The 57,671-nt window shown below is 40.0% G+C and carries 49 protein-coding genes and 1 riboswitch (2 of these 50 running past the window's edge); of the genes, 33 read left to right on the forward strand and 16 right to left on the reverse strand.

What is annotated here, in order from left to right; translation table 11 throughout:
* On the reverse strand, positions 1-1,255 hold the 5' portion of the coding sequence (locus tag QQK02_RS00525; RefSeq protein ID WP_284206134.1) for an efflux transporter outer membrane subunit. The gene continues 152 nt to the left of window position 1, outside the view; 1,255 of the gene's 1,407 nt are visible here — the first part of the coding sequence; it begins with the start codon at positions 1,253-1,255; its stop codon lies beyond the left edge, outside the window.
* A gap of 285 nt (positions 1,256-1,540) precedes the next feature.
* Between QQK02_RS00525 and QQK02_RS00530 the strand changes: the two genes are divergently transcribed.
* Complete coding sequence (locus QQK02_RS00530) at positions 1,541-4,132, forward strand: bifunctional diguanylate cyclase/phosphodiesterase (RefSeq protein WP_284205970.1); 2,592 nt, start codon at positions 1,541-1,543, stop codon at positions 4,130-4,132.
* 30 nt (positions 4,133-4,162) lie between these two features.
* On the opposite strand, the gene QQK02_RS00535 is transcribed toward QQK02_RS00530, so the two are convergent.
* Positions 4,163-5,344, reverse strand: a complete 1,182-nt coding sequence (locus QQK02_RS00535; protein ID WP_284205971.1) for a hypothetical protein — start codon at positions 5,342-5,344, stop codon at positions 4,163-4,165.
* Between the two features lie 113 nt (positions 5,345-5,457).
* Between QQK02_RS00535 and tatA the strand changes: the two genes are divergently transcribed.
* Genes tatA through hemB form a run of 7 tightly spaced genes read left to right on the forward strand, consistent with a single transcriptional unit; the run spans position 5,458 to position 10,923 of the window.
* Positions 5,458-5,670: a Sec-independent protein translocase subunit TatA gene (gene tatA, locus QQK02_RS00540; protein ID WP_284205972.1), complete on the forward strand. Its 213-nt coding sequence runs from the start codon at positions 5,458-5,460 to the stop codon at positions 5,668-5,670.
* Between the two features lie 3 nt (positions 5,671-5,673).
* Positions 5,674-6,015: a Sec-independent protein translocase protein TatB gene (tatB, locus tag QQK02_RS00545; protein WP_284205973.1), complete on the forward strand. Its 342-nt coding sequence runs from the start codon at positions 5,674-5,676 to the stop codon at positions 6,013-6,015.
* Positions 6,016-6,765, forward strand: coding sequence for a twin-arginine translocase subunit TatC (gene tatC, locus QQK02_RS00550; protein WP_284205974.1), 750 nt, complete (start codon positions 6,016-6,018; stop codon positions 6,763-6,765).
* Positions 6,758-7,270 (forward strand): hypothetical protein, encoded by a 513-nt coding sequence (locus QQK02_RS00555; RefSeq protein WP_284205975.1) that lies wholly within the window; start codon positions 6,758-6,760, stop codon positions 7,268-7,270. The genes tatC and QQK02_RS00555 overlap by 8 nt, the downstream gene beginning before the upstream one ends.
* A gap of 4 nt (positions 7,271-7,274) precedes the next feature.
* Positions 7,275-8,072, forward strand: a complete 798-nt coding sequence (locus tag QQK02_RS00560; RefSeq protein ID WP_284205977.1) for a TatD family hydrolase — start codon at positions 7,275-7,277, stop codon at positions 8,070-8,072.
* A complete protein-coding gene (locus QQK02_RS00565) occupies positions 8,065-9,906 on the forward strand; it encodes a sensor domain-containing diguanylate cyclase (protein ID WP_284205979.1) in 1,842 nt (613 codons plus the stop codon). Before QQK02_RS00560 ends, QQK02_RS00565 begins: the two co-directional genes overlap by 8 nt.
* A gap of 6 nt (positions 9,907-9,912) precedes the next feature.
* Positions 9,913-10,923, forward strand: coding sequence for a porphobilinogen synthase (gene hemB / locus QQK02_RS00570; RefSeq protein ID WP_284205981.1), 1,011 nt, complete (start codon positions 9,913-9,915; stop codon positions 10,921-10,923).
* 3 nt (positions 10,924-10,926) lie between these two features.
* On the opposite strand, the gene QQK02_RS00575 is transcribed toward hemB, so the two are convergent.
* A complete protein-coding gene (locus QQK02_RS00575; RefSeq protein ID WP_284205982.1) occupies positions 10,927-12,411 on the reverse strand; it encodes a Ppx/GppA phosphatase family protein in 1,485 nt (494 codons plus the stop codon).
* A 5-nt stretch (positions 12,412-12,416) separates the two neighbouring features.
* Positions 12,417-13,679 carry an ATP-dependent RNA helicase RhlB gene (gene rhlB / locus QQK02_RS00580; RefSeq protein ID WP_284205983.1) on the reverse strand — a complete coding sequence of 421 codons (1,263 nt, stop codon included), beginning with the start codon at positions 13,677-13,679 and terminating at the stop codon, positions 12,417-12,419.
* A 215-nt stretch (positions 13,680-13,894) separates the two neighbouring features.
* Here rhlB and trxA point away from each other — a divergent pair, with 215 nt between their 5' ends.
* The 7 genes from trxA (at position 13,895) to QQK02_RS00615 (ending at position 24,500) form a co-directional block, all read left to right on the forward strand.
* Positions 13,895-14,221, forward strand: coding sequence for a thioredoxin TrxA (gene trxA, locus QQK02_RS00585; RefSeq protein WP_284205984.1), 327 nt, complete (start codon positions 13,895-13,897; stop codon positions 14,219-14,221).
* A 201-nt stretch (positions 14,222-14,422) separates the two neighbouring features.
* Entirely contained in the window at positions 14,423-15,682 is a 1,260-nt protein-coding gene (gene rho, locus QQK02_RS00590; RefSeq protein WP_284205985.1) for a transcription termination factor Rho, read from the forward strand.
* Between the two features lie 127 nt (positions 15,683-15,809).
* Positions 15,810-16,511, forward strand: a complete 702-nt coding sequence (locus QQK02_RS00595; RefSeq protein ID WP_284205986.1) for a substrate-binding periplasmic protein — start codon at positions 15,810-15,812, stop codon at positions 16,509-16,511.
* 74 nt (positions 16,512-16,585) lie between these two features.
* Entirely contained in the window at positions 16,586-18,061 is a 1,476-nt protein-coding gene (gene ubiD / locus QQK02_RS00600; protein ID WP_284205987.1) for a 4-hydroxy-3-polyprenylbenzoate decarboxylase, read from the forward strand.
* Between the two features lie 34 nt (positions 18,062-18,095).
* The gene (gene fre / locus QQK02_RS00605) at positions 18,096-18,791 is read left to right on the forward strand and encodes an NAD(P)H-flavin reductase (RefSeq protein WP_284205988.1); all 696 of its coding nucleotides are present in this window, start codon (positions 18,096-18,098) and stop codon (positions 18,789-18,791) included.
* 235 nt (positions 18,792-19,026) lie between these two features.
* Positions 19,027-21,852: a trypsin-like peptidase domain-containing protein gene (locus QQK02_RS00610; RefSeq protein ID WP_284205989.1), complete on the forward strand. Its 2,826-nt coding sequence runs from the start codon at positions 19,027-19,029 to the stop codon at positions 21,850-21,852.
* Positions 21,853-22,073: 221 nt separating this feature from the next.
* Positions 22,074-24,500, forward strand: a complete 2,427-nt coding sequence (locus tag QQK02_RS00615) for an alpha/beta hydrolase family protein (protein ID WP_284205990.1) — start codon at positions 22,074-22,076, stop codon at positions 24,498-24,500.
* A 75-nt stretch (positions 24,501-24,575) separates the two neighbouring features.
* Here QQK02_RS00615 and QQK02_RS00620 read toward each other — a convergent pair whose 3' ends face one another.
* From QQK02_RS00620 to cyaY, 5 genes are read right to left on the reverse strand one after another with little or no spacing between them, the layout of a single operon-like run.
* Positions 24,576-25,760 carry a heme biosynthesis HemY N-terminal domain-containing protein gene (locus tag QQK02_RS00620; RefSeq protein WP_284205991.1) on the reverse strand — a complete coding sequence of 395 codons (1,185 nt, stop codon included), beginning with the start codon at positions 25,758-25,760 and terminating at the stop codon, positions 24,576-24,578.
* Positions 25,757-27,052, reverse strand: a complete 1,296-nt coding sequence (locus tag QQK02_RS00625) for a uroporphyrinogen-III C-methyltransferase (protein ID WP_284205993.1) — start codon at positions 27,050-27,052, stop codon at positions 25,757-25,759. Before QQK02_RS00625 ends, QQK02_RS00620 begins: the two co-directional genes overlap by 4 nt.
* The gene (locus QQK02_RS00630; RefSeq protein ID WP_284205994.1) at positions 27,027-27,776 is read right to left on the reverse strand and encodes a uroporphyrinogen-III synthase; all 750 of its coding nucleotides are present in this window, start codon (positions 27,774-27,776) and stop codon (positions 27,027-27,029) included. The genes QQK02_RS00625 and QQK02_RS00630 overlap by 26 nt, the downstream gene beginning before the upstream one ends.
* Entirely contained in the window at positions 27,763-28,692 is a 930-nt protein-coding gene (gene hemC / locus QQK02_RS00635) for a hydroxymethylbilane synthase (protein ID WP_284205995.1), read from the reverse strand. Before hemC ends, QQK02_RS00630 begins: the two co-directional genes overlap by 14 nt.
* Before the next feature lie 18 nt (positions 28,693-28,710).
* Positions 28,711-29,028 (reverse strand): iron donor protein CyaY, encoded by a 318-nt coding sequence (gene cyaY / locus QQK02_RS00640; protein WP_284205996.1) that lies wholly within the window; start codon positions 29,026-29,028, stop codon positions 28,711-28,713.
* Positions 29,029-29,159: 131 nt separating this feature from the next.
* Between cyaY and lptM the strand changes: the two genes are divergently transcribed.
* From lptM to QQK02_RS00670, 7 genes are read left to right on the forward strand one after another with little or no spacing between them, the layout of a single operon-like run.
* Complete coding sequence (gene lptM, locus QQK02_RS16415) at positions 29,160-29,294, forward strand: LPS translocon maturation chaperone LptM (RefSeq protein ID WP_407704988.1); 135 nt, start codon at positions 29,160-29,162, stop codon at positions 29,292-29,294.
* A 3-nt stretch (positions 29,295-29,297) separates the two neighbouring features.
* Complete coding sequence (lysA, locus tag QQK02_RS00645; RefSeq protein WP_284205997.1) at positions 29,298-30,566, forward strand: diaminopimelate decarboxylase; 1,269 nt, start codon at positions 29,298-29,300, stop codon at positions 30,564-30,566.
* A gap of 13 nt (positions 30,567-30,579) precedes the next feature.
* A complete protein-coding gene (gene dapF, locus QQK02_RS00650) occupies positions 30,580-31,410 on the forward strand; it encodes a diaminopimelate epimerase (RefSeq protein WP_284205998.1) in 831 nt (276 codons plus the stop codon).
* The gene (locus QQK02_RS00655) at positions 31,407-32,144 is read left to right on the forward strand and encodes a DUF484 family protein (RefSeq protein WP_284205999.1); all 738 of its coding nucleotides are present in this window, start codon (positions 31,407-31,409) and stop codon (positions 32,142-32,144) included. The genes dapF and QQK02_RS00655 overlap by 4 nt, the downstream gene beginning before the upstream one ends.
* A 3-nt stretch (positions 32,145-32,147) precedes the next feature.
* Positions 32,148-32,867 (forward strand): HAD-IA family hydrolase, encoded by a 720-nt coding sequence (locus tag QQK02_RS00660; RefSeq protein ID WP_284206000.1) that lies wholly within the window; start codon positions 32,148-32,150, stop codon positions 32,865-32,867.
* A gap of 18 nt (positions 32,868-32,885) precedes the next feature.
* Complete coding sequence (uvrD, locus tag QQK02_RS00665) at positions 32,886-35,063, forward strand: DNA helicase II (protein WP_284206001.1); 2,178 nt, start codon at positions 32,886-32,888, stop codon at positions 35,061-35,063.
* A gap of 13 nt (positions 35,064-35,076) precedes the next feature.
* Complete coding sequence (locus QQK02_RS00670) at positions 35,077-36,333, forward strand: diguanylate cyclase (protein WP_284206002.1); 1,257 nt, start codon at positions 35,077-35,079, stop codon at positions 36,331-36,333.
* 25 nt (positions 36,334-36,358) lie between these two features.
* Here the strand turns inward: QQK02_RS00670 and rarD are convergent, their stop codons facing one another.
* Positions 36,359-37,294 (reverse strand): EamA family transporter RarD, encoded by a 936-nt coding sequence (gene rarD / locus QQK02_RS00675; RefSeq protein ID WP_284206003.1) that lies wholly within the window; start codon positions 37,292-37,294, stop codon positions 36,359-36,361.
* A gap of 109 nt (positions 37,295-37,403) precedes the next feature.
* Here rarD and recQ point away from each other — a divergent pair, with 109 nt between their 5' ends.
* Positions 37,404-39,248, forward strand: a complete 1,845-nt coding sequence (gene recQ, locus QQK02_RS00680) for a DNA helicase RecQ (protein ID WP_284206004.1) — start codon at positions 37,404-37,406, stop codon at positions 39,246-39,248.
* A 54-nt stretch (positions 39,249-39,302) separates the two neighbouring features.
* Here recQ and QQK02_RS00685 read toward each other — a convergent pair whose 3' ends face one another.
* A complete protein-coding gene (locus QQK02_RS00685; protein WP_284206005.1) occupies positions 39,303-39,602 on the reverse strand; it encodes a c-type cytochrome in 300 nt (99 codons plus the stop codon).
* A gap of 158 nt (positions 39,603-39,760) precedes the next feature.
* Between QQK02_RS00685 and QQK02_RS00690 the strand changes: the two genes are divergently transcribed.
* The 4 genes from QQK02_RS00690 to QQK02_RS00705 all read left to right on the forward strand — a co-directional run bounded on the left by QQK02_RS00690 (position 39,761) and on the right by QQK02_RS00705 (position 43,680).
* Entirely contained in the window at positions 39,761-41,233 is a 1,473-nt protein-coding gene (locus QQK02_RS00690) for a protein adenylyltransferase SelO (RefSeq protein ID WP_284206006.1), read from the forward strand.
* Positions 41,221-41,529, forward strand: a complete 309-nt coding sequence (locus QQK02_RS00695; protein WP_284206007.1) for a DUF3630 family protein — start codon at positions 41,221-41,223, stop codon at positions 41,527-41,529. The genes QQK02_RS00690 and QQK02_RS00695 overlap by 13 nt, the downstream gene beginning before the upstream one ends.
* 159 nt (positions 41,530-41,688) lie before the next feature.
* The gene (locus QQK02_RS00700; protein ID WP_284206008.1) at positions 41,689-43,200 is read left to right on the forward strand and encodes a GGDEF domain-containing protein; all 1,512 of its coding nucleotides are present in this window, start codon (positions 41,689-41,691) and stop codon (positions 43,198-43,200) included.
* 18 nt (positions 43,201-43,218) lie between these two features.
* Positions 43,219-43,680: a DUF523 domain-containing protein gene (locus tag QQK02_RS00705; protein WP_284206009.1), complete on the forward strand. Its 462-nt coding sequence runs from the start codon at positions 43,219-43,221 to the stop codon at positions 43,678-43,680.
* On the opposite strand, the gene QQK02_RS00710 is transcribed toward QQK02_RS00705, so the two are convergent.
* The gene (locus tag QQK02_RS00710; RefSeq protein ID WP_284206010.1) at positions 43,670-44,638 is read right to left on the reverse strand and encodes a GGDEF domain-containing protein; all 969 of its coding nucleotides are present in this window, start codon (positions 44,636-44,638) and stop codon (positions 43,670-43,672) included. The genes QQK02_RS00705 and QQK02_RS00710 overlap by 11 nt on opposite strands.
* A 252-nt stretch (positions 44,639-44,890) precedes the next feature.
* On the opposite strand from QQK02_RS00710, the gene QQK02_RS00715 reads away from it, so the two are divergent.
* From QQK02_RS00715 to QQK02_RS00725, 3 genes are all read left to right on the forward strand, one after another.
* Entirely contained in the window at positions 44,891-46,660 is a 1,770-nt protein-coding gene (locus tag QQK02_RS00715; RefSeq protein WP_284206011.1) for a DUF885 domain-containing protein, read from the forward strand.
* 169 nt (positions 46,661-46,829) lie between these two features.
* A riboswitch (cyclic di-GMP riboswitch) is annotated at positions 46,830-46,914 on the reverse strand.
* A 134-nt stretch (positions 46,915-47,048) separates the two neighbouring features.
* Complete coding sequence (locus QQK02_RS00720) at positions 47,049-48,911, forward strand: hypothetical protein (protein WP_284206012.1); 1,863 nt, start codon at positions 47,049-47,051, stop codon at positions 48,909-48,911.
* A gap of 15 nt (positions 48,912-48,926) precedes the next feature.
* Entirely contained in the window at positions 48,927-49,448 is a 522-nt protein-coding gene (locus QQK02_RS00725; protein WP_284206013.1) for a hypothetical protein, read from the forward strand.
* A 46-nt stretch (positions 49,449-49,494) separates the two neighbouring features.
* Here QQK02_RS00725 and QQK02_RS00730 read toward each other — a convergent pair whose 3' ends face one another.
* The gene (locus QQK02_RS00730) at positions 49,495-49,749 is read right to left on the reverse strand and encodes a hypothetical protein (protein WP_284206014.1); all 255 of its coding nucleotides are present in this window, start codon (positions 49,747-49,749) and stop codon (positions 49,495-49,497) included.
* Between the two features lie 210 nt (positions 49,750-49,959).
* Between QQK02_RS00730 and tesB the strand changes: the two genes are divergently transcribed.
* Positions 49,960-50,817, forward strand: a complete 858-nt coding sequence (gene tesB, locus QQK02_RS00735; protein ID WP_284206015.1) for an acyl-CoA thioesterase II — start codon at positions 49,960-49,962, stop codon at positions 50,815-50,817.
* An 18-nt stretch (positions 50,818-50,835) separates the two neighbouring features.
* On the opposite strand, the gene QQK02_RS00740 is transcribed toward tesB, so the two are convergent.
* Together QQK02_RS00740 and QQK02_RS00745 are read right to left on the reverse strand one after the other, a co-directional pair.
* Complete coding sequence (locus QQK02_RS00740; RefSeq protein ID WP_284206017.1) at positions 50,836-52,083, reverse strand: mechanosensitive ion channel family protein; 1,248 nt, start codon at positions 52,081-52,083, stop codon at positions 50,836-50,838.
* Positions 52,084-52,106: 23 nt separating this feature from the next.
* Positions 52,107-53,006: an acyltransferase gene (locus QQK02_RS00745; RefSeq protein WP_284206018.1), complete on the reverse strand. Its 900-nt coding sequence runs from the start codon at positions 53,004-53,006 to the stop codon at positions 52,107-52,109.
* Between the two features lie 800 nt (positions 53,007-53,806).
* On the opposite strand from QQK02_RS00745, the gene proB reads away from it, so the two are divergent.
* Together proB and QQK02_RS00755 are read left to right on the forward strand one after the other, a co-directional pair.
* Positions 53,807-54,928: a glutamate 5-kinase gene (proB, locus tag QQK02_RS00750; protein WP_284206020.1), complete on the forward strand. Its 1,122-nt coding sequence runs from the start codon at positions 53,807-53,809 to the stop codon at positions 54,926-54,928.
* A complete protein-coding gene (locus QQK02_RS00755) occupies positions 54,928-56,190 on the forward strand; it encodes a glutamate-5-semialdehyde dehydrogenase (RefSeq protein WP_284206021.1) in 1,263 nt (420 codons plus the stop codon). Before proB ends, QQK02_RS00755 begins: the two co-directional genes overlap by 1 nt.
* A 121-nt stretch (positions 56,191-56,311) precedes the next feature.
* On the opposite strand, the gene ilvC is transcribed toward QQK02_RS00755, so the two are convergent.
* Positions 56,312-57,671: the 3' portion of a ketol-acid reductoisomerase gene (ilvC, locus tag QQK02_RS00760; protein ID WP_284206022.1), read on the reverse strand. It continues 125 nt past the right edge of the window; the window shows 1,360 of its 1,485 coding nt (coding positions 126-1,485); its start codon lies off the right edge, out of view; it ends in the stop codon at positions 56,312-56,314.

Consider the following 57,671-nt stretch of genomic DNA (forward strand, 5'->3'; position numbering starts at 1 on the left):
GTACCGTGGTATAGCTGACGAGACCATTTTGGTACTGTTCAAACGCCAATGTTTGAGCAATCATCGCGTTTTCTTTTGCAGCTAATGTACTGTTATATTGGGTTTTAATGCTTTTTTCTTGGGTAATACCTTGTTCTATTTCAGCAAAAGCTTGGAACATACTGTCAAGGTAGGCTTGTTCGTTTTGTTTTAGTCTCAGTGCTTGTTGCTCTTCTACTGCTTTTAATTGACCAGCGTTAAACAAAGGTGCGCTGATACCGCCAAGCAATGACCATGCTATTGAAGAGCCTGACAGTAAATCATCGAGTTCATTTGCTTGCGTGCCATAACTTCCGCTTAATCGTATACTTGGAAATCGTTGTTTATGAGCAAAAGCAAGTGCAGCATCCTGAGCCAGTAATTCATACCAGCTTGCTTGTAACGATGGACGTTTCTTAATTAATGTCGAAGGTACGCCGATATCAAGATTGTCGAGTAAAATTGGAATATCATTGGCCGCCACTAGCGTGCCTGCCGGGTAATCGCCAACAAGCTGTTCGATTGCAGCGCTTGCTTGTTGAACACGCGCTTGTTGATTAGCAAGTGACGATAACTCAGCGTTTAAATCGTTTCTTGCTAAATAAACATCGAGAGCTTCATTCAAGCCCTGTTTATAACCAGAGCTAATGATGTCTAAATTTTCTTTTGATAAATTAACGCGTTGTTTAAATAATGCGTGTAATTGTTGTGCGCTAACTAACTCAAAATAGCTATTTAAGACATCAGATATCAGCTGGTTCTTCGCATTTACGTAATTTGCTTTACTTGCCAAATAGGTTAAATGATCTTGTTTTTTCGCATCAGATAGTTTGCCCCAAATATCAATTTCATAGCTGACATCAATCGCTAGGCTATTGTTGTTGCTATAACTTGCAGGATCGCCTGACGCTTGTCTTGAGCTGTTTAGTGAGAAATCTATTTCTGGCCATAAATCAGCTTTTGAAATATCGACTTGCTGTTCTTGTATCGCTAAGCCATACGCCTGTTGTTTTAGGCTACGGTTATTGCTTAGTGCTTTATATACGAGCGCTGCCAGTTGCGGGTTGCTTGTTTGAGATAACCAATGAACATTAACATCTTCACCAAGTTGCGCTTGCTGCCAGTTGCTTGGTAAGTCAGGGGTTATTGTTGCATTGTTGATGCTAGATTGTGTTGAACACCCAGCGAGCAACACGGCTGCAACCGATAAGGTGGCGATTTGCCGACCAAACTTCATTATTGTCATTACCTTACTTACTATTTTGATTGCATCAGTGTATGTATTTTTTTTGTAGAAAAAACACTATTTACACAACTTTACGTTAACCAGTGAATTTTTGATCATTGTATACAAAATTAGCAGAAGGAGTGAACATTGAGAAAGTTGATTAGTGTCTAAAGCACGTATAACGTGCTTTTCATGTTTTTTTCACATTTACTTTACTAAAGGGGTGGTTATGTTGAAGTTTTTTGGTAGACTAACTGCTTAAAAATAATACTAATAAATACGGAATGGCCTTTAATGGAATGCAAGGCGAGCGATAGTTTTATTGCTGCTCGACAGCTACCTAAATTTAAGTTGCTACTGAAAAAGTATCGACATCTAAAAAACATGCAGTCTAATTTGTTAACGCTTTCTGAGCTTGCAGCAACAGTGACTGACATGAATGCCTTCTATACAGCACTCGCTAGTGTTGTAGAGCCTATTTTTCGGACAAAAAACTTTCATATTGCCCTCGTTAATTCACAAGAGCAGCTCGAACTTGCCTATATGCAAAACAATGTTGATGCCAAACTTATTGTGAATACTTCGGCACAGGCGTGGCAAACTGGGTTAAGTGCTCAAGTTTATCTTCAAGCAAAAACGCTCCACTTTTTTCCAGAACAAGACGAAAATCAAACGTGTAATTGTATAGAGTGGTTAGGCGCACCATTAACACGTGAAAATAAAGTCATTGGTGTGATAGCTATTCAAAGTTACCAAGCCGATCTTACTTTTGATAAAATTGACGTTGAGTTGCTAACCTTTATCAGTGAGCACATTGTTACCGCAATTGATCGTGTGCGTTCTCGCGCTTCCCTTGAACATAGTATTACAGAACGAACCCGTAAACTGACCAAAGCAAACTCTCAGCTTCAAAAAGAAATTGTTGAGCGTAAGAAAGCTGAAAATGTTCACAAAGTGTTGTTAGCCATTTCAGAAATTACTGCATCAAGTGATGATATTCAGCAATTTTATCAAGCACTTCATCATCAGGTTAAGAAGCTGCTACCGGCAAAAAACTTTTTTATTAGCTTGTTATCGAATGATGGTTTCAAGCTTGAATACCCTTATATTGTTAATGAACAAATTATTGAAATTAACTCAAGTCGTCGTAAGTCAGGCTTAACTGAAAGAACAATTGTCCTTTCTTCTCCATTGCTATTGGCAAATCAGTCGTTATTTAGCCTTTCTACGAAAGATGGTATTCAAGAGCAAGATTTGTCGTTTGCACAATACGGTAGCTCGTTACCAAAAGCGTGGTTGTCTGCGCCGCTGATGCATCAGGGTGAAGTGTTTGGTGTGCTTGCATTACAAGATTTTTACCATGAAGATGCATATCAGCAAGATGATTTAGAGATTATTCGTTTTATTGCTGACCATATAGCCAGTGCTATTACACGTAAAAATCATCAGTTACAGGAACAACGTAACAAAGATGAGTTAGAGCGTTTGGTAAATGAGCGCACGAAAGAGCTTCAAATCAGTAACTTAAACCTTCGCATGCAAGTTGAAGAGCGTCGCAAAGCTGAAGCTAAACTGTATCACGAAGCTCATCATGATTCGTTAACAACGCTACCTAACAGAGCGATGTTTTCTGACCGCTTAAGCTTTGCGCTACGCCACATTAAACGTCACCCTCAAAATCGTTTTGCCGTGCTATTTATTGATTTAGATAGATTCAAAATGATCAATGATACTTTGGGTCATCATGCAGGTGATGAATTCCTCGTTGAAATTGCGAATCGACTAAAGTTTTGTGTCCGTGATAATGATTTACTTGCACGATTAGGTGGTGATGAGTTTGTTGTTTTACTTGATTCAATGCAAAGCCAAGAAGACGTAGAAGATGTTTGTTCACGTATTATCGACAAGATAGCAGAGCCATTCGTATATGACGGTAACGAGCTCTATTCTAATGCCAGTATTGGTATTGCTTTATGCAGCCATCAATACAACGATGCGAATGAAATCTTACGTGATGCTGATGCTGCCATGTATCAAGCGAAAAGCTTAGGTCGTGGTCGATTTGTCTTTTTTGATGAGAGTATGCGAGAGAAGCTGCTTGAGAATATGTCGTTAGAGCAAGAGCTTCGCGCTGCGATTAAAAAGCAAGAATTTGAATTGCACTATCAGCAAATCTCTAACCTGGGTAGTACTAGTGCCATTGGTTTTGAAGCGTTATTGCGTTGGAAACATCCGTCAAAAGGTATTTTAACGCCAAGCCAGTTCCTATTTATGGCGGAAGAAACCGGCATTATTTTAGATATTGAAACCTGGGTTATTGAAGAGGTTTGCCAGCAATTACAGCAATGGCAAAATGATACGCTTTATAGCAACGCATTTATTGGTGTAAATTTATCAGGGCGTCACTTAACGCAAAGTAATTTACTCAATAAGCTCATTGCACTCATTAAAACTAACACGATAGAGCCTGAACGGTTAATCTTAGAGTTTAATGAAAGCGCGTTTGCTCAGCATACAGACGTTGCATTGAAGGGCCTCAGAAAACTTAAAGATTTTGGGGTGAAACTCGCGCTAGATGACTATGGTGCAGGCGTCTCATCATTTAGCTTCTTACATAGTTACCCGTTTGAGTTTATTAAACTCGATCGTAGCTTTATTCGCACGCTTAACAACAGCGATAAGAATTTAACCTTGGTTAAAGCGTTAAATGAATTAGGTGAACAGTTTGGGTACCGTATTGTTGCTGAAGGTATTGAATCTGAAAGTATGCTTAAAAAGCTTCAAGGTGCAGGTTGTGAGTTTGGTCAGGGCTACCATATAAGCCGACCAGCTAAAATAACTTCTACCATTGAAACCTTGAGTGCAGCAGAAAAATTAAAAGCCTAACAATAAATTAGCGATATCTGCCGTTAGTTATTAGCCTTTGGCAAAATACCCTTCTACTTTTAAAGCAATACCAGGTGTTGCTTTATAATCAACCTCTTCTGGCCATTCCATAAAAGGCTCAATTTCAAAAAATAGCCATTTCTTGATTGCATTAAAGCGATAACGATAGCTTAAGGTGTAGTTTTCTATGAGAAAACCATTTTCACCATTACGCTCTCCTTCAACTAAAAGGCCAGCTACGCTCGCTTCTTTGTCTGAAAGATGTCGAAGGTAGTAAACACCGTGTTTCCAACGTATACCGGAAAATGCTTCTGATCCTCTTATCGAATAGTTAATCCTAAATTGGTGATCAGGATTAAGCTGGTAATCATATTCAAGTAATAGGCGAGCCCCAAGGCCATCGTCTGTGTAGTAATAGGCAGATGGGGTAAAAACAAAGCTATGTTTGTCGCGCCAAACATAATTACGTTTGTGTCGTGTTCTCACAAATAATGCTCCGCCAGAGATACCGACGCGCGTATCAGAGAATATATTTTGATTTTGGCTATGAATATAGCGCACGGCAGCTGCAAAGCTGTCGTCTTCAAAAGAGCCTTTTGTTTGCGCAGACTCTAACGGAAGCTGGTCTTGATCATCATCATCTGAAAAAATGACATCTACTTTGTTTTCGAAGTAAGGTAGCCTTACCTTTAATTTAAAGCGCACCTTAACTTCACTCCAATCCCGTGCTCTGGGTAACCAAGATGTGGAGATTCGAGCAAGTGATTGTGGCGTTAACTCATTTTCTTCTTGGTCATTAAAAAAACCATCAAACCAAATGGCAGATTCGTGAACTCTATTGGTTATATTCTCGTGTACTTGGCTGATCCAGTCATCAACTTCTGGAGATACTTCTATTTCACTGATTGCCTTCACTCTAGGGATAGGTCGTAATATCTTTTGCTCAATAGCCTCGATTGTGTCTATCGTTTGTTGTGTTATTTCATCGGTCGGTTGGTTTTCTTGAATGGTAATTTTTTGTTGTTCGGTTACTGGAGGTGTTTTTTCCGAAGACGCAGGTCGGATAGTTACACTGTCTGTTTTAGAATCATTTTGTATCGAGCCCTCTTTTGTGACACTTTTGGATTTGTCACTATCCTGTGACCTTACTTCAAAACATAATAAACTTACTAAAATAAAGGTAAGTAAAAATAACTTTTTACGCCTGACCATCAACACTCCATGGATGTTTTGCTAGTTAACTTTTAATGGGGTAACCTAGCGAAATAGGTGCTTTTTATTTCCAACACTTTATAATCATCATAACTTAATTTTAGGAGAATGCTATGGGTGGAATTAGTATTTGGCAACTCGTCATCATTGCGGTCATTGTTGTTTTATTATTTGGCACCAAGAAACTACGTAACATGGGTGGAGATTTGGGCTCAGCAGTTAAGGGCTTTAAAAAAGCGATGAATGATGAAGAAGCAAAAGATTCATTAACTGATGAAAGCCAAAAATCGACCAAAGCTACAGAGAAAGAAAAAGAGCAGGCATAATTCATGTTCGATATTGGTTTTTGGGAACTGTTACTCATCATGATAATAGGCTTAGTTGTTTTAGGCCCTGAGCGGTTACCAACAGCCATTCGCACCGTGCGTAATTGGGTGCGTAATGTAAAATCTTTTAGTCAAAACGTTCAGTCAGAAATAAAAGAAGAATTGCGCGTGCATGAGCTCCATGAAAATCTCAAGAAAGCTGAACAAGCAAACATGGAAAACTTATCGCCAGAAATTGCTCAATCGGTTGCCGAATTGAAGGAAGCTGCCGACATGGTTAATCGTCCTTATGCTGATAAAAAACAAAACTCATCACCTTCTCAACCAACAGAAAAGCAAGAGTAGATGTCAAAACCTTTAACGCTTTTTGATCACTTAATAGAGCTAAGATCTCGTTTATTGAAAGCTATTTTAGCTGTGCTCATTATATTTTGTAGTTTGGTTTATTTCTCACAAGACCTTTACCAGTTTATTGCTAAACCATTATTAGATGTCTTGCCCGAAGGCACACAAATGATTGCAACAGAGGTTGCATCACCATTTTTTGCTCCTTTCAAACTGACATTAATTTTGTCGTTGTTTGTCGCGATTCCTGTTGTGCTTTATCAAATATGGGCCTTTATAGCACCGGGCTTATACCAAAATGAAAAGCGGCTGATTGCCCCATTGATGTTTGGTAGCTCAATCTTGTTTTATGCAGGTGTCGCGTTTGCGTACTTTGTTGTCTTCCCACTCGCGTTTGCATTTTTCACTTCTGTGGCGCCTGAAGGGGTGACCATTGCGACAGACATATCGAGCTATTTAGATTTTATCCTAAAAATATTTTTTGCCTTTGGTGTCGCTTTTGAAATACCAATCGCTATTATTCTCTTGTGTTGGACTGGGGTGACAACGCCAGCAAAGTTGAGAACAAAAAGACCATATATTGTGGTAGGTGCCTTTGTTATTGGTATGTTATTAACACCACCAGACGTGATTTCGCAAACATTGCTCGCGTTACCTATGCTGTTGTTATTCGAACTAGGTGTGTTTATCGCATCTTTACAATCAAAAAATAAAAAAGAAAATTCTGAGCAGGAAAGTATTCATGATTAAGAAAGTAGTACAAGTCGCTTTAGTGTCTTGTTTATTCATTGGTGTTAGCCAAGCAAACACTATTGAGTCGTCATTAAAAACATGCGCCGATATCGTCGCCTCTACTGAGCGCCTTGCTTGTTATGATAAGTTAGCAAAAACCTTTAAAACGCCAAAGGTAGCAGTTGCAACGCAAGCACAAGAAGTTGCCAAGCCTGCTGCAATTGTAGCTCCTGTTGTTTCTCAAGAACAAAAAGAAGCTGAGTTTGGTGATCATCACCTTAAGAAAGATAAAAAACCAAACGAATTAGATCGTGTACAATTTACGATTGCTAAAATTAGTTACTCAGGTAAGAAAAAACTGAAGCTTACCTTTGAAAATGGTCAACGATGGAATCAATCCGACACTGAAACGTTACGTTTAAAAGTTGGTGATAAAGTGGAATTATTTAAAGGGGCCTGGAGCGCGATCTATCTTAAAAAGGTAGGATTTAACCGTAAAATTAGAGTCAAAAGAGTGAAATAACCATTTGATAGATATTGGCGTAAACTTAACCAATAGTCGTTTTTTAAAGGATTTACCCGACGTGCTAGCTCGAGCCAAAACGGTTGGCGTTAGCCAATGTTTGGTGACGGGCACAAGTGTCACAGAAAGTCAGCAAGCGATTGATTTATGCCAGCAGTTCCCTTCATATCTAGCCAGCACTTGTGGCATTCATCCACATGATGCCGATCAGGCGGGTGACAACTATATTGAGCAACTCGCTCAGCTAGCGAATCAACACGATTGTGTTAAAGCTATTGGCGAGTGTGGCTTAGATTTTAATCGCAATTTCTCTACAGCTGAGAACCAAAAGCGAGTATTTAAGGCCCAGATTACACTGGCTGAGCAATTGCAACTGCCGCTATTTTTGCATCAAAGAGATGCTTTTGAAGAGTGGTTTGCTTGCTTAAAACCCTTTGTTGGCAAGGTACCTGCTATGGTATCTCATTGCTTTACCGGCTCAGCTAATGAGCTGGAAGTTTGCTTAGCCAATGACATGTACATTGGCATTACTGGTTGGGTTTGTGATGAAAGGCGAGGTCAGGCATTACAAGAAATTGTGCATAATATCCCATTAAATCGTTTAATGATTGAAACTGATGCACCATATTTAACCCCTCGTACGATTCGGCCTAAACCTAAATCAAGCCGCAATGAACCGAGTTATCTACCTTATGTTGTAAAGACATTATCAGCGCTTTACGATGTTGCCGAAGAAACGATTATTGAGCACAGCACTAAAAATGCTATACGTGTGTTCAATTTAGGAGCTGCTAATGCTTAAGTATCTTAGCCTCCTATTCTTTTTGTTAACGAGCGCCTGCATTCAAGCAGAGGCCCTTTATAGCTTCAAAGAAAACTCCGATACCTTTCTCATCGAACAATACAATCAACTAAGATTAAACTCGATTAAAGTATCTTCAATTTCTGCAGTACTTGCGACACCGGCAAGCGCCTGGGAAGATAAGCAAGTCAGTAGCTACCTAGCATTAAATAAGGGTAAGAATTGGGTCAAATTTGATATTGTAAATCATCTTAATGAGCCATCTATTGCCTTCATAGACGTTGCTAATCGAAATACGCTATCAGAGATCAGTGTTTTCTTTGTCGATAGTAAGCAAGACGTTAAACGGCTTAATGTAAGATTATTAAACAACGATGTGTGGACAGCTTCTCTGTCTATTGACGCTCATGAACTAGTGACAGCGTACTTATTGTTGAGCACGCAAAGCTCTACCAACATACAAATAAAATTAAAGAAAGAATCAGCTTTCGTCGAATCAGCATTTGATGCGCAGTTCACACAGGGTTTTGCTATAGGTGGCATGTTATGTTTATCGATAGCCGCACTACTGTTGTATTTTGGTACTGGTAATGTACCCATGCTATGGCTTTTTGCTTTTTTTCTAATACGCACCATTTTGCTGAGCACAACGATGGGTAATAATCTTTATTATCTATTTCCTAGCTACCCAGAGCTAAAAGGCGTTGAATACCCCATACTGAGTTCAATATCTGTTATCTTTTACTACTTGTTTATTGAAAGCCTTTTTAGACTGCGAAAAACCCTATTCTCTGGTTATAAGTTTATTAAATTAATCAGTGCTTTATTGGTGGTTTATATACCACTCAGTTTATTGCTAGGTAACGTTGCGCATGTTGCGGTTGGCGCGCTAATGCATTTTGTTGTTACCTTGTCGGTGGCCGTAATCGGTTGGCTGTTATACAAACGTAACGTCAGGCTTTCGTTAGCCATTACCATCATTTCAATCATTCAGTTATTTATTGGTATTTTGTATTTCTTTAGTTACCAGTACTACTGGTTTGAGCAAGTGCATTTATTGATGTTTGCAGGTTTCTGGCTACATAATATTTTGGTGATTTTCTTATTGAGTCGCCAATATCGTCATCAAATGCAAGACAAACAAATCGCTCAAAGAGAAGCGATTGCGCAAATGAATGCAACAAAGAAAGCGCAAGAAGAACTATTGGCACTACAAAATATAACGCAAGAAGAACTTGAAACGAGAGTGCAAGAGCGTACTTTCGAACTCAATATCGCTCTACAAGAACTTGAAGAAGCGAACAGAGAATTAGAAGAAAAGAATACGTCAGATGAATTGACGAGTTTGTATAATCGACGTTTCTATGATCAAAAAATAATGGCAGAGTTTAGGCGTAGTAAGCGTAATCTCACACCACTAAGTCTGCTACTAATAGATATAGATTACTTTAAACAAGTGAACGATGAACATGGTCACTTAGGTGGTGATAAATGCTTGATTGCTGTCGCGGCGCAAATGAAACTCACCACGCAGCGCAGTACAGATATAGCTTGCCGATATGGTGGCGAAGAGTTTGTGATTATTCTGCCAGAAACCGATGAAGAAGGTGCAATGGCGATTGCGGAAAGGTTACGACAGCAAGTAGAAGAGCACACTATTTCCATTGATGAACAGGAAATATCTTTAACGATAAGTTGCGGTATTTCAACCTATCGACAGGAATCTTTTGCTACAGTAGATACCCTTTTTAGTTGCGCTGATAAGGCCCTTTATCGCGCGAAGAACGAAGGCAGAAACCAAGTACAGTTTCTGCCGATAGATTTAGACAAGTAGATTAAAATGAATAATAGTTTTGGACAATACCCTGCACGTCGATTAAGACGTATGCGAAAAGATGATTTTTCTCGTCGTTTAATGGCTGAAAACCAACTCACCGTCAATGATCTTATTTACCCTGTGTTTGTGCTTGAAGGTGAGAACCAACGTGAAGTCGTTGCATCTATGCCGGGTGTTGAGCGCAAGAGTATTGATTTATTGCTCGAAGAGGCACAAGAGTTGGTCGACCTTGGAGTGCCAGCTGTTGCGTTGTTTCCTGTAACACCAAGTGAGAAAAAATCGTTGATGGCTGAAGAGGCATATAATCCTGACGGCTTAGCGCAAAGAGCGGTGCGAGCGCTCAAAGCAAAGTTTCCTGAATTAGGTGTTATTACCGACGTAGCGCTAGACCCATTTACGACACATGGCCAAGATGGCATCATCGACGAAGACGGCTATGTATTGAACGAAGTCACTAAAGATATTTTGGTAAAACAAGCCCTATCGCACGCGCAAGCCGGTGCTGATGTGGTTGCGCCATCTGATATGATGGATGGTCGCGTTGGTGCTATTCGAGAAATTTTAGAGCAACATAACTTTGTAAACACGCGCATTTTAGCTTACTCAGCGAAGTATGCTTCCAATTATTATGGTCCTTTTAGGGATGCCGTCGGTTCTGCTGGCAACATTAAGGGTGGTAATAAGTTTTCGTATCAAATGGATCCAGCAAACAGTGATGAAGCATTACATGAAATCGCCCAAGATATTCATGAAGGTGCTGATATGGTCATGGTGAAGCCGGGCATGCCGTATTTAGATATTGTTCGCCGCGTAAAAGACAACTTTCAAGTCCCTACCTACGCTTATCAAGTTAGTGGTGAGTATGCGATGCATATGGCCGCTATTCAAAACGGCTGGTTAGCAGAAAAGCCTTGCATAATGGAAGGCTTATTAGCATTTAAACGTGCAGGTGCAGACGGTATTTTAACGTACTTTGCCAAGCAAGTAGCGTATTGGTTAAAAGAAGAAAAGTAGGGTTTAGCTAAGTTTGATAGTGAGTGTTAAATCGAATTTAGCGAGCTCTTTTATTTCTCGTGAAAGCTCATCTTTAATTAAAGGGTGGGCTGACAACCAATCAACATCAAACATAAGTACTAACATTTTATTCTCGCCACTCACCTTGAGTATCGGTAGCTGATCTTGCTGCCTGCGACTTGCTAGAATAATTGCGACACGAAGTATCATTAACATGGCTAAACATCGTGTTTTAGGCAGTAATTGGTTATCTAATACCCCCTTTTTGATGCTATCTTTTTGTTGTTGAACCAACATGGCAAGCGTTTGCTTTTCACTTTGATTAAAACCAGGCATCTGACTATGTTCGATAATATAGGCGCCATGATGCTGGTGTTGCTTATATTCAATCAAAAGCCCGATTTCATGCAGCTGACAAGCTGCGCCTAGAATAAAAGCATCTTGTTGGCCCAGTTGTGCGTTGGTTGGTGCGTATGCATCGAAAAGTTGTTTAGCTAGATATAACACACGAGCGCCGTGATCTTGTTCAACGTGATACTTGCTCATCATTGAATTGATTGTCAACGTTGCGATGTCGACATTTTTCGTTGTTGGTAGCATGTCATAGAGTAAGCCTTCACGTAAGGCGCCAGAAGACAAATGTAGCCTGTCGACCTGAAAGCTTTCAAACAAAGCAATCAAGATACATAGGCCACTGGCAAAAACAGGAATGCGCTCTCCAACTAAGCCATCTAGGGCGATATTATCGAAGGACTTACAGTCGATTAATTGTTGTTTGGTTTGAATCAGAAAGTCGTAGTCAATTAATGTGGGTTGTTTGGCATACATCAACATTTCAGCAAGAGCTTGCATCGTGCCACTGCCACCTAAAACAACCTGATGTTCAATATCTTGGTAGTCTTTTACGACAGGCGTAATCTGTGTTTTGGCATGGGCTATTGCTTGGCTAAAAGCCGCTTGTGTTAATTCACCGGTGGCAAAAAATGCTTGGTTAAACGTGACACAGCCAATATCTAAACTGACGGCTTTTATCGGATCGATATTTTCGCCAATGATGATTTCTGTACTGGCTCCACCAATATCAAATATCAATTTATTGCCAAGAATATTAGATGTGTAGGCAACGCCTTTATAAATGGTTTTGGCTTCTTCTTCGCCAGACAGCAAGGTAATGTTTTGACCAAGAATCTGATTGGCTTGCTGCAAGAATGTGTCGCGATTGTTTGCCAGTCTTAGCGTTGCCGTAGCTACGATGCGAATGTTTTGTTTTGGAAAGTCTTGTAAACGTTCAGCGAAAAAACGCATACACTCAAGGCCTCGAGCAATGCTCTTGGCACTTAAGTTATTATTTTTATCTAAGCCACTTGCTAACCGAACTTTACGCTTAACTTTGTCAACAATTTGTACGCTGTCTGCTAATTGTCGGGTAATTAGCATATGAAAGCTATTGGAGCCTAAATCAATAACAGCATACAAAGGTGATGACATAACACTTAGTTTCTACGTTGTTTGTTATACGGTGTTTTTGAACGGTTTTGGCCACCGTTATGAGGCTTGTGACGACGTTGTCTTGGCTTCGGCTTTGGTAAGTCAGTTAACAGCGCATCATGATCATATTTGCTAACAGGTAAAACATGCTCGATATAGTCTTCAATTGCAGGCAAGTTAAAAACGTACTCTTCGCACGCTAAGCTAATAGCATGACCTGACTCACCAGCACGACCAGTACGGCCAATTCGGTGAACATAATCTTCACAGTCATCTGGTAAATCATAGTTAAAGACATGTGTTACTAACGGAATATGTAAACCACGAGCAGCAACATCAGTCGCCACTAAAATATCAAGAGTACCTTTAGTGAAACCTTCCAAAATATGTAAGCGTTTCTTCTGCGGAATATCACCGGTTAACAAACCGACACGATGCTTATCGGCAATTAAATGGTTATAAATATTTTCACAAGAGTGCTTGGTGTTGGCAAAAATTATGGCTTTATCAGGCCACTCTTCTTCAAGCAAGGTTTGTAGTAGAAGCATTTTATCTTCATTAGATGGATAAAATAATTCTTCACTAATACGTAAATTGGTTTTTTGTTCTGGTTCAATTTCAACGCTAACCGGCTCATTCATATGCTCAAAGGCGAGTTCTTTGACACGAAATGATAGCGTTGCTGAAAACAGCATATTTAAACGCTTGGTTGCTGGTGGCATTTTTCTGAACAGATAGCGAATATCTTTAATGAAGCCCAAATCGAACATGCGATCGGCTTCATCAAGAACAACGGCTTCTATTTCATCTAATCGGTAAATACCTTGCTTTAGGTAATCGATTAAACGACCACAAGTACCGATAACAATATCAACGCCTTGTTCTAATTGTTCACGCTGTGAATCATAACCTTCACCACCGTAAACAACCGCTACGCGTAAGCCTGTGCTTTTAGCCATTTCAATCGCGTCACGATGAATTTGTACAGCAAGTTCACGCGTAGGCGCCATGATAATTGCACGAGGGTTTTTCGATGCTTTGTTGTCTGACTGCAACAAGCGGTGGAAAGTTGCTGCTAAAAAGGCAATAGTTTTGCCTTCACCTGTTTGTGCTTGACCTGCAATATCTTTACCTTCAATTAATACTGGCAATGATTTTGCCTGAATTGAAGTACATTGTTGAAAGCCCATGGCATGTAAACCGGTCACAACTTGTGGCGCTAGGTTAAGATCGGTAAACTTTTTATCTGATAAGTGAGTGTTTTTCATCCGCGTAGCTTAACAGGTAAGCAGTTAATAAAAAACTATTGATTATTGTTTCTTGCGCCCCCATATAAGCGTTAACGAGAAATTTAAACATTTCGGTTAAGCAATTTCGCTATTAGATTGAAGCAAGGGTTATAACACTTGTTTGGTATCTTGATAAAGTTAGCGTTATAATCTTTTACCATTAGGCAGTTAGGCCACATACAACGGAGAAAATAATGAGCGATAAAATTGTTCAGCTAACAGATGATAGCTTTGATGCAGACGTTATCAACGCATCAGGTCCAGTACTTGTTGATTTTTGGGCTGAATGGTGTGGTCCTTGTAAAATGATCGCCCCGCTATTAAATGATATTGCTGAAGAATACGACGGCAAAGTTACAGTAGCTAAGCTAAACATTGATCAGAATGCTGCTACACCACCAAAGTTCGGTATTCGTGGTATCCCAACGTTATTATTATTTAAAGATGGTAATGTTGCAGACACTAAAGTAGGTGCCTTATCAAAAACTCAATTAAAAGAGTTTTTAGATAACAACTTATAATAAAAAGCCCTTTTAAGGGCTTTTTTGCTATTTAAGCCAATAAAAAATAGAAAGAAAGCATGCTTTCTTTACCTAATAGAAAATTAATGCTAAGTTTAGCATTCAACCGAAATACACATATCAACCCAATCACTTTCTATAATAATTTATAGCTACCCACCTGGTGGCCAAAAATATTAAATATTATTAAGTACTCTCACTATGAATCTTACCGAACTTAAAGAAAAATCGATTAACGAATTGGTGCAACTTGCTGAGTCAATGAAACTTGAGCATTTAGCTAGGCACCGCAAGCAAGACATTATATTTGCTATCTTAAAAGCGCATGCTAAAAGCGGTGAAGATATCTTTGGCGGTGGTGTACTTGAAATACTGCAAGATGGTTTTGGTTTCTTGCGTTCAGCAGACTCTTCGTATTTAGCTGGACCAGATGATATTTATGTATCGCCAAGTCAAATTAGACGTTTTAGTTTGCGAACGGGTGATACGATTCAAGGCAAGATTCGTCCACCGAAAGATGGTGAACGATATTTTGCCTTATTAAAAGTTAATGAAGTTAACTTTGATCGTCCTGAAAACTCTCGTAATAAAATCCTTTTTGAAAACTTAACACCAATTCATGCCAACGAACGTCTAGGTATGGAGCGCGGTAATGGTTCTACGGAAGATATTACTGCACGTACTTTAGACTTAGCGTCGCCAATTGGTAAAGGTCAACGTGGCCTTATCGTTGCACCACCTAAAGCGGGTAAAACGTTACTACTTCAAAACATCGCACAAAGTATCGCTCATAATCATCCTGAGTGTGAGTTAATGGTATTACTAATCGATGAGCGTCCTGAAGAAGTGACTGAAATGCAACGCCTAGTAAAAGGTGAAGTAGTTGCTTCAACATTTGATGAGCCAGCGAGCCGTCACGTGCAGGTTGCTGAAATGGTTATTGAAAAAGCCAAGCGTTTAACTGAACACAAAAAAGATGTTGTGATTTTATTAGATTCAATTACCCGTCTAGCACGTGCTTACAACACGGTTATTCCTTCGTCAGGTAAAATCTTAACGGGTGGTGTAGATGCAAATGCCTTGCACCGTCCAAAACGTTTCTTCGGTGCAGCACGTAACATTGAAGAAGGTGGTAGCTTAACGATTATTGCTACAGCCTTGATTGAGACTGGCTCTAAGATGGATGAGGTGATTTACGAGGAATTCAAAGGTACTGGTAATATGGAATTACACCTATCTCGTAAAGTTGCAGAAAAACGTGTTTTCCCAGCTATTCATATTAATCGCAGTGGTACACGTCGTGAAGAGCTATTAACAAAACCTGACGAATTACAAAAAATGTGGATTTTACGTAAAATCGTGCATGAGATGGGCGAAATTGACGCCATGGAATTCCTCATTGATAAACTAGCAATGACGAAAACTAATGATGAGTTCTTCGATTCGATGAAACGTAAATAAATCAATAGTGCATTTAAGAGCCAGCTTGATTGCTGGCTTTTTCGTATCTGGTAATAGAGAAATGTTAGTACCGAGATTTTTTAAAAAGTTAAGTAAATTAGTTAGCTATAAATCAAGCAGCTTGTTCTTGGCGATCCTTACATTTGCTTTGTTTGGGCAACTCAATATCGCGAAAGCAGTTGAGTTGCGCATTGTTACGGAAAATTCTTACCCTATACAGTACCTAGAAAACAATACCGTAAAAGGTAAAAATGCCAATACGGTCAATATAATGCTTAAACAAGCGCATGTTGAAAGTAAGATAGAATTTATGCCTTGGGCACAGGCATCTAATATTGCTCAATCATTCCCTAACGTCATGATTTTTTCTATTGCGCGGACACCGGCACGAGAGCATGAATTTATTTGGGGGCGTCCAATTACCGATCTAAGTTACTCACTCTATACCTTAAAAGAGAATGTTGAAGCTTTTCAGAAGTTATCGGTTGATCAATTGAAGCAGTTAAGTATTGGGGCTATTCGTAATTCTGCAACCGAACAATATTTAGCAGAAAGCCAATTTTCAAATATTCAAGCGGTCAATAATCCTGTTCAGATGATAAGTATGTTGAACAAGGGGCGCATTGATGCGATTCCAGCCAATAACACGAGTATTGCAGCGTTTTGTCAAAAAATGAGCCTGCAATGTGATCTATTAATGCCGTTTTATCCGTTACCTGTACCATCTACGCAATTATACTTTGCTTTTAGTAAAGGCACTGATCCAAAATTGATTAATCGCCTTTTACAGGCATATGATAATTCGCCAGATATCGAAAAACTAAACTAGTTATTGTTAACGCTTAATGCTTTCAATGACGACTCAAGCTATAATGCTCAGCAAATTTTAGAACGCCACGCTCAATGAAATACAAAGACTTACGTGATTTTATAGAACAGTTAGAAGCTATTGGTCAGCTCAAGCGTATCCCGCAGGAGATATCAACGGAGCTAACCATGACCGAGATCAGTGATCGCACATTGCGTGCCAAAGGTCCTGCCCTGCTGTTTGAAAACCCTAAAGGTTTTGACATGCCAGTGTTAACTAATTTATTTGGTACACCTGAGCGTGTTGCACTGGCGATGGGGCAACCCGATTTAACAGCGTTAAGAGAACTTGGTAAATTGCTCGCTATGTTAAAAGAGCCAGAGCCGCCTAAGGGTTTTCGCGACGCCTTAAGCAAATTACCTGTCTATAAAAAAGTGCTTAATATGCCTGCTAAACAGGTTAAAAAAGCAGCTTGTCAGGAAGTTGTCCTAACTGGTGACGACGTTGATTTAACGAAGCTACCTATTCAATTGTGTTGGCCAGGCGATGTTGCTCCTTTGATTACTTGGGGTTTAACAATTACGAAAGGGCCGCATAAAAAACGCCAAAATTTAGGTATTTATCGACAGCAGTTACTCGGTAAGAATAAGTTGATTATGCGTTGGTTATCTCACCGTGGCGGTGCCTTAGACTTTTTCGAGTGGAAAAAGGAACATCCAGGAGAGAAATTCCCTGTTTCAGTGGCGTTAGGTGCAGATCCGGCAACTATTCTTGGTGCGGTGACCCCAGTACCAGATACCTTATCTGAATATGCTTTTGCTGGCCTTTTACGCGGCAGTAAAACTGAAGTCACCCAATCGGTTAGTAATGACTTGCAGGTGCCTGCGTCAGCTGAAATTGTGTTAGAAGGTTATATCGATCCGGACGAAATGGCACCGGAAGGGCCTTATGGCGATCATACTGGCTATTATAATGAAGTAGATGACTTTCCTGTTTTTACAGTGACTCATATTACTCAGCGCCAAAAGCCAATTTATCACAGTACATACACTGGCCGTCCGCCAGATGAACCGGCTATTCTTGGCGTAGCGTTAAATGAAGTGTTTGTGCCGATTATCCAAAAGCAATTCCCTGAGATTGTCGATTTTTATTTGCCACCTGAAGGCTGCTCATACCGTATGGCGGTTGTCACGATTAAGAAGCAATATCCGGGGCATGCTAAGCGTGTCATGATGGGAGTATGGTCATTCTTGCGTCAATTTATGTACACTAAATTTGTTATTGTATGTGATGATGACGTCAATGCGCGCGATTGGCATGACGTGATATGGGCAATGACCACAAGGATGGATCCAACCCGTGATACCACCTTAATTGACAACACACCAATAGACTATTTAGATTTTGCATCGCCAGTATCGGGTTTAGGCTCTAAAATGGGTTTAGATGCAACCAATAAATGGCCGGGTGAAACCGACCGAGAATGGGGCGTACCCATTGTCATGGATGAAGAAATTAAACAAGAAGTGGATGATATTTGGCAATCACTCGGCATTTTAGACGAGTCTTAAGCTTGAAAATCCTTTTATAGATGTAAGGTTTACTATGAACACAATTACTTGTCAGGTAGAGCAACTTAGCTCTTTAACAGATCATGTATACAAAGTGCTGTTAAAGCCTGAACAAGCTGTAACGTTTGAAGCGGGACAGTATTTAAACTTTGTTATGAGTGAGGATGACAAACGTCCATTCTCAATAGCTAGTGCGCCAGAAAGCGAACTGATTGAATTACAGATAGGTGCATTTGGTGCAGACAGTTACCCAATGCAAGTAATTGATAGAATCAAAGACACCGATCAAGTAACGATAGAAATGCCAGCTGGCAATGCGCAATTTAGAGATGACAATCAGCGCCCTATTTTACTATTAGCTGGTGGCACAGGGTTTTCTTACATTAAGTCTATTTTTGAGCATTTAGTGAATCAAAACTTCCAACGTCCAGTTATTGTATATTGGGGCTTGCGCGAGCCTAGCGCTTGTTATGAACTAGATGAAACTAAAGCGATGATCGAGAAACTAGCTGATGGTAGCTTCATTCCGGTGGTAGAGAATCCAAATGAAGACTGGCAAGGTAAAGTAGGCCTTGTGCATGAAGTGGCAATGAAAGACATTGTGAGCTTTGAACCTTATGACATTTACCTAGCAGGTCGTTTTGAAATGGTAGGCAAAGTACGTCAAGACTTTATTGAGCAAGGCGGTATCAAAGAGCATATGTTTGGCGATGCTTTTGCCTTTATTTAATCATCAGTAAAACATTTGTCCCTTTAAAGCCAGTTTGACTATTCATGCTGGCTTTTTTGTCTCATTTTTTTGCCCATTTCTTTATGTCTTCTCTATAAGATATCCTTTGCTTATGAAATAGTTGACTAAAAACTCAACTAATTTAAAGTAGTTAGCTCACTAAAATGCGTTACAGATAAAGAATTTACGTTTTAGTTACTCTATTTGCAGCAAGTAATAAATGAAAAGGACATTCATGACAAGTCGCGTTAAATCTATTTGGGCAATATTAATTACGGCAGTTGCCGCATTAACCCTCTTAGCATGCACCCCAAAAAATTCTGAAGAACAATGGAACAATACCGTTAAACAAGTATCAAGTGGCGTTGTTATTATTCAAACAGATGTCCCGATGGCTTTTGATGGACGTTGGAATAGAAGCAATTACGGTACGGGCTTTGTAGTGGATGCGAAAAACGGCATTATCCTTACAAATCGCCATATTATTACGCCAGGCCCCGTTACTGCAAAAGCAATTTTAGTGAACAATGAAGAAATTAACTTAACGCCGCTTTATTTCGATCCAGTACATGATTTTGGTTTTTTCAAATATGACCCCGCCGAAATCAAGCATATTGATCCACACCAATTTAAACTCAGTGACAAATCGCCTGAAGTAGGACAAGCGATTCGTATTATTGGTAACGACGCGGGTCAAAAAATCTCAATTTTGGATGGTACAATCTCTCGTCTCGATCGCGAAGCTCCGCGATACGGAAAAGGCAAGTATAACGATTTTAATACGTTTTATATCCAAGCGGCAACCTCATCTTCTGGTGGCTCCTCTGGCTCCCCGGTGATTAATGTAAAAGGTGAGGTGGTTGCGTTAAATGCTGGCAGTAATAGTAAATCTGCAACTGCGTTTTACTTACCTTTAACTCAGATCAAGCGCACGTTAAAGCAGCTACAAAATGGCGAGCAGGTACAACGAGGTACATTGAAGTCGACGTTTACTTCAACCCCTTATGCTGAGTTACAAAGGTTAGGACTAAGTGCTGATTTAGAAAAGCACTATAGAGAAAAATATCCTGACTTAAAAGGGTTGTTAGTTGCTCGTAAAATCATCCCAGAAAACTTTGATGATCAGCAGTTGCAAGTCGGTGATATTTTACTGAAGGTTAACCAGCAAGATGCAGTTAACTTTACACAGCTAGAGAATATGTTAAACAATCATGTAGAAATGGACGTTGAAATTGAGCTTGTCCGTCGCGGTGAAACAGTCACTTCGATAGTTAAGGTCGATGATTTGCATGCTCTTAACCCAACCAAACTCGTCAAATTTGATGGTAGTATCTTTCATAACCTTTCATACCAACAAGCTAGACATTTCAATAAACCTATTGAAGGCGTTTATGTAGCAAGTGCTGGCGGCTCTTTTAAAAAAGCAGGCGTACCAGATAATAGCGTGATTACTGAGTTTAATGGTAAACAACTGAGCGATGTTAGTGCATTAAATGATGCGCTGCTTGCCGTGGGCAGTGGCACCAAAGTGCATCTTCGTTATTTTGATTTTTCGACCCCAAATACCACCAATTACAGCTTAGTGGAAATTAACCGAAAATGGTTTGAGCATAGTGTATGTGAAAAATCTGTTCAGTTGCCTTATTGGCCTTGCCAAATTTATACAGATCCAGTGGCATCGGCAATTGATGTACCTGCTATTAAGCCTGAAAACACAAAGCATTACACTGATACTAAACGTCTCGAAGATACGTTAGTGAATGTGTCGTTTAGTAGTCCATACTCTGTGCAAGGAAGGAGCGGTGACAAAAACCATTATGGTACCGGCGTTATTGTCGATATTGATAAAGGCTGGGTAGTTGTTGCTCAAAGTGTTGTTTTTAGCATGCTCGGTGACGTTAAATTAACGTTTAATAACCGATACGAAATTAAAGGAAAGGTTGAGTACATTCATCCGTTGCACAATTTAGCGTTAATTTCATACCCACCTAGCGAACTACAAAATGTCAATGTTGCTCAGGCGACATTTAGCGATAAGGTGATGAACAAAGGCGACACCATTATTCAGATGGGCTTGAACTATGACGGCGTGGTTGAATACCGAGAAACACTTGTCGATACGACAGAAGAGTTTTGGTTGAGCCAATACAATGTACCGCAATTTATTGATAAGAACATTGAAGTCACTCATTTTGTAAACCCTAATACGATCATCGATGGGATTTTGGTAAATAGTGATTTGGACATCGTTGGACTGTGGATTGTTTTTGACGGCAGTGACTCGAATGGTAAAGAACAAAGTAGTTCTATTGCCGGTCTTTCAGGTCATTACGTAAACGAACTTATTTCTCATGCACAAACGAACAAGCCTATTTATTCGTTAGATATCAATTTAACGATGCTGCCACCAGTAGAAGCTCTTCAGATGGGGCTTGATGAAGAATGGCTTGCTACGTTACAGGCTCATAATCCTGATTCGAATAAAGTGTTAGCTATTTATAATGTATCGACAAGCGCGCAAAGTGCGGAGTTTTTAAAGCGAGGTGATTTATTGTTAACGATCAATGATTCGCCTGTTACAACGTTCCGAGAAGTTGAAGCCTTGTCACAATCACCGAGTGTTATGGTGACTTATTTCAGCCAAGGGGAAATTCAAACCCAGAGTGTCCAAACAAAAGCGTTGTTTGGCACTGATATTGACCAAGTAATATTTTGGTCCGGTTTGTATTTGCATGCGCCACATCGTGCTGCTCAATTACAAGGGAACGTGAGCTCAGAAGGGGTTTATGTTGCAAGTTACCGATTTGGTTCTCCAGCGACCAGATATGGTCTGTACGCAATGCAACGTATCGTTGAAATAGATGGCAACCCAATTACGACTACGCAAGACTTTATCAAAGCAGTAAAAGGTAAAAAGCAGCAAGAATCTGTACTTATTAAAACAATAGATTTTAATAATAACCCTAAAGTCATCACGCTAAAGGTGAATAATCACTACTGGCCATTCTATGAAATGAGATATGAGAATGGTGAATGGATAAAAATTGATCATGCAATTTAGCTACTTTATGAATAAAGCGTCTATATAGGGCGCTTTTTTATCAAGATTGAATGTGTAAATACATACCTTGTAACAAAGTATTAACAAGTGCTAAGTTGGCCCAGTACGCGATTAGCGCTTGATTTTCAGTGTATTTTAAAATCTTTAGTCACATTTGTGGGCGACACATCCAGAGTGATTTGCTAGTTTAATTGGCGAATAAATCATAAAGGAGATAGATTTTGCGCCACATTGTGAAATGGCTTACCGGTACTGTAATTCTCGCGGCCTCCTCTCAGGCTCTAGCGAATGCAGATGCACCCGTATACCAAAAACCACCCAAAGAAATTCTTGAGTTAGTTGATGTCAAACTAGCACCTTATACGTTAATCGATGACGCGCGAGAAAACATGGTGTTGTTATCAAGAGATCCGTATAAGTCGATTGATGAATTATCGATTAAAGAATTGCGTCTAGCCGGCCTTCGTATTGACCCTAAAACGAATATTGGTAGTCGTGTTACCTACTTCAATGATATTGAGATACAAAAAGTTGGCAAAAAACAAAAGTCAGCAGTAAAGGGTTTACCAGATAAGCCTCGGCTAGCAAATTTTGTTTGGTCACCTAATCAAAAGTACATCGCGATGACGCATACAACAAGCGTTGGTGTAGAACTTTGGCTACTTGATGTCGCTAAATCAAAAGCACGTCAACTGACCCAAGGCACGTTAAATGCGAATATGGGTAATCCTATTGATTGGATGCAAGACAACGCGTCTTTATTAGTCAAAATGATACCAAGCGATCGTAAAGCACTTATCAATGCTGAAGCTGCAGTTCCTGTAGGACCAACGATTAGTGTTAGTGATGGTAAAAAAGCGCAAAACAGAACCTATCAAGACTTACTCAAGAACAAAAATGATGAGTTTAACTTTGAGCAACTAGCACGTTCAGAGCTAAAGTTAGTGAGCTTAAAAGGTAAAATTAAGTCTTGGTCAAAAGCGAGTATGTTCGGTGGCGTTAGTGTTTCACCTAATGGCAAATATGTACTGGTTTCACAATATCAACGTCCTTTTTCATACTTGGTGCCGTACCGTCGATTCCCAATGACTTCAAAAGTTTATACTAAGAAAGGTAAAGTGGTCGAAGAGATCGTTTCAGTACCGCTTATTGAAGACCTACCAAAAGGCTTTATGTCTGTGCGCGAAGGCCGACGAGGTATTTCATGGCGTAATGATAAACCTGATACCTTGTATTTCATGGAGGCACTTGATGAAGGTGATGCGGCAAATGAAGTTGCTCATCGTGATCAATTAAGTGAGTTGGTCGCGCCATTTAACGGTCAACCTAAACCACTAATGAAAAGTATCAACCGTTTATACCAGGTGATGTGGGGTGATGATGACAATGCCTTAGCCATTGATTATTGGTGGAATACGCGCAACACCAAAACCTACTGGTTTAATCCATCAAATGTCGAAGTTGAGCCTGTTGTCTTGAATGATAGAAGCTATCAAGATGCCTATAGTGATCCGGGTAACGTTGTTACACGTCGCAATAAGTATGGTCGTTCTGTCATGGCAATGGATGAAGGGAAAGTGTATTTATTGGGCGATGGCTATAGCGATAAAGGACAATTTCCGTTTTTAGATAAGTTAACGTTAGCCAACAATAAGACTGAGCGACTGTATCAATCAACCTATACTGATCGAATCGAAGACTTAAGAGACTTCGATCCGCAAAGTCAGCAGTTACTGGTACGTATCGAGTCGAGTGAGCAATACCCTAATTACTATTTCCGAACATTGGGAGAAGCTGATTTACAGCAACTTACCGCTTTTGATAATCCATTCAAAGCACTTAAAAATGTCCATAAAGAAGTGATCAATTATCAACGTGATGACGGACTTGATTTAACCGGTACACTTTATTTACCAACCGACTACCAAGCCGGAAAGCGTTATCCTATGATTCTTTGGGCATACCCGAGAGAATACAAAGATAAAAGTAGTGCGGCGCAAAATACCCAAAACCCTAATGAATTTACCTACCCTTATTGGGGATCACCAATTTATTGGGTAAGAAAAGGCTATGTTGTACTTGATGATGCGGCGTTTCCAATTGTTGGTGAAGGCGATGAAGAGCCAAATGATTCATTTCGTACACAGCTAGTTGCGAACGCTAAAGCAGCTATCGATACGTTAAATGAGCGTGGTTTAATCGATCCTGAGCGCGTTGCTGTTGGTGGCCATAGTTATGGTGCATTTATGGTTGCGAATTTATTATCCCATTCTGATCTGTTTGCTGCAGGTATTGCGCGAAGCGGTGCTTATAACAGAACACTAACGCCATTTGGCTTCCAGTCGGAAGAGCGCTCATATTGGGAGGCACCTGAAGTCTATTATACAATGTCGCCATTTATGCACGCAGATAAAATGAAAACGCCATTGTTACTCGTTCATGGCGAGGCTGATAACAATAGTGGTACTTATCCGCTACAAAGTGAACGTTACTTTAATGCATTGAAAGGCTTAGGCGCTACCGCCAGACTTGTGATGTTACCAAAAGAGTCACATGGATATCGTGCTAAGGAAAGCATTATGCACCTATTATGGGAGCAGGATCAGTGGTTAGAAAAGTACGTTAAGAATAAACCAGAGAAAAAATAAATCTGGTTATGTTAAAAAGGGGCTGAATAAATCTATTCAGCCCCTTTTTTATAGGTAGTCATGTCACTTCAAGTATTAAAGTTCAACCGCTTTAATTAACACCTTATTCGCTTCATTTACATTGTTTAAAGCCATTAATACTTGGCTAAACATCTTAAAGTCAACTTTATCCATTTTATCATGCTCCAACTGACTCAAACTATGAAACGCTTTACTCGACATTTCCCATTGCTTGGTTTGCCCAGCCACATGGGCAAGATAACTTAGCCAAACGCCGTTTTCCGGCTGTTTATGGAGGATTTTTTGAATATTGGCAATAATATCATCGGCTTTTGTCAGTGGTAGTGTTCGCAGTGCTTTCAGCAGTTCTGCGTTTGTGCCCGCTTTAATCAATGGCAACAACACTTTCTCTAAACCTTGTTGAATATTGTTCTGTGCTAATACGTTGGCATAACAAACAATGACAACCTCACGTTGTTTCACTTTTCTTGGTAAATTACTCCAATATGTAGCTAATTCATCGTTGCTTTGTTCGCGAATAATTCGATTGAATTGGCCACTGAATGCTTTCTCTTCCCACGCACGAATTTCACTATCTGAAATCGATTTTTCCTTTCGGGCATTCACTAAGTATTCAATCGCACTATCAAATTTGAGCTCAGCGATCGACAACGAAATTTCTAAGGCTAAAAACCTCGGTTGGTGACCAACATGACGATGAAAATCATTTAATAGGGAGCGCGCTTTTTCGTACTCTTTCATCGCCATGAGTGTGTTAATACGCACAAGTGCACTTTCAATATGGTGCTTAGTATTATCACTTGATTCTAAATATTGTAAGTAATGCAACACATTCGCTTTATTGCCTTGTTTTTGGGCCGCATCTGTTGCCAGCAAATAAGCAACCTCTTCATTGTTGATTGGCTCAGCGCTCTTTACTATTAACGTCTCAGCATTGGCGTAATCGCCTAAAATATATGAGGCAACACCTTTTCGAAAATCGCGTTTTGCTTTGCGTTGGCTGGCTAAAGAAAACTTTCGCCAAGCGCCAAAGCTAAAATTAACCCCGCCTTTGATCACACGTAATGCGATGAATAACGCAATGATTGAAAACACGAGTAAAAGTAGCGCTGTAACGACTGTTGATTCAATCGTGATATTACCCATCGCAATCAAAATATAGCCTTTCTCACCTATCAGCATTGGGCTGATGGCTACGGCAACGAGAAAAAGCAGAATGAAGAAGATTAAGCTTTTCATGCGTTACCCTCTTCACGTTCCTTTTGCGCGTCGTTATCACTGTTAGCAGGTTGTGGCATTGGCAGCTTTTCTAAAAGTGGCGCTTGTTTTGGTGCTTGATTAGGTGTTAATTCAAGGGTTTGTGATAATGCTTTCAATGAACGAAGTTTAGTCGGCAATGGTAAATCAATAATCGCTTCACTTAGCGAAGATAAACGGTTTTTGAAGTTAACGACTTTTACGCTTTCAATATCGTAATAGGTGTCAAGCCAGGCTTGCACATCATCAATGCTTTGTTTAAATAGTGTTGAATTCTTGCGAGTTACTGACCATTGGGCAACCTGTAATTTCAAACTTAAATTCTGTTGTAAATTTTGCTGTTGTTGAGGTGACAATAATGGCTCTACACTTGCTGTTCTTCGGCGCACAGTTATAAAGTCTTCCATTAAGCGCTGCCAAGATTTAGCCAAGTTTTCACGCCAGTCGTCTGTATTTTCACTTAACGTCAATTCTGGTTCGTCTTGCGCTGACTCTGGCGTATATGCCAGTGCTAATGGAAGCTGCTCAATCTGTTTTTCAAGACCAATTAACGCTAAAATAACAGACTCACTTTCCAACGCTGGTAGTAAAGAAAGTTGCTCGATGTCTTGATGAATGACTTCTCTAAGCGGAAGTAAGTTTGGATCATCTAATTCAATTAAACGGCTATCTGCATCGCGTAATAACGTAATAGCCCCTTGGCTATCATCTTCTAACCAAATGGCACGTGATGCTAGGCGCACTAAGTATTGGGCTTCGTGAAGCAACCAGTCACTTGAACGCATATCTTTCAAGGTATCAACGTCGCGAGCGAGCTGCTCTAGTTGTGATTGACCGCCAGCTTGGGCATTAGCTATTTGTTCTTCAATTAACGCTTTTTGCTGCTTGATGTTTTGCTGTTGTTTCGCAATGACAGAATCAACTTGGCGTAAACCATCGCTATGTCTTTGTTGAGCTTCACGGTTTGCTTGTTCTGTAAAGGCAATGAATTGCTGCTGATACCAGTAGAATACGCCAGCAACACCGCCTATAGCGATCAGCGCAACAAATAACGCGAATGCTGCTAATTTGTTGCCTGATTTTTTAACTTCAACTGACGGCTTAACCGTAGGTTTTTTAGTCACTGGTTTAGTCACTGGTTTAGTTACTTTAGGTTTAACCTTCGGTGCTACCTGTTTTGGTGTTGGTTCAGGCGTTTCGTCAACTTTTGGCGCTTGATCATTTTCGGTTAAGTCTTTGTCTGACGATTCAGGCGTTGTTTTTTTGTCGGTCATAATTACTTCCATTTTGGCAAGCTAACACTAATTCTTGGTTGCTTGCGCCATTGGCTAGAATAATGTGAGTTAGCTCTAGCTGCTTTGCTTTTTCGTATATCCGTGAACTGGCAACAACCCAAGTACATGATCTTTGCCAATAATTATCAGACGTTACTAATAAATTTGCCATCTTCTCTAGCATAGCGACACTTGTGCAGATAATAAAGTTTATGCCATCTTGGCGCCACTGGTTAGTTATTGGCAGTGAAAATGTTCGCCATAAGCGCTGATAACTTTGCAAGTAACTAACCTTAGCTCCACGGTTAGTCAGAGTGTCGAACATGAGCTCCCTGCCATTGTCACCTCTTACGATAACAATACGTTTATCGTGTACTTGGGTTAGAGCAGTAAGGGAAAGTACACCTTCACTATTTTGTTCCGTCGGCGAGATAGCCGATATACCTAAATTTGCGAGGGCTAATTTAGTCGCTTGACCAACAGCTATGAATTGACTAGCTTGCCAGCTATCAATAGGCTGTTGTGCATGGGCGTATTCAACGGCAGCAACAGAAACAAAAATAAAAATATCTGGTGATGGTGCAGTGGATCCTAATGGGTATGCTTGGTAAGAAAATAAAGGTGCTTCACACGCTTGCATGCCTTGAGCTTCAAGTAAGCTAACAAGCTCTCGACCTTTAGGTAAAGGCCGAGTAACAAGAATGTTGGCATTACGCTTGGTCATAAACCTGCTTTAAAATTTTATCAGCACCTAGCGAAAGTAGTTTATCCGCTAACGCTTTGCCCAACGCTTCTGCTTCATCTTGAGGCCCTGAAATCGACTGTTCAATTATTTCACTACCATCAATAGCGCCAACGAGTCCTTTTAAGTGAACCGTATCTTCTGCTAATGTTGCAAATGCACCAATAGGTACTTGGCAACCACCTTCTAATGCTCGGTTCATTGCACGTTCGGCTAATACTCGAATGCGTGTTTGCTCGCAGGCTAATGGTGCAAGTAAGGCTTTGATTTGCTCGTCGTCTGTTCGACATTCAATACCCACAGCACCTTGACCATTGGCTGGTAACATGACCTCAGGCTCGATAAATTCTCTAATGCGCTCTGGCATTTCTAAACGTATTAACCCTGCCGCAGCTAGTATGATGGCATCGTATTGACCATCATCAAGCTTCTTGAGCCGAGTGTTTACGTTGCCACGCAGGTCTCGAATATCAAGATCTGGACGTAACGCTTTGATTTGACACTGTCGACGTAAACTTGATGTACCAACGATTGCACCTTCAGGCAGTGCGGCTAAGCTTTCAATAGTATTGGAGACAAAGGCGTCACGAGGGTCTTCACGCGGACAAATAATTTCTAGCCCTAAACCGTCAGGAAACTCTACTGGAACATCTTTCATTGAATGCACCGCGATATCAGCGCGGTTTTCTAACATTGCTACTTCAAGCTCTTTAACAAATAGCCCTTTACCGCCGACTTTCGCTAATGGCGTATCTAAAATAATATCGCCCTTGGTGACCATTGGCACTAACTCAACATTAATATCGTCATGGAAATGTTCAAGTTGCGCTTTTACATATTCAGCTTGCCATAGCGCTAATGCGCTTTTTCGTGTAGCAATGCGTACAGTGGGTGTCATGAAACTACCTTTTATTTATTATGCACTTAATTCTATTTTTTCGTCTGCCTGAACGCTCGTTGCGTTAGACAAAAATTGCCAAAGCTCATCGCCAGCGCGTTTATCTCGCCATTGTTCATTTTCGTAAACAAAATGATGACCGTTGAATTTGGTAGCGACCCAAATTTCATGCAGTGGCGCCTGCTTATTTATGATGATTTTTGACCCGTTTTTAAAGGTGAGTGTTAGCATTGAGCCAACACCCTCGTAATCAATGTCTACACCACAATCTTCTATGGCTTCTTCAATTGCGAGCAATAAATCATCGGCAATTAAATTGTATTGGCTGTCGTTCATAATTATCCTTTAACTGTAGCGTTAGAGCAATTTTAATCACCTTAACACTGATATATGTCAAGTGAGTAAAATTCTTAGTATAAAAGCGATTATAAAACGTCTATCATGGTAAAAAAACTCGTAAAATTCATATGAACAAACAAAAAGTTATTTTGTCGGTTTGTGCCCTGTTGGTTTTAAGCTTATCTGGTTGCGGATTAAGTGGTGACCTGTATCAAGAACCTCCAGAGCAAAACAATTCAAACACCGCTTCACAGGAACAGTAATTCGTGGATTATTTCAATCGCCGTGGTGATTCGTTATATGCCGAGGCTTGCTCAGTTACATCGCTTGCAAACACTTACGGTACGCCGCTTTATGTATATTCTCGTGCCACGATAGAAAGACACTGGCATGCCTTTGATAATGCCGCAGGTGACCACCCTCATATGGTGTGTTATGCGGTAAAAGCTAATAGCAACCTTGCTGTGTTAAATACCATGGCTAGGCTAGGTAGTGGCTTTGATATTGTTTCTCAAGGCGAATTAGCTCGCGTCATTCAAGCTGGCGGTGATCCAAGTAAAGTGGTTTTCTCAGGTGTTGGAAAAACATCAAAAGAAATTGCCTATGCGTTAGGCAAAGGTATTTATTGTTTTAATGTTGAGTCTGCTGCTGAGCTTTCGCGTATCAATGACGTTGCGATTGCCGAAGGTAAAATCGCTAATATTTCTTTGCGTGTAAACCCAGATGTTGATGCGGGTACTCACCCGTATATCTCAACGGGTTTAAAAGAAAATAAGTTTGGTATTAGCATTGATGAAGCCATTAGCCTGTATCAAAAAGCAACGGCAATGCCAGGTTTGGCGGTGAAAGGTATTGATTGTCATATTGGCTCGCAATTAACTGAAATGGCGCCTTTCTTAGATGCTTTAGACCGAGTATTAGCGTTAATTGATCGCTTGGCTGAGTTAGATATTCAGCTTTCTCACCTTGATGTCGGTGGTGGGCTTGGTGTTTGTTATGATGATGAACAGCCTCCTCACCCTAATGATTACGCGAAGGCATTGGCGGAAAAACTTGAAGGTTATGATTTAACGCTGATCTATGAGCCGGGTCGAGCAATCATGGCTAATGCTGGTATTTTAGTGACCGAAGTTGAGTTTTTAAAAACGAATGAAGATCGCCATTTCGCGATAGTTGATGCGGCGATGAATGATTTAATTCGTCCGTCATTATATCAGGCATATCAAAATATTATTGAAGTTGAAACAGCACCTCGTGACCAAGTGAGTGAGCAAACTTATGATATTGTAGGACCAATCTGTGAAACAGGTGATTTCTTAGGAAAAGATAGAAAACTATCGATTACCTCAGGTGATTTACTTGCTGTGCGTTCAGCTGGCGCTTATGGTTTCACCATGAGCTCAAACTATAATTCTCGACCTAGAGCCGCTGAAGTGATGGTTGATGGCGAACAATCTCATTTAATTCGTGCGAGAGAAACCATTGAAAGTTTATGGCAAGGTGAGCAATTGCTGCCTGCGATGAATAAGAAATAAATAGAAGAGCACTATGTTAGTAAATTTCTCGAAAATGCACGGTTTAGGTAATGACTTTCTTGTCTTAGATAACGTTACCCAAAATGTGTTTTTGTCGAATGAACAAATTAAACAGTTGGCCAATCGACATTTTGGTGTTGGTTTTGATCAACTGTTAGTGGTGGAGCCACCATACGACCCCGATTTAGATTTTCATTACCGTATTTTTAATGCAGATGGTAGTGAGGTCAGTCAGTGCGGAAACGGTGCGCGATGTTTTGCTAAATTTGTTCGTTTGAAAGGTTTAACCAATAAAACGAAAATCAAAGTATCAACACAATCAGGCAAAATGACATTGTTTGTCGAACGTGACGGTAATATTTCCGTGCATATGCCAGTGCCTCAACTTGAACCAAACCAAATCCCTTTTCAAGCGCAGAAAAAAGAAGGGACCTACATCTTACTGACTGAAGAAGAAACTGTATTTTGTGGGGCTGTTTCAATGGGAAATCCTCATTGTGTGGTAACGGTTGAAGATGTTGACAATGCACCAGTAGAAACGCTTGGCGATGAAATCTCACATCATGAACGCTTTCCAAAACAAGCCAATGTTGGCTTTATGGAAATCGTCTCAGAAAAATATATAAAATTACGTGTTTATGAGCGAGGCGCGGGTGAAACCTTGGCGTGTGGCAGTGGCGCATGTGCTGCGGTTGTTGTTGGTCAAATCCAGAAAAAACTCGCTAACCAAGTAACGGTAGAGTTGCCAGGTGGTAAACTACGTATTTTTTGGAAGGGCCCTGGACATTCCGTCAAAATGTCGGGACCGGCAGTACATGTATTCGATGGACAATTACACTTATGAATAAAGACAACAACCTTCAAAATACCCATAAACGACTGCTTGCAGACATCGAAGGCGTTGCCGATGAAGTGATTGAAAAAGTGGGCGAACAAGCAACTGAACAACTTGTTGCTGATTTTATTAGCCAGCATCCAGACTTCTTTCAGCGCCATACTGATTTGATTAGTGGCTTACGATTACATGACGAACAACGAGGTGTTGTATCGCTTGTCGAGCGTCAGCAACAACTATTGCGTGAAAAAGTACAAAACCTAGAAGAAGAAATCACCCACTTAATGGTGACAGCTCAACAAAATGAGCGTTTGTTCTTTTTGTATAGTGATATGTATATGCGCATGATCGACTGTCAAAGTGCCGCCGAAATTATTGATTGTATTCATCAAGCGTGCACACAGTTATTATCGCTTTCAGATTGTAAGTTGTGGCTCAAAAATCATGCACTCGATCATCAAAACGTAAGCAAAAACGATTGCTTAGGCGTCATGCAAAACCGATTAACGAAAGAAGATTATTACTTTGGTCGCATTGTTCAAAATGAACAAGAACTGATCTTTTCAGAGTCATGCTCTGGCTCAGTAGTTTTAATTAAGCTTGTTAATAATGAAGAAGACTTAGGCTTCATAGCGATAAGCTCAAAAGATGCTGAGCATTTTGATCCAACGATGGATACCTTGCTACTTGAGCAATTTAGAAAGCTAGTGGGTAAATTACTTGGTCAACAACTTGAGTCGTAGCCGATGAAATTTTATCGACGATTGCTGCCGGTAAAAGCACTGAGCTTTGATCTTGATGACACCTTATACAGTAATCGAGAACATATGGTTGCCGCTGATGCGGCTATGAATCAATACTTCAACGAAGTACTCACGGCACATGGTTTACCTGCGCAGGATTATAGTGCGAAATTTTGGTGGCCATATCGTCAAGAAGTCGTAAAAATAACGCCTGAAATTAAACACGATGTAACGCAAGCGCGCTTTGTTATTTATCGCCATGCTTTGTGTCAACTTGGTTTAGATGAATCGCTTGCTAGTGAACTAGCCAAACAAGCGTTGAACTATTTCTTGCAACAGCGCAGCAGTTTCCATGTTGGCGAACAAGTACAAGAATTCTTAGCTAAATTAACGACAAAATTCCCATTAGTTGCTATTACTAATGGCAATGTTGATGTTGAGCGCGTTGGTTTGTCTCCCTATTTTCAGCATGTTTTTATGGCGGGGAATGGCAACTTACAAAAACCCGATGGTGATATGTTTCGTCAAGCCTGCCAAGCATTAGAGATAACACCTTCGCAATTGCTACATGTTGGCGACTGTGGTCGTGCAGATATTTTTGGCGCTATACGCGCCGGCTGCCAAAGTGTGTGGTTGAATCAATACGATGTTGGTAAACCGATTAAAGTGCTTCCTAATATCGAAATATCAAATATAGAACAACTTTTACGTTTACCTCACTAGGTAACTCGAGATCCCATAATGGACGTATCTGAATTAATTGATGGCTTAAATGATAAGCAACGCGAAGCTGTTGCTGCCCCATTACAAAATATGTTGGTACTTGCAGGTGCCGGCAGCGGAAAAACACGTGTTCTCGTTCATCGCATTGCGTGGCTGATGAAAGTAGAGCAAGCTTCAGCACATAGTATTTTAGCCGTAACCTTCACCAATAAAGCGGCAGCTGAAATGCGAGCGCGTGTTGAACAAACAACAGGTGGTGGTGTTCACGGCATGTGGATTGGTACTTTCCATGGTTTAGCGCATCGGTTGTTACGGATGCACTTCCAAGAAGCTAAGTTACCGCAAAATTTCCAAGTGCTTGATTCCGATGACCAATCACGACTGATCAAGCGCATTTTAAAAGCGCTAAATGTTGATGAGAAACGTTGGCCTGCAAAACAAATTCAATGGTACATCAATGGTAAGAAGGATGAAGGAATTCGCCCTCAACATATCGAACAAAGCTATGATCCAAGTGAACAAATGTTTGTTAAGGTTTATCAAGCTTATCAAGATGCTTGTGATCGTGCTGGCTTAGTTGATTTTGCCGAACTGCTGCTTAGAGCACATGAATTGTGGCTAAATAACCCCGTATTGTTGCACCATTATCAGCAAAGATTTCGTCATGTCTTGGTTGACGAATTTCAAGATACCAACGCAATTCAGTATGCTTGGTTAAGCTTGTTAGGCGCAGAACAGGGCAAAGTCATGATTGTTGGCGATGATGACCAATCTATTTATGGCTGGCGTGGCGCCAAAATTGAAAATATTCAACGTTTTTTGAAGGATTTTCCCGGCGCACAGACAATTCGTTTAGAACAAAATTACCGATCTACTGCGAATATTTTAAAAGCTGCAAACCATTTGATCAGTAATAACAACAATCGTTTAGGTAAAGACCTTTGGACGGAAGATGGTGAAGGCGAGAAAATTTCAATTTACACGGCATTTAATGAACTTGATGAAGCACGCTTTATTGCTGGTCGCATTATTAGCTGGCGAGAGCAAAATGGCTCATTAGATGATGTCGCCATTTTATACCGTAGCAATGCACAATCTCGATTATTAGAAGAGGCGCTATTAAAAGAGCAACTTCCGTATCGTATCTATGGTGGCTTACGCTTCTTCGAACGCCAAGAAATTAAAGATGCGCTGGCCTATTTACGCCTGATAGCTAACCGTGATGATGATGCTGCTTTTGAACGAGTCGTTAACACGCCTACTCGTGGTATTGGTAATACAACATTAAGCTTAGTAAGAGATGCCGCTAGAAGTCTTGAAATGACGATGTGGCAAGCATGTCAGCACATGCTAACTAACGAAGAACTTAAAGGTAGAAGCGCTAAAACAATAAAAGGATTTATTGATTTAATTGACCAGCTTGAAGACGATGCAATGCACTTAAACCTTGATCAGCAAGCAAACTTCGTTATTAAAAACAGTGGTTTGAAGGCCATGTACGAAGCTGAAAAAGGCGAACGGGCACAGGCACGTATCGAAAACTTAAATGAATTAGTGACTGCTTGCCAAACGTTTGAAAAAGATCCTGTTCTTGAAGAAGAAATGACAGATCTAAATGCTTTTTTAACTCATGCTGCACTTGAAGCTGGTGAAAGCCAGGCAGATGATTACGAGCCTGCTGTGCAATTGATGACGATGCACAGTGCTAAAGGTTTGGAGTTTAAATTAGTGTTTATCGCAGGCCTAGAGGAAGGCATGTTTCCATCGCAACAGTCAGCAGAAGAGATCGGTCGATTAGAGGAAGAAAGGCGATTATGTTACGTTGGCATGACACGCGCCATGGAGAAGCTATACTTATGTCATGCAGAGTCGCGTCGATTATACGGACAAGAAAAATATCATAAGCAAAGTCGCTTTATTCGTGAGCTACCAAGCGAGTGTATTGAAGAGATTCGATTACAGCAGCAAGTAAGTCGTCCTGTGGCAAGTGGCAGGTTTTCATCAACCTTTACAACGGAAAGTTTTGAAAATACAGGTTTTGCCTTAGGGCAACAGGTAATTCACGCCAAATTTGGCGAAGGGGTTGTACTAAATTATGAAGGTAGCGGTGCACAAAGCCGTATACAAGTGAACTTTGATCAGTTCGGCAGCAAATGGCTTGTTGTTGCTTACGCTAACCTTCAAGCAGTAAATTGAGAGTAGTTATACTATGGCAAGAAACTTATTAGTCGTTGAAGACAGTAAGCCGATCGCGTCGGTGATAAGACAAATTGGTGAAGCACTAGATTTTAATGTGGTATTAGCCAAAACGTTGTCTGAAGTAGAGTCAATTTTAAACTCAGATCACGAGTTTTTTGCAGCAACTATCGACTATGCGTTACCAGATGCGCCTGATGGACAGGCTATCGAGTTGGTATTAGCTCACCAAATTCCAAGCCTTGTATTAACGGGCAAAATGGATGACAAAACACGTGACCGCATTTTAGCACTACCAGTTATTGATTATATTCCAAAAGAAAATAGCCAAGCATTTTTATACTTGAAGCGAATTTTACATTGGCAAACAACGAACAGCAGTACAGGTGTTTTAGTCGTAGACGATTCTTTGTCGGCGCGTAAACACGTAACAGAGTTATTAAAGCGTCGAAATTTTAAAACCTATGGTGCCAAAAACGGCGTGGAGGCGTTGGAAATTTTAACGGCCAATTCGAACATTAAAATGGTTATTACTGATTTAGAAATGCCAGAAATGGACGGTATTGCTTTAACCAATGAAATTCGTAAATCGTATAACCGTGACCAGTTGTCGATTATTGGTATTTCTGGTGCTGCTTCAGGGATTCATTCTGCTCGATTTATCAAAAATGGCGCTGATGACTTTTTAAGAAAGCCTTTCTGTCCAGAAGAGTTTTATTGTCGAATCACTCAAAATATTGAGAGCTTGAATCATATTGAGCAAATAAAGCATGCGGCTAATACGGATTATCTAACAGACCTACCTAATCGTCGTGCATTTTTCCAACAAGCACAGCAATTGGTTGCTAAGTGTTTAAAGTCGAACGTACCTTATTGTGCAGCAATGATTGATTTAGACCATTTTAAATCAATAAATGACAATTATGGCCATGAAGCGGGCGACCATATTTTAAAAGTTGTCTCGTTATATATGCGAAAGTATTTAGGCTCGAGTGTCTTAGGTCGTATGGGGGGAGAAGAATTTGCTGTTGTTTTAGCTGGCCTAAACGAAGATCAAATGTATGCAAAATTAGATGACTTCCGTCGAGAATTATCAATTCAGCAAATTCCGTTTGAAGACAATGCGGTATCGGTTTCGGTAAGTATTGGCGTAGCTATGAACACTAAAGCTGGCGTAGCACAGCAATTAAACTTAGCTGACAAAGCGCTTTATAACGCGAAGGAAAATGGTCGAAACCAGGTTGTTGTTTTTGGTGATGATAACGAATAAGCGTTTATAAATTGAGTTAAGCCCGCTAACTAGAGCGGGCTTTTTTTTGCCTGCGATAAGAGTCGTAGCTATAGGTCGCCAATGCGCTCCAGATAAAAGCAAAAGTCAGTAACTTAGCCAAAGAGAGCGGTTCTTCGTAATGAAATGTAGCCAGCAAAAACATAATACTTGGACCGATATATTGGAAAAAACCAAGTGTTGATAAAGGCAGGCGTTTTGCAGCAGCCGTAAAGCATAATAAAGGGGCTGTCGTAACAATACCGGCACAAATGAGCAAGGTATTTAGGGTAGCTGAATTAGCAAACATATTAACGGTAGGGCTTTCTATAAAGTAGACCCATGCCAAAATCGCAATCGGCAGCATCAATAACGACTCTAAAAACAAACCAATAAACGTATCAACGGCAAGCTTTTTTCTGATTAAGCCGTAGAAAGCAAACGAGCCAGCAAGGGCAAAAGATATGACGGGAATTGAGCCGAGCATAATGATTTGAATCGCAACACCAATAACGGCTAATGCAACGGCGACAACTTGCAATTTTCGTAATTTTTCACCAAGAAAAATCATGCCTAAAGCGACATTAAGTAGGGGGTTTATGTAATAACCTAAGCTGGCATCCAAGAGATGATCATTGTTGACAGCCCAAATAAAGAGAAACCAATTTCCTGCCAGTAACGTGGCGCTAACGGTTAGTGTCAGCAATGTTTTTGATTGCTTAATTGCTTTGAACATTGCTGGAATTTTTCGCATAGCAATCAATAGAATCAGCAGTAGTAATGATGACCACACTATTCGGTGAACCAAAATTTCACCTGAAGCGATATCAGCAATTAACTTAAAATATAAAGGTGCAAAGCCCCACATTGAATAGGCTGCAACTGCATTTATTATTCCAGAGCGAGTCTCGTGAGCTGTCGTCATATTTACTTGATTAAAGAGCAATAAAAAGAGGCGCATCATAGCACTGTGCTAGCATTTTGGATACGTTGATATCAAGTTATTAACACGTTGAATTAAGACATGCGAAAAACAAGAATAATCACTATATTTCTAGCGGCAGTCAGGTAAAATGTCATTACTCATATCCATCTGTTCAGTAACTGTGTCAGCACCTCTAGCATTTTCATTAGACGAAATTACCCAAGCGCTTAAACATCAATTTGGTTATTCAACTTTGCGTGAAGGCCAAGCTGAAGTTATTGAAAGTGTTTATCAGGGCAGAGATGCGCTAGTACTGATGCCTACCGGCGCAGGTAAATCACTATGTTATCAATTGCCTGCAAGCCTATTGCCAGGTTTAACGATTGTCGTTTCACCACTAATCGCGTTGATGAAAGACCAAGTTGATGGTTTAGTGCGTCAAGGTATTGGTGCAGCCTATATCAACTCAAATGTTGATCAACAAACGACGAAGCAGATTTTTGAGGGTATTGCCCATGGTCAAATCAAATTACTTTATGTAGCGCCAGAGCGTCTTAACAATCATTATTTTTTAATGGGTTTGTCAGATTTACATATTAGTTTATTTGCAATCGATGAAGCACATTGTATCTCCCAATGGGGTCATGACTTCAGACCTGCTTACACCAATTTACGCTTAGTTAAAGAGCACTTTCCTCAGGTGCCTGTTATGGCATTAACGGCAACAGCAGATGTCGCAACGCGCAAAGATATTCTTAGCCAACTTAATTTAATTGATCCATACATCCACTTAGGCTGTTTTGATCGACCAAACATTCGATTGACGTTGGCAGAAAAATACAACGGTGATCAGCAAATTACCCGTTATATCAAAAAACAGAACCAAGACAATGGCGTTATCTATTGTAATAGTCGCTGGCAGGTTGAACGGTTAACGGAATACTTAAAAGGGCAAGGGATTGATGCTGATGCTTATCATGCTGGCTTGCCAATAGAGATCCGAAACAGTGTTCAAGATCGATTTATTAAAGACCAACTACAAATCGTCGTGGCAACAGTCGCGTTTGGTTTAGGTATTAATAAGCCTAATATTCGTTTTGTTATTCATTTTGAGCCGCCAAGAACGCTTGAATCATATTACCAAGAAATTGGTCGTGCTGGGCGCGATGGCTTGCCGGCAGAAGCATTAATTTTACATGATGATAAAGATGTAGAACGCATTAAAAAGCGCATCAATGATGGTGACAACGAACAACGTGTTGATGTTGAAATGCAACGCTTTCAAGCGATAAACGGGTTTGTTGAAGCGCAAACTTGTCGACGTAAAGTGGTATTGAACTATTTTGCACAATTTACCAAAGAGGCATGTGGTAATTGTGATATTTGCCTTGATCCACCAAGTCAATTTGATGCAACAAAAGTTGCTCAGATGGTGCTCTCTTGTGTTTATCGCATTAATCAAACGGGCGATATTAAGTACGTCATTGATGTGTTGCGTGGCGTCACGAATGACGCGATTAAAAAACATGGTCATGATCAGGTATCAACCTTTGGTATTGGCAAAGATAAAACACCGGGCTATTGGTTCTCTATTATTCGTCAACTTATTCACTTAGGTTATCTGCAGCAAGACATTACGAATCGCTCAGCGCTTTGCTTAACGCAGGCTTCACACGGAGTATTGAAAGGCCAAGAACCACTTATGTTAGCTTCTCCACGTTTACAAAATGCGAGCTATTGGCGCCACGATCAAAAAGAGAAGAAAGTTTATGATCGCCAATTATTTAGCAAGTTACGACACTTACGTAAAACAATCGCTGAAGCTGAAGATATTGCACCATACATAGTATTCAACGACGCGACTTTATCTGACATGTCAAAAATAAAACCAACAACATCACAAGCAATGTTAACCGTGTCAGGGGTCGGTGATACGAAGCTATCACGCTATGGTGATGCCTTCTTATCGGTTATACAAGAGCATCTGAATTAATAACGAATACAAAAAAAAGCGCCCTAAAGGCGCTTTTTTACAAAAAGAGTTGGCTTATTTTAAGCTAGCGAAGTAAGCAGCTACGTGCTCAATATCTTCGTCAGCAATTGCCATAGCCATAGGTGCCATTACTGGGTCTTTACGAGCGCCAGATTTAAAATCACGTAGTTGCTTTGCAATATACGCTTCTTTTTGGCCTGCTAGGTTTGGATACATTGGAATAGCAGAAATACCGTTAGCACCGTGACACGCTGCACAAGTTGCTGATTTAGTTTTGCCGATTGCAGGGTCGCCTGCGAATGCTGGAGAAGCCATAACAATTGTTGCTGCTGCAGCTAAGATCATTTTTTTCATAGCTAATATCTCTCTTTTAAAAATAAATATAATTTTTCTATTAACAATTATAGGGAAAAACAACATGCCTGTCGTTGATTATTTTTATCGTTCTTTAGTGAACTTTTTGTTCTAAAACAAAGTATCATACGAATATTGCTACTTTTGCTAGGAAAATAATGGCAACGCAACGCAACTTTTCATTTACCAATCGATTTTATAACGCAATCCCTGTGGCTTATCAATATGCTAAGGTCTCGCCTTTTAGCAATAACCACCTCGTTTGCGTTAGCCCCGCGGCCCTAAAAACCTTGCACCTTGATGATAATGTCACTCAACAAGATGATTTTCTTGCTTTTATTAGTGGGCAAAAGTTGCCTGAACAGGGCTATAGTATTGCACAAGTTTATGCAGGTCATCAGTTCGGCCAGTTTGTCTCTCAACTAGGCGATGGTCGTGCATTAGGGATTGGCGAAATACAAACGCCAGATGATAAGTACTATGAATTACAGCTCAAAGGCGCTGGTGTAACACCATACTCTCGACACGGAGACGGTCGAGCTGTGCTGCGCTCTACAATTCGTGAGTTTTTAGCTAGTGAGGCGTTACATCATCTCAATATACCAACAACTCGAGCGTTGGCTATTACCAGTACATCTGATGTTGTCTATCGGGAAAAGCCAGAACCTGGAGCTATATTAACGCGCTTTGCTGAAAGTCATATTCGATTTGGTCATTTTGAATACTTCTTCCATAGCAATGATATAGAAACGCTCAACCAACTAGCGGATTTTTGTTTAACTCATTATTTTACAGAAGCTAATGACGCTGAGGATAAACATTTAGCGATGCTCCTTGAGATCGTTAAACGGACTGCTCATTTGATTGCCAAATGGCAGTCGGTAGGCTTTACTCATGGCGTGTTAAATACGGATAATATGTCGATACTAGGGTTAACAATTGATTATGGCCCATTTGGTTTTCTAGATACTTACCAACCAGCGTTTATCAGTAATCATTCTGATCACACCGGCCGTTATGCTTTTGAACAACAACCCAATATCGGATTGTGGAACTTAAATGCCTTAGCGTATACGTTTTCTGCATGGTTGAGTGCTACCCAAATCAGAGGCGCATTAGCAACGTATGAGCAGGAACTTGTAGCGCATTATAACGAGCTAATGGCAACGAAGCTGGGAATAGAAAAATGGCAGGACAGTGATAATCAATTGTTAGGTCAGCTGTTTGCCTTGATGGAGCAACAACAAGCCGATTATACGCGCGTGTTTAGAATGCTGAATCAAGTGAGTTGCTCTGATCAAAATAATCAGGCTTGCCAAGCGTTATTGGCTGAATTTAGCGACTCAGGCCCTATGGTTAAATGGCTTGAAAGCTATCGCACTAGACTACTTGCTGACACTATGAATGAAAGTAGTCGTATTCAACGTCAAAATAACGCTAACCCTAAATACATATTGCGCAACTATCTAGCGCAAAGTGCAATTCAAAGTGCTTATGTCGGCGATTATCAGGAAATTTCTCAACTCACCGCATTATTGTCAAAGCCATTCGACGAGCAAGTTCGTTACAATGCATACGCGAAGACGGCACCAGATTGGAGTAAGGAGTTAAATATTTCATGCAGCAGTTAATCCAGCAGTTTAATTATCAAAAAAATGAAGATAAACCCTTTATATTACTCGGTTTCCAGTTGCCATGGGATCAAGATGATATTGGAGATTTAATCGCCTGCGTTTTTAACTGCATTGGCAAAGGCCAAGTTATTGAGCATGCTTTAGGCGCTGATTTAGAAACTGTGCATTTTAGACTCGACAATGATGATTATTTGTTGAATTTCGAAGTATATAGTCAGTCTTGTTGGTTAGAAGTGGTGAACCAGGAAGATAGTCACGCGCTACTTCATCTCTATGAAAACAATAAAATATAAATTGGCGAAAAAATAAACTATAGCTATACTAGATTGAATGGCGTAAAAAATATAACTCTTAGAAGTTTTTACAATAATCAAATGAAGTATCGTGTTACTGATTACATCCTACCTATACTAGCTCCCTTGATGGTTTATATTGTCATCTTGGTCGGGTTCGTGTGGCAGCACGAGCAAAATAATGAGCAACGCGTACGATACAGGCTTATTGAAATCGTCAATGTTCTGCTCGCATCACAAGACAATAGAGCATCAACATTAGATGAAATAAAGTTAGCGCCGGATCAACAAGTTAATCAACAATTTAAAAAGCTTCAACATAAAAAACAACTGCCAGACGCACTCGCGTTCAATGTCATCTCTGTAGATAAACCCTTTAAGAATAGTTCATTTAGTGACTCAGATAATTTTACTATTAGTCACGAAGTCTTAAATCTTTCTGCGTTAGCACGCCCTGTATTTTTAACCTCAACTGACTACTGGCACTATATTAGCCCCCTCAATAAAGAGTCTTCTTTATTACTCTCACTGAGTAAAAATGAGGCGCAATTTGCATGGCATAACGATCAGCAACTTATCGTTAGAGTCGCTATTTCAACGTTAGCCGTGATCTTGTTAATGTTATTTGGTTTTAGGAAATATATAAATATTTCTGTAGAGCAGGCTAAACAGATTCAAGAACATCAAGTTAACGTCCGAACACGTGAAATCACCTTGATGCATGAGCTCACTTCTTCGATAAATCAGCTTGATAATTTGGCGCAAGCGGCTAATGAAATTAAGCGCGCATTTCCGCATATATTTGTTGGCTATTCTGGCTCTATTTTGTTTGTCGAATCGTCAAATTCAGCACTAAAACCCTTTGCAAGTTGGGGGCGAAATAGCGCTTATACAAGTCGTGTGTTAATGACAGATGCGTGGCACAAATCACACCGCACCAAGCAACTAATGAATCACTTTTATTCTGTGCGGAACCGATCGCTAATTGTCGCATTGATGAATGGCAGTGAACAATATGGCGCACTGCATTTAAAACATGATCGCAATAGAATTTGCAAAGAAGATATCGAGCATATTATTAAGTATGTCTCTCAATTGAATATTGCTTTAATCAATCTACAGCTAAAGACTGATTTAAAAGAAAAAGTTATTCGAGACCCGCTGACCAACTTGTACAATCGCCGATTCTTAACCGAAGCTTTAGAAAAAAGTTTAAGTGGTGCAATTCGCTATAAATCGACACTGGCTATTTTGATGATTGATTTAGATTACTTTAAACGGCTCAATGATAATTATGGGCACGATGTTGGCGATTTAGTGTTGAAAATGGTTGCTGATGTCTTTAAACACAACTTACGCCTTTCTGATGTTGCTTGTCGTTACGGTGGTGAAGAGTTTTGTATTATTTGCCCCGACACCAATTTACGAGAAGCGTACCTGTTAGCTGAGAAACTGCGAGAGCTCATTGAAGACTTAGTTATTTGCCATCAGCAACAACAAATAGATACATTAACGACATCTATCGGTATTGCAATGTATCCAAGAAATGGTGTTACGGGTACTAAACTGCTACATTTGTCTGACCAAGCTTTATATCAAGCGAAAAACAACGGTCGAAATCAAGTTGTTGTTTGTGAAGTAGAAGAGCAACATCAAGATCAAGCAAACTAGCCTGTCGCTGTAATCGTTATGAAAAAAATCCTTATTAGTAGCTGCTTACTTGGCCAGCCAGTTCGTTATGATGGTCAATCAAAGCCACTGATACATTCCGTGATTGACCATTGGCAAAGCGAGGGGCGTTTAATTAGTATTTGCCCTGAAGTAGCTGGTGGCTTACCTATTCCAAGACCTCCTGCAGAATTAAATCAATCATTACAAAAAGTATTGACTGAAGACGGCATAGACGTGACACCACAATTTATACGTGGTGCTGAGCTTGCGTTGGCGTTATGTAACAAACACAACATTGGCTATGCGTTACTTAAAGAATCTAGTCCGTCGTGCGGCAGTCATAAAGTTTATGATGGCAGTTTCACGAATCAAAAAATAAATGGACAAGGCATAACGGCAAAGCTGTTGTCGGAATATGGAGTTTCAGTGTATTCAGAGGATACGATAGCGCAGTTAGTGTCTGAAATTGCTAGGCAATAATAACTTGGTTTGATGAACTGTCATCTTTACCATTAAGAATTTGACGCGCTTTAACGATTAAACCCGTTGGTGATTCCGATACTGTAAAATTATTTACCCCTAATGAAATCGTCATTTTGGGGAACCTTACACCTGATTTACTACTAATAAACCTCAGCTTTTCAACACCCTGTCTGATCTTTTCTGCAATTTCTCCCGCTACCCCTTTGTCGATATCTGGAATAAAGATCAAAAATTCGTCATTGGTTGTGCGCACAGGTAAGCCACTGTCATCAACATAGCTACTGACTTTTTGCGCTATTTTTGATAGCATCACATTGCCTATCAGTGGACCAAATTTGTCATGGAATTCCTTAAATTGGTCGATGCTTATCACAATCGCGGCGAGTTGACGGCTAGGATCTTCTTTATGCCAACTATCTAAATGCTTGTGCAGTGCTTTGCGATTATACATACCTGTAATTGGATCAAGGTAGATTTCCTGCTTAACTTTATCTAGCTCTGTTTTTAATGCGCGCGCTTTTTGTTGTGACTCAATAAGTCGCTCAATTAAGGATTGTTGTTGAGATTTGAAGTCATCAGAGGCGCGCCTAATATTATTGACCGCTTGACGCGAGGCTTCCGGAAGTTGTGTTGTTACCTGATTCAGATTGGCATCAAGCTTACTAATAAATCGCTCAACTTGCTGTGAAGATTGTTGAGCACTTTGATCGACTTGGGTGACAACATCGGCCATGTCATCAATCAGTTCATCACGAAAGTTACTTTGTCCTAATATAAATTGCTTGTAACACTCTTCCATTGAAAAGTTATCGAGGGTTTTTCCTTCGAGTAAGCGTTGCTTAACCGCTTGGATCAGTGGTTTGTTTTTACCTTCAACATATTCGTAGCTGATGGTGTAATTTATAGGATTTGCAGGGAGTACCCATTCATCTAGCTGTTGAGAAGCTAGTGCCATTTTTTTATTAGCTTGTTGAATGGAATCTATATACTTCAAAGTATTACGGATAATTTATTATTGTTCTAAAGCTATTCTCTAGCAAAGTTAATCAAACTGCTAGTTTTTTTATCTAAAAATTAGCTCTTGAGGGTAGTTTGTTTACGTTTTTTTTACAACCAACCCGTTTAGTGGCTGTTTTAATCAGACTAAATACTTGGTGCAAGCTAACATAGTGGGTAGACTTAATGAAAATAATTAAAGGTGTATCGTATGCGATTTTTAACCTGGAGCTTTGTTGCACTAACCCTCGTATTAGGCGGTTGTCAGAACACACAAAGCCCATCACAAAGTGAACCAGAAAAGCTTGCTCAAGTAATTAATAATTATCATGAATTCGTTAAATCGAGTAGCCCGTTAAATAATGCTGAATCTGGTGGTGATAATGCACGATTACCTGACTTGTCTGCAGACAATTTAGCGAATAAAAATCAACAACTGAATGCGATTTACCAATCGTTGTTGATGATAGATAGTGAGCAACTTGACACTGAGCAACAAATTAATTTTGCCGTGTTAAGTTACAGAGTTAAGAATGATCTCGATTTATACCAGTTTAAGTCTCATTACACCCCCTTTACTGCTGAATCAGGTTTTCACGCATATATTAGCTGGATAAGCTCAAGTACGAAAATGACAAACGAGCAAGATTATCAAGATTATCTAGCGCGTTTGACTGAAATGCCTAGGTATTTTGATCAACAAATGGCTTGGATGGAGAAGGGTTTAGCTGAAGGTATTACCCAACCTAAAGCTGTACTTAAAGGTTACGAACAGTCAATTGCCGCGTTCATAAAAGAAGATGTTGAACAAAGTACGTATTACCGACCATTTAATAATATGCCTGCACATCTTGATGATGAAACGAAGGTTGCCCTTAAGGCTCAGGCAAAGTCGACGATTAAAAATCTTGTCTACCCGAGCTATCAAAAATATTACGACTTTATGGTTAACGAATATATTCCCAATACGCGAGACAACATTGCCGCAAGCGCAATGCCTAACGGCTTAGCGTTTTACGATAACCGAGTAAAGCACTACACAACGCTTGATATTAGTGCTCAAGAAGTCCATGAAATTGGACTCAAAGAAGTCAAACGTATTCGTGCAGAAATGCAGGCGATTATTGACTCGGTAAAATTTGAAGGCAGTTTTGCAGAGTTCGTTGAGTTTCTGCGCACAGATGAGCAGTTTTATGCAAAAACACCTGAAGATTTATTAAAAGAGGCTTCGTTCATTGCTAAGAAAATGGACGCGAAGTTACCGAGTTTATTTAAAACGTTACCAAGAACGCCTTATGGTGTCATTGAAGTGCCTGCTAATATCGCACCTAAATATACAACAGGTCGTTATTCAGGCCCTTCACGAGATGATCAGCCAGGAAATTACTGGGTAAATACCTACCGTTTAGATAGACGACCTCTTTATGTTTTAGAAGCTTTAACGTTGCATGAAGCTGTTCCGGGGCATCATTTACAGGGCTCTATTGCCCGTGAAATGAAAAATGTACCAAAATTTAGAAACCAAACTTATATCTCAGCATTTGGTGAGGGTTGGGGATTATATTCTGAGTATTTAGGTATTGAAGCCGGTTTCTATCAAGATCCCTACAGTGACTTTGGTCGCCTAACCTACGAAATGTGGCGAGCTGCTCGATTAGTGGTAGATACAGGTATGCACCAAATGGGCTGGACAAGGCAACAAGCTATCGACTTTTTGGCGAGCAACACTGCACTGTCTTTACATAATGTAACTACCGAAATCGATCGATATATTTCTTGGCCGGGCCAAGCGCTGTCATACAAGATTGGCGAGTTAACTATTAAGCGCTTAAGAAAAGATGCTGAACAAAGGCTAGGTGAGCATTTCGATTTACGAGAATTTCATGATGAAGTATTGAAGAATGGCTCTATGCCGTTGTCAATGCTTGAGCAGTTAATTGAAAGCTACATTAGTCAACAAGAAGCAAAACTAAGTAGTTAATTGAACGATTAATTAGAGGTACAGCATGTCATGTGCCTCTCGCGATAATGAGAGATACTCGCCTGTGGTACAGGGCGTAATCATACCAATTGGGAAAATCAGAAAAGGAAGCAGCAAAGTACCGGAAACATTGGTCCCATCAAAAGAGATAAGCCCCCACTATATCAATTTCGGTAGTTCCGCTGTCTTAGGCATATGCCCTTAGACCGGTAACTTTGCGTCTTTGGCTTTCACCAAATTTGCCTTTTCGAGTAATAGTACTCACCCGCCATTATAGTTAATCGCAAAGCAAAGTAAATAGAGCGCTAGCTTTAAATTTAAGGCTTGTGTTAAAGTGAGGCTAATCTATTGTTTGTTTTATGTATTTAAGTTTGCGAAGGGGATGGCATTGAGTCTACGACTTTTACTGATGTTGCTTTTACTGTCTTTGACAGTCATAAGTGACATTGCCTTTGCAAATGAAAGCGTACAACAAACGGTTAGTAAAAACGCTGAACTTATCGAGTCATATTACAGTGCAGGCAGTGATAGCTTACCAAATGAAAAGGTTATCGCGTTAGCGCAAAAAGTGATTCGTAATCGACGCCTCTATCATGGCGACATCATCGCAAAAACCTATGTTTTGCTTGCCGATGTAGCTATTAACAAAGGCGATATGGAGCAGGCTCGTCAGTTTTCTTTAGATGGTTTAAGGGTTATCTCCCTTGATCGTAAAACCCGGATGCAATTGCTGTTAAAGGTCGCTTTGGCAAATTATAGCCAAGGCCAGTTTGAGCAAGTTAAAATTCGTGCAGACGAAGTGTTAGAGCTTGCCACGGAAGATGAAATTAATTTTCGATTACAAGCGCTAGGTTACCGAGCTGTTTATTTTGCCTTAACCTCTGAATATGAATCCGCCGTTGCTGAATTAGAGCTGATTAATCGCATTACGCGCCGATTTCAACAACATAGCGATCACATTGAAATCCTAGAGATTTTAGCGACGGCTTATCACTATTTGGAAGATTATGAAACGGCAGTTTCTTTGCAGCTCAAAGTGTTGAAACTGCGCTTTGAGCTAGAATTGCTACAAAAATTGGGTAATACCTATTATGCGTTAGCATCAGCCTATTGGAAAATGGGTAAATTAGATGATGCCTACAATGCCTATTGGGAAGCAAAGGTTGAGGCTGAAAAGGTTAATGCGCCTATTCGATTAGCCTATGCAGAGCTTGGTTTAGGGCAAGTGTTGTTTGATCAGCAAAATCCAATTGAATCTCAAGAACGATTGAAAAAAGCGGAAAGCATTTTCAATGGACAAAATCTTACTAAGCCTTATTTAACATCATTAATTATGTTGGCAAAGGTGTCATTTGAGTTGTCTGAAGATGATTACGTAAATGACCTATTGACCCGAGCAAAACATGTTTCTCAACATATGGAGCTCACTTCAGATCAAATCGAACTTTACCGCTTATTGAGTCAAATGTATGCCAGTAAAGAGCAATTTGAATTGGCTTGGCAATATCAAAAGCAGTATATAGAAGAATCTGATAAACACCGAGCATCGGTCAATCAATATCGGTTTACTAAAGAGGCAAATCAAGGCCCACAGCAAGCACAAGCGAGAAGAATAGCCCTAGATATTGCAGATAAATCGGAATTAGAAGCCCAGTATACACAACGCTATAAAAAGAAAAATCAGTTAATAGCAAGCCTGTCAGTTATCACGGTGCTATTATGTAGCGCCTTAGCGACTTTGCTATTGATGAGACGGCGTGATCGTCATTCATTGGCCTATAAAGAGTTTGAAAACCCCAAAGATACGTTAGCAAGTAGCACTAAAACAAAACAAATGTATCAAACCGCTTTTAAAAAAGCGCGTCGTTACGAATACCCTATCTGTGTTGCATATATTAAGGTGACAAACTGGCGTGATTTATTGTTTCGTACAAATCGAAAAGGGTTAGATGAAGCTAAGCGTTCAATTGCTACGGTTGTAAATGAGTATATTGAAGAATTCGATCTTGCTGGTGAGTTGAACACCAGTGAATATTTGCTGATCTTTCCACATCAAACACTCGATGAAGTGAATGTGAAAATTAAAGCACTAACAGAAGCATTGCGTGTAAGGTTTTTTGCAAACTTAGGTGATTTTGTTGTCTATTTTAATTATGCTGTTGATTCTCCATCTATACAAGATATTGAGCCGTATATTTTTTTATCACGTTTAACCGATTCGGTAAAAGAAGACGAGCAACAACAGCCTTAACGTACAAGGAAAGCTATGTTTTTAATTATTGGTATCGCTGCCATTCTTATGCTGATAAGTATTTACTTATTTTATCGAGCTGAGCACTTTAAAAAAGAAATAAGCGCATACAGACGAGAAGCAAAAATGACCAAGCAGGAATGTTTGTCGATGGCTAATGCCGTTGTTTTAGCTTCTACTCAACATCAAGACTTGCTGAAAAAACGCCTAAAGAAAATGCAAGATACGATTGGCGTTGAAGACGAGCCAAATCCAGAACTACTCATCATGTCTTACTTAATTAGCCAGTATTCCAATGTTTATCGTGAACTATTAAAAGAAGACGAGACGATACAGCTGGCTTATAAGAAATTCTTTGGTGATACGGGTAAAAGGTATTATGCAGATCTAGACGAATTCATGCGTGAAAGTGATGCATCACTTCGTAAAATGTGGAGCAGTAAAGATCACTGCGTATATATCTTGTTTATCGATATGCTGTTGGAAAGTCAGGAGCGTAAGTTAGCCAAAACGAGCAAAAAGAAAGCGATTGCTTAAAGGCTGCTAAGTGTTAGATACAAAAAAAGCGCTATTTAGCGCTTTTTTAATGTCTTATTATAATGTCTGGTGACGTATCAATTTCACCATCACCAGAAATTGTTGCGGCATTTCCATTGCAAAGCAATACAGCGACACTTCCACGGTTGCTGTTTCTAATGAATGTTAAATCATAGCCAAATTGCGTTAAGCTGCTAGCCGCAAACTTTTGAGCTAATGTTAACTTGTCCCAAAGAGCCGCTTGCTCAGGGCGATATTGACGTCGCTCTAACAACACTTCTCTTGCGTGCAATGCTTGCATTGGTAACCTCAAATATTTTAGTAAGCTTATGAGTAACTTACTACTGAAATCATAAGTAAGTTTAACATAAACTAGTTTGGTTGCTTATTCAACAATCCGTCGATAAAAAAAGCAAAATAAATAAACTGATCCAACCTGTTTAATGTAAATACGAATGGGCTTGTTATAATAGACCACAATAAAACCAAAAAAATTTCATACTGGGTAAATATGAGTAAAGTGTTAGCTGACCTTTTAGATTTATTATCGTTAGAAAAAATTGAGCAAGGACTATATCGAGGGCAAAGCCAAGATTTAGGCTTTAAAGCACTATTTGGTGGTCAGGTCATGGGGCAAGCACTATCGGCGGCGCAAAATACCGTAGAGGCCAACCGTATGGTGCACTCACTTCATTCTTATTTTCTTTTACCTGGTGACGCCAGAAAGCCAGTAATTTATGATGTAGAAACAATTCGTGATGGTAGAAGCGTATCTACAAGGCGAGTTAAAGCGATTCAAAATGGTAAAGCCATTTTTTATATGACGGCATCATTTCAACGCCAAGACCAAGGTTTTGATCATCAAGATAAAATGCCTGATGTTGCTGGGCCACATAATCTCGCCTCGTTTCAAGATTACATTAATGAGCATCAACAGTTCTTTACTGAACCAGTACGCGCTAAATTTTTAGCTGAAAAGCCTATAGAGATCAGGCCTGTTCAAGTCTACGACTGGGTTGAGCCTAAAACAATGCCTGCGCAATGTGATATGTGGATCAAAGCAACAGGTTCATTGCCTGACGATTTGAGAACACATATGTATATGCTGGCATATACATCGGACTATCATTTCCTGCCTACATCATTGTACCCACATGGTGCTTCTCATTGGCATCAAAATATTCAGATTGCGACCATCGATCATGCCATGTGGTTTCATCGTCCATTTCGATTTGATGATTGGTTGTTGTATTCAATGGAAAGCCCATCAGCAAGTAATGGGCGAGGTCTTGTTCGCGGTAAAATCTTTAATCAGCAAGGTGAGCTGGTTGCGTCAACTGTGCAAGAAGGTGTTATTCGTCCTATCTAGTTTCTTCTCGGGGCAAATTTACGATGCGATGTCATGCGCTTGCGTCTTTTCCCGCCAGTCGTAGCCTGATGGGTGTTGAAACACGCGTAAATTAAATAATGGCGCGAGCGCGAATAAATGATCAAAAATATCAGATTGAATGCCCTCGTAGCTAATCCAGCGTTTGTCTTTACTAAAGAAGTAAAGCTCTAAGGGTAAGCCCGTTGAACTCGCTGGTAGTTGCCTCACCATACAAGTCATACTATGGTTGACTTGTTCGTGCTGTTTTAAATAAAGGTTTATATAGGCACGAAAAGTACCTAAATTGGTGAGTTGACGGCCGTTGATATCATCTGCATCTAATTGCTTTTCGTTACGCTCTTGATTGATTTCAGTGATCTTTTGTTCAATATACGGCTCAAGAATCGTTAAATGCTTTAGCTTTTCTAAGTCGTTTGCCTGATAAAAACGTATGCTACTAATGTCAATCGATATGCTTCGTTTGATACGGCGACCGCCCGACATCTTCATGCCATGCCAGTTTTTAAACGACCCAGACGTTAGTGCGTAAGTAGGCACCGTGACAATGGTTTTGTCAAAATTCTGTATTTTTACCGTTGTTAAGCCTATCTCTAATACGTCACCATCAGCGCCATAGTTTGGTAACTCAACCCAATCACCAATGGTCAGCATTTTATTCGCCGAGATTTGCATACTCGCGGCAAACCCTTTGATAGTGTCCTGAAAAACTAACATCAATGCAGCCGCAATAGCGCCAATGCCGCTCAATAGGTACATCGGAGAGCGATCGAGAATGAAAGAGATTGATAGAATTGTTGCTACGATATAAACAGAAAGCTTTAATACTTGAATGCCAGGGTTGAGGGGAATGTAACGCTCTTGTGCAACGGTTTCATAATTGCGGTTAATTACATTTAGTACAGCACAAATTGTTTTAGCAATCTGAAAGGTAAGGACACATTTAGCTATCACGACCAATACATGCGTTGCCGAATGGCCTTGTTCAAGGATAAGTGGCGTGCAAAATAAGACGGCAATACTTGGCACGATAGCAGCAGCTTTCGTAAAAACATGCTCATCATCAAGCAAGTCATCATATTTGTTTTTCGAATGCACTACCGCTTTTTTGACGACTGATAATAAAGGGTATTTGGCTAGATAATGACTGATAATGGCAATCAATAAAATGAGAAAAAATCCTGACGAACTTTTTAGCGTATCAAGTGTAGGTTGTTCTAAACCTAACTCGGCTAAATAAGTTAACATTGCTTCAACCATCATCTACCCTTTTATTTGTTAGACTGATCTGTCATTAAGGCTAATTGCGCATCTTTATCATGCCACAATTGGTTAAGCCATTGTTGAAATGATTGTTTAAATGCTTTGTCATTAAAGTAATCACCTGACATTTGCTCGTTAATCTCAAACGTTTCAATATTTACTTCAATATCGTCAACTTGACCCGACACAAACTGCCAAAACGTTGGAATACCTTTAGGATAGTATATGGTGACGTTAACTACTTTCGTTAAATGTTCTCCCATCGCATCCAATACATAGGCTATGCCACCAGCTTTAGGTCTTAATAAATGTTGAAACGGCGACTTCTGCTTTTCATGTTTAGCCTGTGTGAAGCGCGTCCCTTCAATGAAGTTCATTACACTAACGGGCTTGTTTTTAAACTTTTCACATGCTTTGCGAGTTGTCGCAATATCACTGCCAATTAAGTGTGGATTTTTCTTTAAGAAAGACTGACTATAACGCTTCATAAATGGGAAATCTAAAGCCCACCAAGCAATACCAATAATAGGGACATAAATAAGCTCTTTTTTGAGGAAGAATTTTAAAAACGGAATCTTACCGAGCAAAACACGTTGTAAAACTAGGATATCAACCCAACTTTGGTGGTTACTTATTACTAAATACCAGTCGTTAAGTTTTAAACCCGATAGGCCGTCGACATCGATTTTTGTACCAATAAAAAGCTTTTGATTAAGTGTATTTATTGCCACCCAGCTATTTGCCATTGCATCTAGTATGTAACTCATTAATTTTTGCCAAGGCTTTACAGGAATAAGTGCCTTTAATAATGAACCGATGACAATAGGTACTGCCCAAAATATGGTGTTAATTACGTAAAATAGAAATGATAAACAACCAGTTAAAGTCGCTGGCAAAAAACTTAACATAAAACTCTCTTTTTATTCTTCAAGTTGCTGTGACCTATTCAAAATTTGATAACAGCACATCATTCGTCAATGAATTGCCTAAATACTTTACTGTTTTTCAACCTTTTTGGGTAGCACTCAAATACAGCTAATCATGACAATTTCATAATATTAGCCTTAGCTATCTCAAATCAGCGATAATTGGCGAATTTTATCCGTTACTCGATAGGCGGACGAAGCCGTTAATTTGGCGACAAAACCCATCAATTTTGTCGCTATTTGTCTACGATGGTTAACTATTGTTCATTTTAAATTTAGACTAATCACTCTTATCCGAGAGTTTGTTGACTTGATTTTCCTTGAAAGAAAACCCTATGTTTTGTTTCAACCCTTGTAATCGCCTATTTCTATTGAATTTCAATAAACTGCTTTTGATAGAGAGTTCAGCTAAATCGTATCGTCATTCTCATCGAGATAACAAACTATCGTAACTCAACTTTTCTATAGCTTGATGCCCTGTAAGTTAATTTTCTGCCTAACTTCAATTATTGAGGTGTTAATGTATGGTGAAATTTATCACTAAACCCAGTTAACAATGCCTTTGAACGGATTTAAAAAAGGGTAAAAAAAGAACGTTTTTTGATTTTGGTCAATAATTGTTGTGTTTTTTGCATGGTTAACGCTTAAAAAGCACTTGTCTGGAATGATTATTGATTTAACGCATTAAAAAGTGCTTTTTTGTCTAAAAACAACACAAAAAGGTCGTTGCTAATCTCATCGATAGCGTTCATGCTAGAAGTGAAATCATTTGAGGAGGAACAATGAACTTTCAACGTGTTGTTATCAAAGTGGGCAGTGCACTCGTTGCACCACAAGGTAGCGGTTGTAGTGGGCAACATTTATTATCTATTGCGCGCTTTATTACCCAGTGCCATGAAACTGGCAAAGAAGTTATTTTAGTCTCATCTGGCAGCGTTGCTGCTGGCAGACAATTGATCCAACACGGTTCTCCCAACCCCTCAATTCCCGCTAAACAAGCAATGGCCGCTGTCGGTCAAATGAAAATGATGGCTAACTGGCAACGTTTTTTCGATGTGCCTTGCTCTCAGTTGCTGATTACTCATGGCGATTTAAAAGATCGAAATCGGTATATCAATATACGTAATACACTTCGTATCTTATTAGAAAATAAGATTATCCCGGTTGTAAATGAAAACGACACGGTCGCTACTGAAGAATTAAAAGTGGGCGACAACGATAATTTAGCGGCGATGGTTGCCATGGTAAGTGAAGCAGATTGCTTATTGATTCTAAGCGATATTGATGGTGTTTATGATCAAGACCCAAGAAACAACCCAGATGCTAAAAAAATTACCGAAATAGCGGCTATTACGCCTGAAATTTATGCCATGGCGGGTGGTAGTAAAAACCATATATCAACGGGTGGCATGAAAACTAAAATTCAAGCCGCAGAAAAAGCGATTGAAAATGGTATCACGACGTATATCGTTGATGGCGCAAACCCAAACGTTTTTGAACGACTGGCGAATAATGAAAATCCAGGAACACGATTCAAACCGCAAGCTAGCGTTACCAAAGCAAAAAAACACTGGTTAAAACATACCTTAAAAAGTTCAGGGCAACTGGTACTCGATATTGGTGCAAGCAACGCAGTTGTCAAAAAAGGCGCGTCTTTATTAGCTTCGGGTATTATCGATGTCGTTGGACAATTCAATGTCGGCGAGTCTGTTGAGATGCGTTGTCAGCAGTCTGGTCAAATTATTGCCAAAGGTATTAGCCAATATAGCAGTCGAGACTTAGCCAAAATTAAGGGTAAGCAAAGTGATAAAATAGATGGCATATTAGGCTTTTGCCCAAGCAAAGTGATTATTCATCGTGATGACCTAGTGTTAATGCGTGCCAATAAACAGGAAGTGAGCTAATGAATCTTGCTAATAATTTTGATTTAGAACTTGCTGCGCAAGCAGCGAAAAAAGCAAGCTTGGCAATAGCCCAATGTACAAGCTCGCAAAAGAATGATTTGCTGAGCACTATTGCCGATACCATAGAACAACAAACCGCTAATATTTTAGCGGCTAACACACAAGATATTGAAGCAGGGCGTGCCAAGGGTTTATCTGAAGCGATGCTTGATCGTTTGCTACTAACGGAGCAACGTGTGGTTGATATAGCTGAAGCTATTCGAGAAATTATTCAACTACCTGACCCTGTTGGCTCGATAGAGCAAACAATTGTGAGACCTAACGGACTTCAAGTAGGTAAGATGAGAATTCCGCTTGGTGTTATCGCCATGATTTATGAAGCACGACCAAATGTAACCGCTGAAGCGGCTGCTTTATGTATTAAGTCAGGTAATGGTGTCATTTTGCGAGGCGGTTCTGAGGCCATTCATAGTAATTTGGCACTAGCCCAGTGTTTGCATAGTGGTTTAGTCGCTCATGATCTGTCGAGTGCTGTGGCAACAGTTATTCCTGATACATCAAGAGCGGTTATCGAGCAGCTCTTAACATTTCGGCAGTATATCGACCTTGTGATCCCGCGTGGTGGTGAAGGGTTGATAAATATGGTGACCGAGAAAAGCCAAATTCCAGTCATTCAGCACTTTAAAGGTGTTTGTCACTTATTTATCGACAAATATGCCGACATTAATAAAGCGGTAAATATCTTAGTAAATGGTAAAACACAAAGACCAAGCGCTTGTAATGCACTGGAAACCTTATTAGTGCACAAAGAGATTGCTCCTAGCTTTTTGACAGCGGCGCAAGAGGCACTCGCTAAGTTTAAAGTTAAGGTTCATGCCTGTGCTAATGCACTACCTTATTTTCCAGGTGGCGAGTTAGCCGATACTGAAGATTACCATGCTGAGTACCTTGGCCAAGAAATCGCTGTTAAAATTGTTGAAAGTTTTGATGATGCGATTGAACACATTAATCAATATACCTCAGATCATACTGAAGTGATTGTGAGCCAAGACATTTCCCGTAGCCAACGTTTTATTCGCCAAATAAATTCATCGGTTGTTATGGTCAATGCTTCGTCGCGTTTTTCCGATGGTGGAGAATTAGGACTAGGCTCGGAAATTGGTATTTCTACAAGTAAATTACATGCTTATGGCCCAATGGGCTTGGCAGCACTTACTACCCAGAAATTTGTGGTCATAGGTGACGGTCAAGTAAGAAGTTAGGTTGCTTAAATCGTATAAATAAAAAAGCGGTACGAGGTGCAACTCGTACCGCTTTTTAACTGAATATACCCGACTACATTACATGGTAATTTCAGTCAGCGAGCACCTGATAATAATGTGATTACAAGCTATCACTTACAATGCGTTTCATATCTGTCATGTAACCACGTAATTCTTTACCAATAACTTCTACGCTATGGTTTCGAATTTCATCGTTAACTTCAATTAAGCGTTGGTTGTCTACCTGATTTGAAGTGCTGGCTAAGCCTTCACCTAAATCTTCTAAACTTAGTTGGCTAACAAAGTCAGACAGTAATGGCACGGCTGCGTGGCTAAATAAGTAGTTACCGTATTCAGCCGTATCAGAGATAACAACGTTCATTTCGTACAGCTTGTTACGCGCAATACAGTTAGCAATTAATGGAGTTTCATGAAGCGATTCATAATAGGCTGATTCTTCAATAATGCCGGCAGCAACCATTGAATCAAACGCTAGTTCAACACCTGCTTTTACCATAGCAACTAAGAAAATGCCTTTGTCATAGAATTCTTGCTCAGTAATTTCTGTCTCGCAATCAGGCGCCAATTCAAAAGACGTTTCCGCCGTTTGTGCACGCCAGGTAAGTAAATTAACGTCATCGTTCGCCCAGTCTTCCATCATGGTTGAAGAAAAGGTGCCGTCGATAATGTCGTCCATATGTTTTTCAAACAACGGGCGTAAAATCCCTTTTAGTTTATCAGCCATATCAAACGCTTTGATTTTCGCAGGGTTTGAAAGGCGGTCCATCATGTTGGTAATACCACCATGCTTTAAACCTTCAGTAACTGTTTCCCAGCCATATTGAATTAATTTACGCGCATAACCAGCGTCTACACCGTTTGCAACAAGTTGTTGATGACCTAAAATTGCACCTGTTTGCAGCATGCCACATAAGATAGTTTGCTCACCCATTAAGTCTGACTTAACTTCAGCAATGAATGATGATTCAAGTACACCAGCGCGATCGCCACCAGTTGCACTAGCATAGGCTTTTGCAATTGCTAAACCATTGCCGTTTGGATCGTTTTCTGGGTGAACCGCAATCAATGTTGGTACACCAAAACCACGCTTATATTCTTCACGTACTTCAGTACCTGGACACTTAGGCGCAACCATAACCACGGTAATATCAGGGCGTACTTGCATGCCTTCTTCAACAATGTTGAAACCGTGAGAATATGAAAGTGTAGCGCCGTGTTTCATTAATGGCATTACAGCGCTAACAGCTGACGTGTGTTGCTTGTCAGGTGTTAGGTTTAATACAAGGTCTGCTTCTGGAATTAATTCATCGTAGGTACCAACAGTAAAGCCATGCTCGGTAGCCCATTGGTATGATTGACGCTTTTCAGCAATTGCTGCTTCACGTAGGGCGTAAGAGATGTTCAAGCCTGAATCACGCATGTTTAAACCTTGGTTTAAACCTTGTGCACCACAGCCGACA

It is taken from the genome of Thalassotalea eurytherma (assembly GCF_030161415.1).
GTDB lineage: Bacteria > Pseudomonadota > Gammaproteobacteria > Enterobacterales > Alteromonadaceae > Thalassotalea_G > Thalassotalea_G eurytherma.

Bases quoted from the DNA above. Each gene is read 5' to 3' on its own strand.
- QQK02_RS00530 (WP_284205970.1), top strand. From the start codon at position 1,541: ATGGAATGCAAGGCGAGCGATAGTTTTATTGCTGCTCGACAGCTACCT.
- QQK02_RS00535 (WP_284205971.1), bottom strand. From the start codon at position 5,344: ATGGTCAGGCGTAAAAAGTTATTTTTACTTACCTTTATTTTAGTAAGT.
- tatA (WP_284205972.1), top strand. From the start codon at position 5,458: ATGGGTGGAATTAGTATTTGGCAACTCGTCATCATTGCGGTCATTGTT.
- tatB (WP_284205973.1), top strand. From the start codon at position 5,674: ATGTTCGATATTGGTTTTTGGGAACTGTTACTCATCATGATAATAGGC.
- tatC (WP_284205974.1), top strand. From the start codon at position 6,016: ATGTCAAAACCTTTAACGCTTTTTGATCACTTAATAGAGCTAAGATCT.
- QQK02_RS00555 (WP_284205975.1), top strand. From the start codon at position 6,758: ATGATTAAGAAAGTAGTACAAGTCGCTTTAGTGTCTTGTTTATTCATT.
- QQK02_RS00565 (WP_284205979.1), top strand. From the start codon at position 8,065: ATGCTTAAGTATCTTAGCCTCCTATTCTTTTTGTTAACGAGCGCCTGC.
- hemB (WP_284205981.1), top strand. From the start codon at position 9,913: ATGAATAATAGTTTTGGACAATACCCTGCACGTCGATTAAGACGTATG.
- QQK02_RS00575 (WP_284205982.1), bottom strand. From the start codon at position 12,411: ATGTCATCACCTTTGTATGCTGTTATTGATTTAGGCTCCAATAGCTTT.
- rhlB (WP_284205983.1), bottom strand. From the start codon at position 13,679: ATGAAAAACACTCACTTATCAGATAAAAAGTTTACCGATCTTAACCTA.
- trxA (WP_284205984.1), top strand. From the start codon at position 13,895: ATGAGCGATAAAATTGTTCAGCTAACAGATGATAGCTTTGATGCAGAC.
- rho (WP_284205985.1), top strand. From the start codon at position 14,423: ATGAATCTTACCGAACTTAAAGAAAAATCGATTAACGAATTGGTGCAA.
- ubiD (WP_284205987.1), top strand. From the start codon at position 16,586: ATGAAATACAAAGACTTACGTGATTTTATAGAACAGTTAGAAGCTATT.
- fre (WP_284205988.1), top strand. From the start codon at position 18,096: ATGAACACAATTACTTGTCAGGTAGAGCAACTTAGCTCTTTAACAGAT.
- QQK02_RS00610 (WP_284205989.1), top strand. From the start codon at position 19,027: ATGACAAGTCGCGTTAAATCTATTTGGGCAATATTAATTACGGCAGTT.
- QQK02_RS00620 (WP_284205991.1), bottom strand. From the start codon at position 25,760: ATGAAAAGCTTAATCTTCTTCATTCTGCTTTTTCTCGTTGCCGTAGCC.
- QQK02_RS00625 (WP_284205993.1), bottom strand. From the start codon at position 27,052: ATGACCGACAAAAAAACAACGCCTGAATCGTCAGACAAAGACTTAACC.
- QQK02_RS00630 (WP_284205994.1), bottom strand. From the start codon at position 27,776: ATGACCAAGCGTAATGCCAACATTCTTGTTACTCGGCCTTTACCTAAA.
- hemC (WP_284205995.1), bottom strand. From the start codon at position 28,692: ATGACACCCACTGTACGCATTGCTACACGAAAAAGCGCATTAGCGCTA.
- cyaY (WP_284205996.1), bottom strand. From the start codon at position 29,028: ATGAACGACAGCCAATACAATTTAATTGCCGATGATTTATTGCTCGCA.
- lptM (WP_407704988.1), top strand. From the start codon at position 29,160: ATGAACAAACAAAAAGTTATTTTGTCGGTTTGTGCCCTGTTGGTTTTA.
- dapF (WP_284205998.1), top strand. From the start codon at position 30,580: ATGTTAGTAAATTTCTCGAAAATGCACGGTTTAGGTAATGACTTTCTT.
- QQK02_RS00655 (WP_284205999.1), top strand. From the start codon at position 31,407: ATGAATAAAGACAACAACCTTCAAAATACCCATAAACGACTGCTTGCA.
- QQK02_RS00660 (WP_284206000.1), top strand. From the start codon at position 32,148: ATGAAATTTTATCGACGATTGCTGCCGGTAAAAGCACTGAGCTTTGAT.
- uvrD (WP_284206001.1), top strand. From the start codon at position 32,886: ATGGACGTATCTGAATTAATTGATGGCTTAAATGATAAGCAACGCGAA.
- QQK02_RS00670 (WP_284206002.1), top strand. From the start codon at position 35,077: ATGGCAAGAAACTTATTAGTCGTTGAAGACAGTAAGCCGATCGCGTCG.
- rarD (WP_284206003.1), bottom strand. From the start codon at position 37,294: ATGATGCGCCTCTTTTTATTGCTCTTTAATCAAGTAAATATGACGACA.
- recQ (WP_284206004.1), top strand. From the start codon at position 37,404: ATGTCATTACTCATATCCATCTGTTCAGTAACTGTGTCAGCACCTCTA.
- QQK02_RS00685 (WP_284206005.1), bottom strand. From the start codon at position 39,602: ATGAAAAAAATGATCTTAGCTGCAGCAGCAACAATTGTTATGGCTTCT.
- QQK02_RS00690 (WP_284206006.1), top strand. From the start codon at position 39,761: ATGGCAACGCAACGCAACTTTTCATTTACCAATCGATTTTATAACGCA.
- QQK02_RS00695 (WP_284206007.1), top strand. From the start codon at position 41,221: ATGCAGCAGTTAATCCAGCAGTTTAATTATCAAAAAAATGAAGATAAA.
- QQK02_RS00705 (WP_284206009.1), top strand. From the start codon at position 43,219: ATGAAAAAAATCCTTATTAGTAGCTGCTTACTTGGCCAGCCAGTTCGT.
- QQK02_RS00710 (WP_284206010.1), bottom strand. From the start codon at position 44,638: ATGGCACTAGCTTCTCAACAGCTAGATGAATGGGTACTCCCTGCAAAT.
- QQK02_RS00715 (WP_284206011.1), top strand. From the start codon at position 44,891: ATGCGATTTTTAACCTGGAGCTTTGTTGCACTAACCCTCGTATTAGGC.
- QQK02_RS00725 (WP_284206013.1), top strand. From the start codon at position 48,927: ATGTTTTTAATTATTGGTATCGCTGCCATTCTTATGCTGATAAGTATT.
- QQK02_RS00730 (WP_284206014.1), bottom strand. From the start codon at position 49,749: ATGCAAGCATTGCACGCAAGAGAAGTGTTGTTAGAGCGACGTCAATAT.
- tesB (WP_284206015.1), top strand. From the start codon at position 49,960: ATGAGTAAAGTGTTAGCTGACCTTTTAGATTTATTATCGTTAGAAAAA.
- QQK02_RS00740 (WP_284206017.1), bottom strand. From the start codon at position 52,083: ATGTTAACTTATTTAGCCGAGTTAGGTTTAGAACAACCTACACTTGAT.
- QQK02_RS00745 (WP_284206018.1), bottom strand. From the start codon at position 53,006: ATGTTAAGTTTTTTGCCAGCGACTTTAACTGGTTGTTTATCATTTCTA.
- proB (WP_284206020.1), top strand. From the start codon at position 53,807: ATGAACTTTCAACGTGTTGTTATCAAAGTGGGCAGTGCACTCGTTGCA.
- QQK02_RS00755 (WP_284206021.1), top strand. From the start codon at position 54,928: ATGAATCTTGCTAATAATTTTGATTTAGAACTTGCTGCGCAAGCAGCG.